Annotated in this window: 47 protein-coding genes (1 of these 47 only partly in view); 10 read left to right on the forward strand and 37 right to left on the reverse strand. The window is 38.4% G+C overall.

Annotated elements, in window-relative coordinates:
- The 4 genes from MW695_RS12925 to MW695_RS12940 all read right to left on the reverse strand — a co-directional run.
- A protein-coding gene (locus MW695_RS12925) for a DUF4166 domain-containing protein (RefSeq protein ID WP_247105769.1) crosses the window boundary here: on the reverse strand, window positions 1-637 show its 5' portion. The gene continues 44 nt to the left of window position 1, outside the view; the window shows 637 of its 681 coding nt (coding positions 1-637); it begins with the start codon at window positions 635-637; the stop codon falls past the left edge of the window.
- Window positions 638-642: 5 nt separating this feature from the next.
- The gene (locus MW695_RS12930) at window positions 643-1554 is read right to left on the reverse strand and encodes a DoxX-like family protein (protein ID WP_247105770.1); all 912 of its coding nucleotides are present in this window, start codon (window positions 1552-1554) and stop codon (window positions 643-645) included.
- A gap of 160 nt (window positions 1555-1714) precedes the next feature.
- Window positions 1715-1891, reverse strand: a complete 177-nt coding sequence (locus tag MW695_RS12935; RefSeq protein WP_247105771.1) for a hypothetical protein — start codon at window positions 1889-1891, stop codon at window positions 1715-1717.
- 143 nt (window positions 1892-2034) lie between these two features.
- Window positions 2035-3051, reverse strand: a complete 1017-nt coding sequence (locus MW695_RS12940; RefSeq protein ID WP_247105772.1) for a glycosyltransferase family 2 protein — start codon at window positions 3049-3051, stop codon at window positions 2035-2037.
- 390 nt (window positions 3052-3441) lie between these two features.
- Here MW695_RS12940 and glf point away from each other — a divergent pair, with 390 nt between their 5' ends.
- The gene (gene glf / locus MW695_RS12945; RefSeq protein WP_247105863.1) at window positions 3442-4548 is read left to right on the forward strand and encodes a UDP-galactopyranose mutase; all 1107 of its coding nucleotides are present in this window, start codon (window positions 3442-3444) and stop codon (window positions 4546-4548) included.
- 215 nt (window positions 4549-4763) lie between these two features.
- On the opposite strand, the gene MW695_RS12950 is transcribed toward glf, so the two are convergent.
- The 10 genes from MW695_RS12950 to MW695_RS12995 form a co-directional block, all read right to left on the reverse strand.
- The gene (locus MW695_RS12950; RefSeq protein ID WP_247105773.1) at window positions 4764-6242 is read right to left on the reverse strand and encodes a family 43 glycosylhydrolase; all 1479 of its coding nucleotides are present in this window, start codon (window positions 6240-6242) and stop codon (window positions 4764-4766) included.
- A gap of 91 nt (window positions 6243-6333) precedes the next feature.
- Window positions 6334-6573: a glutaredoxin family protein gene (locus MW695_RS12955; protein ID WP_247105774.1), complete on the reverse strand. Its 240-nt coding sequence runs from the start codon at window positions 6571-6573 to the stop codon at window positions 6334-6336.
- A gap of 193 nt (window positions 6574-6766) precedes the next feature.
- Window positions 6767-7567, reverse strand: a complete 801-nt coding sequence (locus MW695_RS12960; RefSeq protein ID WP_247105775.1) for a polysaccharide deacetylase family protein — start codon at window positions 7565-7567, stop codon at window positions 6767-6769.
- A gap of 278 nt (window positions 7568-7845) precedes the next feature.
- Entirely contained in the window at window positions 7846-8658 is an 813-nt protein-coding gene (locus MW695_RS12965) for a MerR family transcriptional regulator (RefSeq protein WP_247105776.1), read from the reverse strand.
- A gap of 55 nt (window positions 8659-8713) precedes the next feature.
- The gene (locus MW695_RS12970) at window positions 8714-9616 is read right to left on the reverse strand and encodes an NAD(P)/FAD-dependent oxidoreductase (RefSeq protein ID WP_247105777.1); all 903 of its coding nucleotides are present in this window, start codon (window positions 9614-9616) and stop codon (window positions 8714-8716) included.
- A gap of 112 nt (window positions 9617-9728) precedes the next feature.
- Complete coding sequence (locus MW695_RS12975; protein WP_247105864.1) at window positions 9729-10160, reverse strand: Rrf2 family transcriptional regulator; 432 nt, start codon at window positions 10158-10160, stop codon at window positions 9729-9731.
- A 252-nt stretch (window positions 10161-10412) separates the two neighbouring features.
- Complete coding sequence (locus MW695_RS12980; RefSeq protein WP_247105778.1) at window positions 10413-11432, reverse strand: SPFH domain-containing protein; 1020 nt, start codon at window positions 11430-11432, stop codon at window positions 10413-10415.
- A gap of 33 nt (window positions 11433-11465) precedes the next feature.
- Complete coding sequence (locus MW695_RS12985) at window positions 11466-12239, reverse strand: TPM domain-containing protein (protein ID WP_247105779.1); 774 nt, start codon at window positions 12237-12239, stop codon at window positions 11466-11468.
- Window positions 12240-13265: a TFIIB-type zinc ribbon-containing protein gene (locus MW695_RS12990; protein ID WP_247105780.1), complete on the reverse strand. Its 1026-nt coding sequence runs from the start codon at window positions 13263-13265 to the stop codon at window positions 12240-12242.
- Between the two features lie 71 nt (window positions 13266-13336).
- Complete coding sequence (locus MW695_RS12995) at window positions 13337-14026, reverse strand: PspA/IM30 family protein (protein ID WP_247105781.1); 690 nt, start codon at window positions 14024-14026, stop codon at window positions 13337-13339.
- 807 nt (window positions 14027-14833) lie between these two features.
- On the opposite strand from MW695_RS12995, the gene MW695_RS13000 reads away from it, so the two are divergent.
- Window positions 14834-15199: a DUF4870 domain-containing protein gene (locus tag MW695_RS13000; RefSeq protein ID WP_247105782.1), complete on the forward strand. Its 366-nt coding sequence runs from the start codon at window positions 14834-14836 to the stop codon at window positions 15197-15199.
- 89 nt (window positions 15200-15288) lie between these two features.
- Here MW695_RS13000 and MW695_RS13005 read toward each other — a convergent pair whose 3' ends face one another.
- The 4 genes from MW695_RS13005 to MW695_RS13020 are packed head-to-tail and all read right to left on the reverse strand — an operon-like array spanning window position 15289 to window position 19872.
- Complete coding sequence (locus tag MW695_RS13005; protein WP_247105783.1) at window positions 15289-15915, reverse strand: metallophosphoesterase family protein; 627 nt, start codon at window positions 15913-15915, stop codon at window positions 15289-15291.
- Window positions 15912-17003 (reverse strand): ABC transporter ATP-binding protein, encoded by a 1092-nt coding sequence (locus tag MW695_RS13010; protein ID WP_247105784.1) that lies wholly within the window; start codon window positions 17001-17003, stop codon window positions 15912-15914. Before MW695_RS13010 ends, MW695_RS13005 begins: the two co-directional genes overlap by 4 nt.
- Complete coding sequence (locus MW695_RS13015) at window positions 16987-18756, reverse strand: ABC transporter permease (RefSeq protein WP_247105785.1); 1770 nt, start codon at window positions 18754-18756, stop codon at window positions 16987-16989. The genes MW695_RS13010 and MW695_RS13015 overlap by 17 nt, the downstream gene beginning before the upstream one ends.
- A gap of 21 nt (window positions 18757-18777) precedes the next feature.
- On the reverse strand, window positions 18778-19872 hold the full coding sequence (locus tag MW695_RS13020) for an extracellular solute-binding protein (protein ID WP_247105786.1): 1095 nt from the start codon (window positions 19870-19872) through the stop codon (window positions 18778-18780).
- A gap of 170 nt (window positions 19873-20042) precedes the next feature.
- On the opposite strand from MW695_RS13020, the gene MW695_RS13025 reads away from it, so the two are divergent.
- The 3 genes from MW695_RS13025 to katG all read left to right on the forward strand — a co-directional run bounded on the left by MW695_RS13025 (window position 20043) and on the right by katG (window position 24702).
- Window positions 20043-20948 (forward strand): LysR family transcriptional regulator, encoded by a 906-nt coding sequence (locus MW695_RS13025; protein WP_247105787.1) that lies wholly within the window; start codon window positions 20043-20045, stop codon window positions 20946-20948.
- Between the two features lie 422 nt (window positions 20949-21370).
- Complete coding sequence (locus MW695_RS13030) at window positions 21371-21832, forward strand: YtxH domain-containing protein (protein WP_247105788.1); 462 nt, start codon at window positions 21371-21373, stop codon at window positions 21830-21832.
- Window positions 21833-22491: 659 nt separating this feature from the next.
- Complete coding sequence (gene katG, locus MW695_RS13035; protein WP_247105789.1) at window positions 22492-24702, forward strand: catalase/peroxidase HPI; 2211 nt, start codon at window positions 22492-22494, stop codon at window positions 24700-24702.
- A gap of 52 nt (window positions 24703-24754) precedes the next feature.
- Here the strand turns inward: katG and MW695_RS13040 are convergent, their stop codons facing one another.
- The 10 genes from MW695_RS13040 to MW695_RS13085 all read right to left on the reverse strand — a co-directional run bounded on the left by MW695_RS13040 (window position 24755) and on the right by MW695_RS13085 (window position 41376).
- Window positions 24755-26305 carry a glycoside hydrolase family 43 protein gene (locus MW695_RS13040; RefSeq protein ID WP_247105790.1) on the reverse strand — a complete coding sequence of 517 codons (1551 nt, stop codon included), beginning with the start codon at window positions 26303-26305 and terminating at the stop codon, window positions 24755-24757.
- A gap of 278 nt (window positions 26306-26583) precedes the next feature.
- Window positions 26584-27600 carry a glycosyltransferase family 2 protein gene (locus MW695_RS13045; protein ID WP_247105791.1) on the reverse strand — a complete coding sequence of 339 codons (1017 nt, stop codon included), beginning with the start codon at window positions 27598-27600 and terminating at the stop codon, window positions 26584-26586.
- Between the two features lie 2 nt (window positions 27601-27602).
- The gene (locus MW695_RS13050) at window positions 27603-28253 is read right to left on the reverse strand and encodes a hypothetical protein (RefSeq protein WP_247105792.1); all 651 of its coding nucleotides are present in this window, start codon (window positions 28251-28253) and stop codon (window positions 27603-27605) included.
- Entirely contained in the window at window positions 28250-30706 is a 2457-nt protein-coding gene (locus MW695_RS13055) for a beta-glucosidase (RefSeq protein ID WP_247105793.1), read from the reverse strand. Before MW695_RS13055 ends, MW695_RS13050 begins: the two co-directional genes overlap by 4 nt.
- A 145-nt stretch (window positions 30707-30851) precedes the next feature.
- Window positions 30852-33710: a glycoside hydrolase family 3 protein gene (locus MW695_RS13060; RefSeq protein ID WP_247105794.1), complete on the reverse strand. Its 2859-nt coding sequence runs from the start codon at window positions 33708-33710 to the stop codon at window positions 30852-30854.
- Window positions 33711-34065: 355 nt separating this feature from the next.
- Entirely contained in the window at window positions 34066-36555 is a 2490-nt protein-coding gene (locus MW695_RS13065) for a glycoside hydrolase family 3 protein (RefSeq protein ID WP_247105795.1), read from the reverse strand.
- Between the two features lie 352 nt (window positions 36556-36907).
- Window positions 36908-38218 (reverse strand): ATP-binding protein, encoded by a 1311-nt coding sequence (locus MW695_RS13070; protein WP_247105796.1) that lies wholly within the window; start codon window positions 38216-38218, stop codon window positions 36908-36910.
- Entirely contained in the window at window positions 38215-38925 is a 711-nt protein-coding gene (locus MW695_RS13075; protein ID WP_247105797.1) for a LytR/AlgR family response regulator transcription factor, read from the reverse strand. Before MW695_RS13075 ends, MW695_RS13070 begins: the two co-directional genes overlap by 4 nt.
- A gap of 359 nt (window positions 38926-39284) precedes the next feature.
- Window positions 39285-40544 carry an alpha/beta hydrolase-fold protein gene (locus MW695_RS13080; RefSeq protein ID WP_247105798.1) on the reverse strand — a complete coding sequence of 420 codons (1260 nt, stop codon included), beginning with the start codon at window positions 40542-40544 and terminating at the stop codon, window positions 39285-39287.
- Window positions 40545-40953: 409 nt separating this feature from the next.
- The gene (locus MW695_RS13085) at window positions 40954-41376 is read right to left on the reverse strand and encodes a VOC family protein (RefSeq protein WP_247105799.1); all 423 of its coding nucleotides are present in this window, start codon (window positions 41374-41376) and stop codon (window positions 40954-40956) included.
- Window positions 41377-41802: 426 nt separating this feature from the next.
- On the opposite strand from MW695_RS13085, the gene MW695_RS13090 reads away from it, so the two are divergent.
- The 4 genes from MW695_RS13090 (at window position 41803) to MW695_RS13105 (ending at window position 44977) form a co-directional block, all read left to right on the forward strand.
- Complete coding sequence (locus MW695_RS13090; protein WP_247105800.1) at window positions 41803-42615, forward strand: alpha/beta fold hydrolase; 813 nt, start codon at window positions 41803-41805, stop codon at window positions 42613-42615.
- A gap of 133 nt (window positions 42616-42748) precedes the next feature.
- A complete protein-coding gene (locus tag MW695_RS13095) occupies window positions 42749-43174 on the forward strand; it encodes a YciI family protein (RefSeq protein ID WP_247105801.1) in 426 nt (141 codons plus the stop codon).
- On the forward strand, window positions 43171-44436 hold the full coding sequence (locus MW695_RS13100) for an RNA polymerase sigma factor (protein ID WP_247105802.1): 1266 nt from the start codon (window positions 43171-43173) through the stop codon (window positions 44434-44436). The genes MW695_RS13095 and MW695_RS13100 overlap by 4 nt, the downstream gene beginning before the upstream one ends.
- 199 nt (window positions 44437-44635) lie before the next feature.
- Window positions 44636-44977, forward strand: a complete 342-nt coding sequence (locus MW695_RS13105; RefSeq protein WP_247105803.1) for a DUF1801 domain-containing protein — start codon at window positions 44636-44638, stop codon at window positions 44975-44977.
- 452 nt (window positions 44978-45429) lie between these two features.
- Here MW695_RS13105 and MW695_RS13110 read toward each other — a convergent pair whose 3' ends face one another.
- From MW695_RS13110 to rlmD, 6 genes are all read right to left on the reverse strand, one after another.
- On the reverse strand, window positions 45430-45717 hold the full coding sequence (locus tag MW695_RS13110; protein ID WP_247105804.1) for a hypothetical protein: 288 nt from the start codon (window positions 45715-45717) through the stop codon (window positions 45430-45432).
- A 300-nt stretch (window positions 45718-46017) separates the two neighbouring features.
- Window positions 46018-48159: a catalase gene (locus tag MW695_RS13115; RefSeq protein WP_247105805.1), complete on the reverse strand. Its 2142-nt coding sequence runs from the start codon at window positions 48157-48159 to the stop codon at window positions 46018-46020.
- Window positions 48160-48701: 542 nt separating this feature from the next.
- Complete coding sequence (locus MW695_RS13120; RefSeq protein WP_247105806.1) at window positions 48702-48851, reverse strand: VOC family protein; 150 nt, start codon at window positions 48849-48851, stop codon at window positions 48702-48704.
- A gap of 121 nt (window positions 48852-48972) precedes the next feature.
- Window positions 48973-49605, reverse strand: a complete 633-nt coding sequence (locus tag MW695_RS13125; protein WP_247105807.1) for a type 1 glutamine amidotransferase family protein — start codon at window positions 49603-49605, stop codon at window positions 48973-48975.
- 74 nt (window positions 49606-49679) lie between these two features.
- On the reverse strand, window positions 49680-50642 hold the full coding sequence (locus MW695_RS13130) for a helix-turn-helix transcriptional regulator (RefSeq protein ID WP_247105808.1): 963 nt from the start codon (window positions 50640-50642) through the stop codon (window positions 49680-49682).
- A 480-nt stretch (window positions 50643-51122) separates the two neighbouring features.
- Window positions 51123-52502 carry a 23S rRNA (uracil(1939)-C(5))-methyltransferase RlmD gene (rlmD, locus tag MW695_RS13135; RefSeq protein WP_247105809.1) on the reverse strand — a complete coding sequence of 460 codons (1380 nt, stop codon included), beginning with the start codon at window positions 52500-52502 and terminating at the stop codon, window positions 51123-51125.
- 165 nt (window positions 52503-52667) lie between these two features.
- On the opposite strand from rlmD, the gene MW695_RS13140 reads away from it, so the two are divergent.
- Entirely contained in the window at window positions 52668-54365 is a 1698-nt protein-coding gene (locus MW695_RS13140; RefSeq protein ID WP_247105810.1) for a methyl-accepting chemotaxis protein, read from the forward strand.
- Between the two features lie 69 nt (window positions 54366-54434).
- On the opposite strand, the gene melA is transcribed toward MW695_RS13140, so the two are convergent.
- The 3 genes from melA to MW695_RS13155 all read right to left on the reverse strand — a co-directional run bounded on the left by melA (window position 54435) and on the right by MW695_RS13155 (window position 57651).
- Complete coding sequence (gene melA, locus MW695_RS13145) at window positions 54435-55736, reverse strand: alpha-glucosidase/alpha-galactosidase (RefSeq protein WP_247105811.1); 1302 nt, start codon at window positions 55734-55736, stop codon at window positions 54435-54437.
- Window positions 55737-55990: 254 nt separating this feature from the next.
- Window positions 55991-56989 (reverse strand): LacI family DNA-binding transcriptional regulator, encoded by a 999-nt coding sequence (locus MW695_RS13150; protein ID WP_247105812.1) that lies wholly within the window; start codon window positions 56987-56989, stop codon window positions 55991-55993.
- A gap of 20 nt (window positions 56990-57009) precedes the next feature.
- Window positions 57010-57651 (reverse strand): hypothetical protein, encoded by a 642-nt coding sequence (locus MW695_RS13155; protein WP_247105813.1) that lies wholly within the window; start codon window positions 57649-57651, stop codon window positions 57010-57012.
- Window positions 57652-57671: the final 20 nt, after the last annotated feature.

Below are 57671 nucleotides of genomic sequence, written 5' to 3' on the forward strand. Positions count from 1 at the left end.
TCGGAAGATTCCCATTAAAGTCATAATATTGAACCGTAAACGTTCCTTTATAGCCAAAAATCGTTCCGAAATAACGATTTTTCACATCCACTTCAATGTGATACCTATTTTGCTCATCATTAAACCATTCCTTCGCAGTTGCTTTTGCTGAGAAAAGACTTGGAAGTTTCAAAATTTTTTGCTCTCTATTAATAAACAGTGGCCCAGATACGAGCTTTATTCCTCCATTTGACAAAACGTCTATATCAAGTTTTGTAACTAAGTCCTGATCAGAACCTAAGTAATCTATAACCTTCTTCTGCTTTTCACTATAAACCATCGTTGCGTCAAAATGTCTAATTTGCTTAAAATGAAATCTTCGTATCCAAGACATGCAGTCCTGTCCAAATGAGTTCATATATGCATAATTCTCTAAGGAAAATGGAATATTTTGTCCACGTTCTGAGAAAGTCAAATGTTTCATTCCCCCAAAATGAAGAAATGGGCGCATCCAGAAGCGGCCACCCCATATTTCATTCATGACTCCCTCGGCTCTGCTTGCCACAGCTTGTCCACTCGACAATGCAAACTTACGCTGAATTTTCGGATGTAAGTATTGGTAATCTTCTCCCAAAGCTCTTTCATAGATTGATGGCATTTTCTTCACCTACTACGATCTCGTTTTCTCTTACAATGATCAGCACTCGGCAAATCCTTCAGATTCAAAATCATTAGTATTGAGTATCCAATCATAGCCATTGTTAATGTTAGCGGATTGAATGGCGCCGCCAACAGATAAGCACTGCTCGTTAGAGCACCTACTCCTAAACAAATCAGCGCTACAATATTAATAACATGCAACCACCAATACCGACCTAACCATAAAAACGATAACCCGAAACCTATTTGTAGCACTCCTAATATATAGAGGAACAACTCCTCTTGTCCTTGAAACAAACCAGTACCTTGTAACAGCTCTAACTCTCCCGCATCTTGAAACAATACTTTCGGTACTAACCCTTGGTATATCCAAATAAAAGCAAGCACAAAGCTAGCAATGATATGAAAAAGACTTCTCATCATCGACATTTGTGGCGAAATCCCCTTCTCCAGCCACAATCGTAAACAGTCAAAGCTCCAAGCAGTCGCCCATCCCATAAGGGGTTTAAATACAACATTCATTAATTTACCCAAATAGCCAAAACGAGTAGCATAATCATATTGCGTAAGAAAAACAATCCCATCACTCGTTTGTGTATATTTCCAATAGCCACTCCCTTCCACAATTAAAGAAAGCGGATGATTCGCCCAAAATTTCAATGATGAAACGCGCTCATTTTTTTTCATAACTGTTTTAACACTTTCACCTGTTCCATTAATCGTTAATCCGCAGCCTATATTCGTTTGATATAGAAAATGCTGCGGGTCACCTTCATTTTCTTTCGGTAAATAGGTGATGTTCGCAAAACGCAAATCCCACTGCTGATGTACATCCGGTTTTTGTGTATAGTCCCACAATTTCTCCATTTCAGTATTAATAAGTGTCTCCACATAAATTGGCTTTGACTTTGACATATCCATCTCCTTATTAAATAATCAAAAAGGATTATTTGTTAGTGCGATTGTAACATACATTCTTTTCATTGAATGAATACGCTTATACATCCGTAACCCACAACCGAACTATAGAATAACAGACCGGATATCAATCACCGTATAAACGAACAAAGTGACATTACCGCTCATTTAATAAAATCATCCCAAGAGCCGTATAAATACTAGGATACTCAGCAAATACGTTATCACCTTCTTGATTAAGACAATATGCAAACATCTGTAAAGCAGATAGCAAATATGAAGAAGCTTCTTTATGAAGTTGGAAAGGTACAATGGTTAATGGAGTTTCTGACATAGGTAAGCACCTCCTTCATTTGAACATTTGACGTACTAGGAGGCGCTTATGAAAACAGTGCGTGGTTTCAATACGGTTTTACCCTGTAACTGATCATTTCGGCAAATTTCATCGATCGTAGCCGGTAAAGTACAAAATCTTCATTAATTAAATCCAATTAATTTCTGCGAGACTTTATAAACCCCAACTGAAACCATCCGACCTGGGCGACCAGGTAGATGAACAATTGGCCCTAATAAACCATATTTTAAAAAACCATACAAATGAGCATCTTTATTTTTAATATACTTCCAAAGCTCCTTTTTCTTACGAAGGTTTTCCTTTGTTCCCGACTTAATTAACAGGAAGGTTGAAATGACCGTTACAATTTCTAAATGCTTTAACAGATAATGTCGGAGGTTCTCGTCTTTAATTTCATCGATTTGCACGGTCTCAATAAGAAGCTTATTCACCTTAATATGTTGGTCCACCCTTTTAATCATGATGCTTTCCTGAATAGATTGTCCTTCCCGACCAATATAGTATCGATAGAAATCAACATTCACATAATACATAGTCTTCACATATGGAAGTGGTGTATACACATATAAATTGTCTACGTAAAAAGTATGCTTAGGTAGCTCTAATCCACACTCTCGTAACAGCTGAGTTCGATAGATTACGGAATGCATCAAGATATATTTCCCTTTTGGAAACTTCTTCATTTCATTCCAAGTAAACACTCTACCTTCTGGAAGTACCTTATCATATTTAATAACTTTTTTATAAGTGGCACCTTCCTTTTCGTAAACAAAGTTACTGACAATCATATCAACTTGCTTCTCTTTTTCTACAAGACTGTGAAGTGTGTCTAGTAACTTCAAATAGGCTCTAATATCAACCCAATCATCACTATCAACCACTTTAAAGTACACCCCAGTTGCATGTCTAATACCGGTATTAACAGCCTCACCATGCCCACCATTTTCCTGATGTATTGTTTTGATGATCGTTGGATGTCGTTTCGCATACTCATCTGCAATCGCAGCCGTTTGATCCACTGAGCCATCATTCACTATCAGTATCTCTACATATTCTCCTCCAGGCAACAGAGATTCAATACAATGCCTCATATACTCTGCTGAATTATAGCACGGTATAACTACTGATAATAGTTTCATATGCACACTACCTTTACATTTCGTCCTTTTCAGGCTCTAGCTAAACTAAGAAAAATTTCTACAACTTCTTCATTCATTTTACAACCCCTTTATCACTTAAGATAGAGGCTTTCTTAGTTTTTTATGTTTAATAACCACCTTTTTTACAAATTCATAACAAACTTAAGACATTATTAAGATTAAAAAAGCCGTATGATGGCGATTCTATCATAATCACTGACTCATTTCTCATATGTACGCTTGAAAGCTTGGTACGTATTAGATTGTATAACCTGTTAAACATAAATAAGCTTGCTATTTTAAACAAAAGGATATTTGATATAATAAGAAAGAAATGAAGATGTGCAAACAAATGCAGACATTCAACCAGAAAATAAAGGGGACATTCGCATGTATGATTATTTAATTATCGGAGCTGGACTATTCGGCTCCGTATTCGCATACGAAGCTACAAAGAAAGGAAAATCATGCCTTGTCATAGACAAGCGTGATCATATTGGAGGTAATGTGTATACAGAGGAAATCGAGGATATTCACGTACATAAGTACGGAGCACATATTTTCCATACAAATGACAAAGCCACTTGGGAGTACATTAATCAATTCGCTGAATTTAATCGCTACACCAATTCTCCGATCGCAAATTACAAAGGGGAATTGTACAATCTCCCTTTTAATATGAATACATTTAATAAGCTTTGGGGTGTAACGACTCCTGCTGAAGCAAAACGTAAAATCAAGGAGCAACGGGAAGCTGCTAACATAACAGAGCCTAGCAATTTAGAAGAACAAGCCATTTCTTTAGTCGGTACGGACATTTATAAAAAGCTCATTAAAGGCTACACGGAAAAGCAATGGGGACGAGCTGCGACTGAGCTCCCAGCCTTTATCATTAAAAGGCTTCCTGTTCGATTTACGTATGACAATAATTATTTCAATGATCGCTTTCAAGGAATTCCTATCGGAGGCTACACTTCTATCATTGAAAAAATGTTAAAAGGAATCGACGTTAAATTAAACATCGATTTTTTTCAAACTCGAGATGAATTAGAATCATTAGCACATAAAGTCGTCTTTACTGGCATGATTGACCAATATTATGACTACCAATATGGTATCTTAGACTACCGTAGCTTGCACTTTGAAACGAGAGTGTTAAAGGATGTAGAGAATTATCAGGGGAATGCCGTCGTTAATTACACAGATAGAGAAACACCTTATACAAGAATTATTGAGCATAAGCATTTTGAATTTGGCACACAAAGCACAACTGTCATTACAGAGGAATACCCGAAAGAATGGGAGCCTGGTGATACACCTTACTACCCCATTAATAATGCCCGTAATAACGAGATATACCGAAAATACAAAGCATTAGCTGACAAAGAAGCAAACGTTATTTTCGGTGGTCGACTCGCGACCTATAAATACTATGACATGCATCAAGTGATCGCTGCTGCTTTAACAACCGTACAAAAGGAATTTATCACTGATTAACAAGATGAAGGTAAGATCGAAAAGGAAAAACAAATGGGGCTGGGACAAAAGTATTTTCATAAGTGAGATACCGAATAAATCTAGAGTGGAGCACATTCACCGCTCCTGAAATATACTTCGCTACGTTATCTAAATGTTCGGATTCTCAGCTAAACACTTTTGTTTTGTCCCAGCCTCGCTTTTACGTTATCTCGTCTTTTTTCTCTTGATGAGACCTAGCAGGAGGCCTCCAATGCTATTAACTCAAATGAATAAAAGTCGAGCGCACCTTCTCCTTTGAAGGTAAAATACAGCGCCTTCACTCCATTTTCAACTTTTGTATTCGTACGAAATTGGCGATATTCTTTACTTGGTTCAATTTCTATTTTCGCAAATGGTTCCCCATCCATTGAATCTGACACATATATAAATCCAACTGCCTGACCACAAACCTTTACAGAGATTCCTTTTAAATGATCTAGTTGAAAATATTTAAACCCTGCTTTCGCACCATCTCTCATATTTGCTATATATTGTGTTGGCCGACTTTCACGATCCTTACCACTTTGGGTAAAATAAGGGTGGTCTTTAAAAGTCACATGACCAAAATAAACGCCATACCGACCTGCTCCATTACGAGACATTAAGTGACAAGCTATCCTTGCCTCATATTTACCTTCCCCACGTAAAGGACCTTGATTCAGGCCACAACTTGTCATTTCTACTTGCTCAATAGAACCATCATCTTCTATTTCAATACGTTCCGCAGCCGCTTGCCTTGAATAATGATGACGATTCGTTTGTCGATGATAAAATACATACCATTGCCCTTCAACTTCAACAATACTTCCATGGTTATTCCCGATATAATTTAACGCGTCTTGGTCCTTCTTTGAGCCATTAATGTATAAATCGCCATTACTAATAATCGTTCCCCCATAAACAAAATCACGAGTTGGACTTTTACTCGTTGCATAACAAAGCTCATGACCATTTATCGAGGAATAAATAAAATAGTACGTATCGTTTATTTTCCTCATTGAACTTGCTTCAAAAAATTCATGTCCTTCAAATCCCGTACCGTCTGCATGACCGACTTTTGAAAAAATTAATTTAGGCTCCGATATAGCAGTTTTCATATCAGAATCAAGCTCAATAACATATCCTCCATTAAAGACCTTCTTCTTCCAGCCTGTAAGAAAAAACGGAACAGGCTTCTTCGGTGCAAAACCATAATATAAGTAGACTCTCCCATCATCATCAACAAAGATAGCAGGATCAAACAAATAAGGAGCTCCCCACTCTTCTGATAATTTCCGACCATCGGTTCTATGGCTGACATACCCATAAAACTCGTACTCACCAGCAGGCTCATCACACACAGCTACCCCAATCACACTTCGAAAACCTAACGTATAATATAAGTAATACCTTCCATCTGCCCCTCTCGCTACATCAGGTGCAAACATTTGATACAAGCCTAGTCGATTCATCGGGTCTTGTTTTTTTCGATAAATTGTCCCTTCATATCGCCAAGCACTTAAATCATCTACAGGTGCAGACCAGCAAACATAATCATTTAAACAGAAAAGCTTCCCATTAAACCGATCATGTGATCCATAAACATACAGTCGGTCATTAAATACATAAGGTTCACCATCTGGAATATACTCAAAGCTCGGTAAATATGGATTAAACGCCTGACGTTTCTTCATTTCTCCTCACCACCTTTTCTCCATCACTTTAAACCCTTCATGAAAGGGACTACCTTACATGAAGGGCCATGTAACATACTAATAAGTGTCTTTATCCTTTAGCTAACTCTACAATTTCCTTTAATTCAGGATTAAACCCTTTCACTGCTCTATCACCCAACACCGTAACAGGGATTCCCATAAACCCAAACTTTTCAACTTCCTTTTGATACTCACGATTCTTTAGTACATCCCTTACTTCAAAAGCGATCCCTTCATTCTCTAGCATTTGTTTCACATACGTACATTCTACACAGCCATCAGCTGAATAGACGATCACTTGTTTACTCACTTAAATTGCCACCTCTCTTTTGTTATGTAGTGAGTATTATACAGGAACGAATCAAAGAATGTTAATCCTAGTGCTCACAGAAGAAGCCCTTAGGCTAAGATCAGCAAAAAAGTTGAAACCCCAATTTTTTCAGTGCCTTTCTTAGGATTCAACTATCCTAAATGGATTGATCACTTTTTATAAATATTCGCAACTAATTTAACCTTACTTGTTCCCCGCCTTTTATCTCATAAATGGTGCTGTCAACATTCAACCACACAGACCGTGCATTAGGATTAAAGACAAATTGACTACCAGCTGAAAATTTCAGATTCCGAAAAGCTTTTAAATAGTCAATAATGTCAATATTTGTTGCATACCAAATGTCCTCACGTCCGCCAATCAGCTTACAGAACGATTCAATCATATCCCAATTCTTATCGTTATCAAACTCATAGCTATGACCCCAAACATATAACATATACAAATATTGTTGCTTATGAAGGCTTATAAATTCTTTAGCAAACTTCATTAAATGATGATTGTGATGACAGGTTGGATTCCATTCGAGGAAATCATCAGGCATCGAAAATGTACCCGTACTATGAACTGTACGGGCATATTCAATCCCTAGATGCGGCAATAATTCTTTAATCATTTGATTATACGACCCATTTGGATATGACAACCCTCTAACCGTATAGCCGGTAACAGACTCTAACGCTTTACGATCATTCATGACTTCTTCTATAAGCTGCTCTTTCGGAGATCTAGCAATAGTAGGATGAGTCACCGTGTGTGCCGATATCTCGTGGCCTTCATAAAGTTCAGTTACTTCATCTATTGCAATTCGATCATCAATACCCATTAAACCTGAGTTCAGGTGAAACGTTCCTTTTAGTCCATATTGATTAAATAGTGAAACGAGCCTTCGATCAGCCCCCTTCCCATCATCATAGCTTATCGTTAACACTTTATGCTTCCCTTCTGGAAATACCAACATTACTTTCGGCATAGAGATCACCTCGATTGTTAATAAACATGCATCAAACTATTCGATAGAGTTCTCTCATTTCCCTGCTTATATAAGAAAAACTTCCTATCATGAGAACTAAAAAAAATTTGATTCTCGTATCATGAGAGCAATGAGCGAAGCCATTGCTAGTCAACTTCGTAGCGGCCTTTTCTTATAAGCATTGCGCGGAGCCTTTACAGCGTTTTTAAGTTTTTTAAGTAGTGGAACGTGTAACGAGCCTAATTCATTACATTATTACCTTTTAAAATAACTGAACTCTAAACTTCTCCACCTTTCTCACGATACATAGCTTCCATCGCCTTTCCAATCTCCATTAAATAAGCCTCTTCTTCTTTTGTCCAAAAGCTAGGGAATTGAAAATCTATCATGTCCGATTCCGTTAAGTCTTCGATTTGTTCAAGCTGCAAAGCAAGCTCCTCTTTATCTTCTACATGCTTTGTTGCTACATCTGTTAACTTAATTAGAACATCAAATGCCTCTTGTGATTGTGGAGCGATACCGTCTTTTATCAATTTCTTAATGGATGCTAGTACATCTAACATCTCCGTATCCATTTGATTTCGTTGCTCCTTCGAAAGAGATAAATATCGATCAGCCACATCATCTGAAAAGTTTTCTTTGATCCATTCTTTTTGATCATCCTCGTGCTCGATTTGATACAATAATGAAGTGAGAACAGTTGGCGTAATAGGCTTTTCTTCTTCAATTAAGGATTGAACTCGTTCCACTGCTTCAATCGCTCGGTTTAATTCATCTCTTTTTTCGACTAATAGCTTATGCTGTAACGGTAAAGACTCTTCTATTTCAGAAATCGTTTCATCCGTTAGAATACTCTTAATATCCTGTAAAGAGTAGCCTAAAAATTTTAACGACTGAATCTGCTGTAGTCTCGCTAACTCTTCCATACCATACAATCGATGACCCGAATGATTTTGCTTAGTCGGAACAAGTAAACCTAACTCTTCATAAAATCGTAACGTCCTCACTGTAATTCTCGCACGCCGTCCAAACTCACTAATCGTAAAAGTCTGCTCCTCATTCATCATAATTACACCCTTTCTCCATGTCATAATTCAAGATTAGCATGGAACGTAACGGAAGGCGCAAGAGCACAAAACAAAAAACTTAAAAATCTTCATTCACCAAATCAGCAACAACACCACCACTAGCCGTTTTACTCCCTGCACTTGCAGCAATAATTAATTGTGCAGGATTTGAAATTGTCATGTCTCCACATGCATACACACCTTCAATATTCGTTCGTCCAAATGGGTCGACTTCCACCCCACCTCTATCATTCATTTTACAGCCTAGCGCTTCTACTAATGCTGACGATTGCTTTAATCCAGTGACAACAAACCCACCTTCCCTTTTTATTTCACGACCATTTTTAAATTGTACCGTTTTTAACTGACCATTGCTTCCTCGTAAAGCTACAATCTCATTCTCTATTAATTGAATATTCTTCGTTTCTAGTTGCTCCTTTTGCTCTTGTGTTAAAATATCTTTCCCATTCGTACAAATAACTAAGTCTTCACTCCAGTTATAAATCATCTTTATCATATGAAAGGCATGATCATTTTCTGCTATGACAACTAATGCACGATCCTTTAACTCCCATCCATCACAAAATGGACAGCTAAATAAGCTACTACCATAGAATTGTTCAATTCCTTCTATAGTAGGTAGAATATCTTTAAGACCCGTAGCCAATATTACCTTCCGAGAACGGAGAGGTTCGCCTGCTGTTGTCTCAATCAAAAACGCTTGATTATCATTCTTAATATCGATCACTCGATTATTTAGAATCTTAACATTCGTATACTTACTTAAATCTTCTTTTCCTATCTTTTTAAAATCAGATGGATGAATTCCATCTCTCGTAATAAACCCATGCGATTCTTGTGTAACTGCATTTCTAGGCTTATCCTCATCAATGAGAACGATATCCTTTCTCGCTCTTCCAAGTACAAGTGCAGCATTTAAACCAGCTGCCCCACCACCAATAATGACACAATCTAATAACATACTTATTCCTCCTCATTATTAAATCTATTATAGAGTTTTAATATCTGCAATTAACCTAAATTTTTTTGATCCTTAAGTATCAATCACATGATGAGCCACTTTACGATAATGTTCAAGTAGCATAGTGCTTCGTCTTAACAGCGATCTTATTCGCAATATCGACAATTTTCTTTTTACTTAGTTCATCCTTCATTTTTGTTTCTGCTTCTATCATCACATTTTCAATTACGCAGGCTTCATTCCTAGACCACGTTTCATGCTCTAACGAACAAGTAAACAAAGTCGTATTTCCCTCAATCGCATAAATGACATCTAAAAAGGAAATTTCACTAGACCTTTTGACAAGACTATACCCACCTTTCACCCCTGGAGTCGATTCAATGAGCCCTGCTTTCACGAGCTTGGTCAATATTTTAGACAAATAAGTTGCTGAAAGATTTTGAACAGTTGCTAGCTGCTCAACTCCAACAGATTTCCCTTTCGGAGCTAACGTCAAGTAAACCATCGTGTGTAGAGCATAATTAGTCGCTTTTGAATACTTCATAGTTGTCACCTCATAACTAGGACTATTACAGATCTTTAATATCTTTAATTGATTATATTTGATCATAAACTCCGTTTCAAGCTTTTTGTTTTGCCCTAATTTATTGTTCAAATCTTAGACCTCTGAATTAGATTCGTAATAACTCCGTAAAGAGGCTAGAACATAAGGAAACATTGAATTCTTTTAGCATTAATATCGAAATAACAAGAACCCCCTCCAACAATTTGTTAGAGGGGGACTGCTGATAAAACCTTATACTAGCTTAAATCCACAATTTGTACAGAAGTTTCCGCCTGCTGCTTTCGTCCCACAGTTCGGGCAGAAGTTGGGCTTTTCAGTTGCTCCTGCTTGTGGTTGATCATTAGATGATGTCTGTTGTGGTTGCGCCTGTTGCTGATTAATTTGCTGGGGTTGTTGAGAAGGTTGCTGATGTTGATTCATATTCTTCATCATTTCATTCGCTACATTCATTCCCATCATCATACCAGTCATATCAGAGGCTGTACCACCACCTTGAACTTTCCCAGAAGCCATGCCATCAACCATTTCGACTTGCTGGTACTTACCTAGGTCGCCAATCATAGAATGAGAGGCTGATTTCGTAATACGTTGCTGGATTTCCTCTGGATAGTTAAAGCTCCTCACATTGAAACGCGTAATCGTCATACCATCTTCAATAATATTCATATCTAAATCTTCTTTGATCCCCTTGGAAATATCAGAGGCATTCGCTTGAAGGTTAAACATATCCTTCCCTTCACGGCTAATCCATTTCATTAAATATTGATCCAATACAGAAGTAATTCGGAGCTTCACGTCTTCAACGTGATAGCTACTTTTCACTCCAGCTATTTTATCTATTAAATCAATATAGTTGTTGACTTTGAAATTAAATGTCCCATTTGCGCGGATCGGCAGCCCACCAGGTAACTGCGAATGTGGCAAATTAATCGCATTTCTCGTTCCCCACTTCACCGTAAATTCTTTCGTATTAACGAATAGAACCTCAGCACGCATCCCACTATTAAAACCGAACTTAAACCCTTTTAACGTTGACAAAAACGGGATGATTTCTGACTCGATATCATAGCTTCCTTCATCTTTGAAAATCCCTTCAATTCGTCCAGAATGTAAAAAAATCGCATCCTGTCCTGGTCTAATTATTAACTTACTTCCTTTCTTAATTTCTTTGTTACTCCACTTCCAAAAAATCATATCATCACGAAATTCTTCCCACTCGACCACATTAGCAAATTGATTTCGAAAAAACATCGAATTCCCCTCTCTTTAAATAAGCTGTACACTTTAGAAGCTTCCTCGGCTTCCACTACGAGAATGTCCACCTGCTGTCCGACCGCCACCACCACTACTATTATTCTTGCTCGGCTTCTTCGTCTTCGTCACAGATTTTCTAACAAAACGATCCTTCCTATGAGTGACACCTAAACTATTAGCATCGAGGTAGGTTTTATCATTCGTCGTCTTCCTCCCCCCAGCATTATAGGCCATGATAAAAACAACAAGTCCCGCTACTCCTAACGAAACGATCAAATGGAACCACCAAGCTGAAAAGAAAGTAGCTTCCTCATAATCCGAATCCGGTTCTATATTCAAATACCGATCGACTAATTCGATATACATCGAAAAAGAATCGAAATAATTGCCGTCTGACAAATTAGGTGTAATCTCCTCACGAATTAACGTCGCACGATGATCATCAATATACTCTTCAGTTCGATAATAACCTTGAATCTGAAGTTCACGCCCCTCAAGGTCCACCGTTAATAGGGCCGTATCACCGTTCGGTTGGTTATATCCTGGACTATGTTCGTCATAGAAATCATCCGCATATCGAGTCACACCCTTACCTTCCGTATCGTTCGTCGTTACGATCAATATGTCGACTTCATTTTTATCACTATACTGATCAGCAAGCGCCTCAATTTGAGCAGCTTCCTCGTTATTTAACAACTCGGCAAAGTCATAGAGCTTTTGCTCCGTTTCAGCAAAAATAGGATATAAAGGGATAAACATAAATAATAGCACGATAGAAATAACGATTAAAAAAGACCTTTTCATTTAAACGTCGCCTCCCATAAGCCATGCAAGCGTCCTTAACACAATAAAAGTGCTTGCAGCGATCCCTGAGAACCATGCAGTAACTTTACCAAAGCTAATCGGTGGCTTTCCAACTACCTTACCCGTCTGTCCGTTCATCGCAAAAATATGCTCCTTGTTTCCGTAATCATAATAGACCATCCATACCGGAATAAGGGTATAATAGGCTTGATTCTGCTTCGTATCCAAGCGTTTTCTCTTAATCGTTGTCGTATGATATGCAGAAGTTGTTGATTTGATATACGTATCTACATAATTCTCTACCCTTGCTTGCACACGAGGTAGTAGCTCTTTGTCATCATAATTATATTTCTCAGCAATATAGCCAGCCAAATAAGGGGTATTAAACTCTTTAAGATTGCTATAATTGTAGGGCTCAAGCTTATCCATTAATTCATCATCCATTTTCTCAGAAGCATCTACTGGAACTTTGACATATTGGAGATCCACACTACGAGACACATCGAAATATCTTGTCTCTGTATAAATATAGTCACCTCTTGTATACCTACGTACCTTCGTACAAACCGCGTCAACATCGCCTTTACTATTTAAATCATACAGCCAAAAAGGTACATACATACCCGTAATGTTTTTAATACGGTCTGCTGTCATAAAGCCTTTAGGTGTTAACTTGCCCTTCTTGCACCATTTCTTAAAAGCTTCCTTCGCCTCATCTTTATTAATTTGAAATGGAATCACGAACGCTGGTGCCAGATCACCCGATAGACGATCAGCGAGCACAACACCCGCCCCACAAAAGCAGCATGTCGTCGCTGTTGTATCTGAATCTGTCAAAATATCAGCACCACAATTCTTACAATGATATTGAATCGCTTCCCCTTCTTCAAACTTATGTAACACGTTTTCTTTTGGAAACGACTCAATGTCATCATGCCTTCCACAGCTTCCACATGATAACTTCCCTGATGCACTATCGAACTTCATATCTGCACCACAGCTAGGACACTTATAATGTATAACCATTCTTTCACTTCCTCTTCAGCCATTTCAGAAGAAACTGCAGCATAGTGCTGCAGTTTCTCATTACCTTCTATCTATTTATCATCTAAACTTCTTTTTAACGCTTCAAGCTCATCATCTACACCAGATCCTGACCCTGTACTACCGGTACTATACTTAGCCATTAAATCATCGATGTCATCCTTTGGCTGGACATTCAACTCAGCCATCGCATTAGCCTTATCATATGCTGCATTGGCTTTTTGCTCCATTCGTTCAAAGGCAGAGATTGAGCGATTGGCACTTCCTGCTGAAGAATGTATATTATTGATTCTTTCTTGTGCCTTTGCAACTGCAAGCTTTCCTTTAATTAATGTTTTGCGCTCTTCTAATTCCTTCACATCTGCTGTTAACTTATCATGCATTTCGCGCATCTTGACAACATTAGAAGCAGCTGCAGCATGAGCATTTCTTAGCTCTGTTTCCCGGACGGACATTGAAGATTTACGAGCCAGAAACTTTCTAGCATCGTCTTCATTTCCTGCCTCCAACGCTTTCACAGCATAGCTTTGCATCTTATCCATTTCAGCGACGCACTCATCAAGGTCTCTTTGTACGCGCTGCTCCTCAGCCATAATCGTCGCAGTTTCCGACTTCACTTTCCCTAAATCATTGTTCAAGTTACGTAAGTATTGATCAATCATTTTTTCAGGATCTTCAGCTTTGTCTAACATTGCATGAATATTACTTGCCATAATCTCCCGAAATCTCACTAAAATATTCATTTAACATACCTCCCTATAATCTTATTGACATAGTGAACCAATTCGTGCCAACAACTAGTCATTAAAAGATGTTATATTCTAGTCAATTCACAAAATATAAGCGACATTGTTATCAATTACCACCACTCGATAAATTGTATAACATATTTAAGAAAGAGTCATTAGGTCGAACAGTCTACCTTTACACACTCAGATTCCCTTTTGCTCGCTCATGCTCAAGGTACCTATATCATTTCTTACGTTTTCAAATTTGTTCTGGTTTCATAATTCAAACATTCAACCATTTGAATAGAGTATGTTCAAAAACTACCAAAAAAAAGTGACAATGGCTCCGTTCTCTACGCGTCTCGTGATAAGAAAACCTGAAGGCCACTGAAAAAGTACAAATCCATTTTTAGACTAGCAATGGCTTCACTCGTTAAGTGCTTGATACGAGAAATCCACTCGTCTCAAGCTTCAACACAGATAACGGTTTCGTACATTGCATTGAACAGCCTCTAATGGGAAAAAATCACAAACAGTGATTACAGCTACTATTCAATGAATCGAACTCAATAAATTAAATCGTAATCTTTCCGTGAATGGACAGCTAAGACATTCGCCAACAATCAGGACTTAAGAACCATATTTGCACCTCTTTTACGATTAAGGCGATATTTGACAATACATACACTACCATACTATTATGAAGAACATTACATAATATTGTTTTACATAGGTGAGTGATGGATACATATACAATCATTCCAGACACACCGATTAAACATTATTATTTATTCTTCAACATTCAATTATGGAGGGATTAAAATGGAAGAAGAGAAACAAATGAATGACAAGGAAGAGAAGACGTCCACAGGTATGACACAAAATGTATCGGGTGCACTATGCTATCTAGCTGGTTTTGTTACGGGAATTATTTTTTTATTCATTGAAAAAGAGAACAAATTTATACGTTACCATGCCTTTCAATCTATTTTTTTATGGGCCATTTTATTCATTTTCGGCTTCGTTGTAGGGATGATTCCAATTCTAGGAGTGATCTTACCGGTATTTTTCACACCCCTTTGTTTATTCCTTTGGCTTTATTGCATGTATAAGGCGTACCAAGGAAGTGACTTCCAACTGCCTTTTGTAGGACAAATGGCTAACGATCAAATTGAGAAGTCAGTGTAGTAGAATGATCGACTATTCATAATGATGAAGAAAAAAGCTGATTAGACTTAAATGCCTAATCAGTTTTTTTACACATTCAAGACTAAGACTTAAGCTATTGTGATAGCATTTTTAACGATTTGCTTAGTTGCTAAATTACCCTGATAGATCACATGATACGTTAAATCAATTAATGATAAAAATAATCCTTCCCCAGCCCCCGTGTCAATTCCAACTTTATTTTCATCAATCCAAATTTCACCTATCGATGCCCCTAATCGATACGTTGGTGTATGACCAAATATAACAGGCTTCGGTAATTTACTTCTATTGAAGAAAAAATCCTCTCGAATCGTTGTCAAATCCTCAATTGCTTGAAACTCTAAAGGAATCCCTGGCCGTATACCTGCATGTACATAGATGAATTGACGGTCTTCATAATAATATGGAAGAGTAGATAAAAAGCGGTACCACTCTGGACTTAATGGGGACTCAAGCTCATTTTTAATCCCTTTTATCAGCTTATCTTCATGGTTTCCCCTTATAACAATCGCACCATTATCTTTTAATTGACGAATGTAATGTAGTGTTTCTAATGATTCTGGGCCTTTATGTACATAATCTCCAAGTAGCACGAAAGTATCCTCTACAGGATCGTAGTTTGCTAGTTGCAATAACCGATGTAGCATCGTTTTATGCCCATGAATATCGGACATAACGAGTAAACGACCGCTCAAATATATGTGCTCCTATATAGAAAAGTTCTATTTGTAGGAAAAGTCATCCATACATCCGTGTTAGAGTCTATAGGCGTATCATAATGTGCCGTTACGATTAGTCCTTCCGTAACCTTCACAAACACACGCCAACGCAAACCTTCATAGACAACATGATGTACTTGGCCCATTAATAGATTTAATTCAGGATCTACATTCGGTTTCTCAGCATATAGCTTCACTTCTTCTGGATGAAAGAAAATTTCAACATCCCCCTGCTCGATATCCCCAATTTGATTACCAGATACGAATTGTGAATGCACTTTGGCAAGCAAGCTCACCTTCCCTTCAATAGCAGGAGCTACTTCTCCTTGAAGACCATTAATATAGCCCAACAACTGGGCTACCCAAGGTGAAGCTGGTGCTTCAAACACGTTTCTTGGTGTATCGAACTGTTCAATCTGACCATCCTTAAGTATCATCATTCGATCCGCAATCGCAAAGGCCTCATCCGTATCATGTGTTACATAAAGTACAGAAATATTTAACTTTCTTAATAAAAACGAGAGTTCATGCCTCATTTCAATCCGAAGCTTAACATCTAAATTCGAAAGTGGTTCATCCATAAGCAAGAGACGAGGCTTTGTAGCTAATGCACGTGCAATTCCTACTCGCTGTTGTTGTCCACCTGACAAATGAGCTGGTAATCTTTCCAACAATCCATCAAGCTTCATTAAAGTAGCTAACTCTTCCACTCTATCTCTTATTTCCTTTTTCGATAGCTTCTTTCTTTTTAAACCAAAGGCAATATTCTCAAAAACAGTCATGTGTGGCCATAGTGCATAATCTTGAAAGACCATATTAACCTTTCTTTTTTCTGATGCCAGTTGATATTGATTCGTTGCAAACACAACTTCATCCATTTCTATTTCTCCCATAAATGGTTGTTGCATTCCTGCAATTTGTTGTAGCAAAGTGGATTTCCCACAACCTGATGGACCTAGTATCGCAATAATTTCTCCTTCTGAAATAGTAAAAGTAACATCATTCAAAGCATATACATTACCATAGCGTTGTTTGAGATTGGATACTTTAAGAAGCATAGTCATGTTCAAGTTCTCCTTTCATCTTTTGGCTTTCAATATCTTTTACAAGCCATTTCTTCAACAGAAGATCGGCAAGCACGATTAATAACAAAACAACCGTTCCGCTAATAATCGTTGCTGCTGTACTGTAACCATACTTAAGCTGTTCAAACGACTTATCAATTGTGATCGGAATTAATTGATAATTTGGTGGATATAGCATTTTCGTTATGGCTAAATCAAATATACTTGTACCAAACGATGCTAATCCCGCTGCGATGAGGGAGCTACGTACTAGCGGTAAAATAATGAATCTCATCCTTTGGACTTTCGAGGTTCCTTGAAGGGCCGCTGCGTGCATCATGTTCGCAGGTACCTTTGCAAAAGCTCCGGCTTGTAATCGAACCGCAAATGGGATGGCTCCAGCAATAGCTGCTAATACGACAATCCATGGTGTACCGTATAGATGAAGATTAATTGTTTCTAACCACGCCTGATTCCAAATAAAAATATATCCTATCCCTAAAACGACTCCCGGAACTACTAATGAGATTAGTGATACTGATTGGATAAATCCTTTCCAACGAAAGTTTGTAAAAAACAAAACATAAGAAACAAAAAAGCCAATGATCACACTTATGATCGCTGCGACAAATGCAATCCATATGGAATTTCTTAAGCTCATTAGAAACTGCGAATCCTCAAAAAGAACCATATAATAGTTATGAAATGTAATATTATTAATAGCTAAGCCTCCACTCATACTATCCATTATTGAGATGAAAAAGCTCGAACCGATGGGAACCCCTATTATAATAAGAAGAAACAGCAAATTCCCTGCCATTAACCACATAGCATGCTTCGATTTCCTCGGTTGAAACCTCACAGCTTGAGCATTTAAAAAATCGAATCTTGCCTTTTTCATAAAAAGAAATAAAAAAAACAGCGCCAAAATAAGGATTACAACTAAATAAAATGCCAATACTCCAGCTTGATCAAATCGAGTAGGTGACGTATGAATCGCCGTATAAATAGAATAAGGAAGTGTCGGAAAACGATAAACAGTAGCTAATGCAGATGGTAAGCCAAAATCCCCGATAGTATCCATAAAAACAAGTGCCCACCCTGCTAAAAAGGCGGGAAATATCATTGGAATATGGACCTTCTGCCATAGTACAAAGGAATTTGCACCACATAGCCTTGCCGCATCCTCATAACGCTTCACATTCCATTCAAGTGCTGCAGCCACTGCTAAATATGCTAAAGAAAACTTACTTAGCGTCATAACAATTATGAGACCAAATGGTTGAAACACGAAAGCCGACACCCACTCCCAGCCCAACCATTGATAGGCCAATCCATTTCCATTTGCAAATAAGATCCATCCTTGTGCGATAATAAAAGATGGTGTAATAAGCAAAGCCCACACGGCTATATCAAGCAGCCTCGCTGTTGGAAAGGCCCAAAATGTTCGTACTATAGCTAAGCAACCGCCAAGTATTGTTGCAAAAAAGGCAGTCCCTGATGCTAAAACAAGTGAATTCCTCAATGAATATAACCAAAGTGGCCGATCAAAAATTTCTAGAACACTTGAAAATCCAATAAAGTCTCTTTCTCCCCAAAAAACACCCGGTAGAAAAATTTGAATTAATACCGCTATAAGCGGGAGTAAGATGAGAACAAACAGAAGCAGGGTTACCCCTACTCCTAAATAATTTGCTCGGAAAAGAGATGTCCAGCTTTTCACTCTTTTAAAATTTTGTATCTTTTCATCCATCATATAAATCCCTTTCCAGCATTATTGTACAGCTCGATCAGCAAACCATTGTTTAATTTCTGCTTCATGTTCTGAGGCCCACTCGACATCTGGAACGACAATGTTAGGATTAACTTCTCGATCAGGCCTAACCGTTGCCCCTTCTGCTAATGGCGTAAAAAAACTATCCGTATCATCCATTTGTGTTAATTGATTTTGAGTTTCCATATCTAATAGAAATTCAACAAACGCTTTCGCTATTTCGATGTTTTCCGAATGCTCTCCAATTGCAGCAACGCGAACTGATCCTGGAACTCCTTCTTCAGGCCAAATAATTTCAATATTTTCCCCATTTAGCTTTAAACCATAGGAATTGTGTTCCTGCAGAGCAGCAGCTTTTATTTCCCCATTTACTAGCGCACTTCCGAGTGGCCCATTTTTCGGATAAACACGTAATCGATTCTCTTGAAACGTCTCATCAAACATGGCTTTCGCCTCGTCCATCCCCATATCATAGAAGAACCAAGAAGCAACTGGATAAGCTGGTGCTGCCACACCAGGATCAGCCATACCGACTATGTCACTTAATTGGAAAAACTCTTCCCATGTTGTCGGTGCTGTTTCCGCAGTAAACGCATCTTTGTTATAAGCTAGCGTTGCTGCAGCGTGAATACCTGTTGGAAAATAAGCATTCGTACTAGGCAAGAAACTCTCTCCTTCTGTCGAAAGCTGCGAAAGATTCTCAGGCTCCCAGCCTTCTAGAAACATTCCCCTATCAGCAAGACTATGTAATGAAGCATGTCCATCCATCCAAATAACATCCCATTGCGGATTGCCTTGTTCCGCTTCTACTCTTGCTAGAATTTCACCACCACCACCATGAATGACTTCGACTTGATAGCCAGTTTCTTCTTCAAATAGTGGACCGATTTCATCTGTAAAGTCGTTAGCATAGACAATTAAAGGCTCTTCAGAAGTGATACTTTCAGCACTACTACTTTTCATATTAGGGGAATCTTCCTTTTCTGCTACAGCTTCATCCGTATTCACTTGACTTCCACACCCAAACATTATTAATAGACCTAATAAAAAGACAACCAAAAACATTAAATCCTTAAACAGGTTTTCTTTTAACATCTCTTCACCCTCTTTCTTCATATTTCTTTCTCACTTAAATCGTATCAGGGCTTTGTAAATGCAGATTGTTACAAACTTAAAGAAAATATTAAATATCATCTATTTTATTTAATATAAAATAGATGATATCTATAATTGATAAATAAATTGACATGAAGGGATGATCCATAATGAATCTACAGCAATTAAAAATTTTTGTTCTAACTGCACAATTACAAAAGCTAAAGCTTGTTGCGGAACGTCTTAATATTAAACAACCCACTGTTACCTTTCACCTCCAGCGTTTCGAAGAGGAATGTGGTATTCCGCTGTTCAAACCATCCTCTCTTAGGACGTTAAAACTTACAAAAGCAGGAGAATCTCTTTACCCTCTTGCTATGCAAATTACAATGCTTTCAGAAGAAATCGAGTCTACAATAGCCGGCTTTAATGAAAGGCAGCGCGGCACTTTACGCATTGGCTCTACCTATACTCCAGCAACCTTCCTCTTACCGGAACAGCTTGTCTCATTTAAATCATTGCATGAAGAAATAACATTGTCACTAGAAGTAAAACCCGCAACAATCATAATGGAAAAAATAAAAAACTATGAGCTCGATATCGGTATTATTTCGTATGGATCTATTCCAGGAAAGCATTTCACTTCTCGTATGATTTTTAAAGATGATTTAAAGCTTCTCCTACATCCCAATAACCCTCTAGCAGTTAAAATGAACATCGAAATAGACGACTTAATAAAGGAAACGTTTATTATGCATGAACAAGGATCAACATCTAGACTGCTCATCGATAATTGGGCACATGAGCATGACATTACTCTTTCAATCGTTATGGAGGTTTCTGCGACTGAAACAATGAAGGAAGCAGTAAAGAAAAATATGGGGGTCGCGATCGTATCAGAAAGATGTTCATTAAGAGAAGTCGAGCAAGGAGAGTTAGTTTACAAAGAAATCCCATACTTTCAGCAGGATCGTTTTATTCACCTTATCCATCAAAAAAATAGAGTTATCACACCATTAATTCAAGATTTTATCGATACAACTATTCAATATTTTCGAACGACATCTCACAAGTGATTATGTTCAAAAAGTGCCAAAAAAACACCGCAATGGCTCCGTTCGTTACACGTCTTGTGATCAGAAAACCACTCACCACAAAAATTTTTAAAAGATGTAGTGACTACGCTCATTGCTTAGAGATCATTCAAAAAGGGTAAAACAGGAGGTCACTGAAAAAGTCCTTTCTAGTAACTCAAGGAAGAGTACTGGCTCCGCTCGTTGCGCGCCTTGCTATGAGAAACCCACTCATTGCAAGGCTTTCAAAATCGGGCAACGGCTACGCACATTACTTCAAAGCCACTGAAAAAGTTAAAACCAAACTTTTTCAGTGGCCTCTAAAACAGCCCTTTTTGAATGACCTCTATAAAAATCTCAGAAAAAGGTTTCACTTAGCTCAAAAAAGGTATAGAACTATATAACCTAATGAAGGAGTTGTTATAATGAGTAATCAAAAAAATGTGGCAATAGGTACTGTTGTAGGTGGTGTCGTAGGAGCTACAGCCGCTTTACTAACGGCTCCAAAGTCTGGTGATGAACTACGTGAAGACATTAGTAAGCAATTATCGAACGGTAAGAGCAAAACCGAAGAGGTAGCACATGAACTTAAGGAAAAATTAAGTGAGCTTACGACTATTCTTAACGAAAGCTCATCAAATGTATCACAATCCGTCAAACAACAAACCGATAAAATCGTCAAAGAAGCTACGCACCTCCTAAACAAAACGGACAAACAAGAGGAAGTAACGATCGATGACATTCGAGGTATGATAAGGCATATGATGACTGAAGAGAAAGATGCTGGCAAACAAATTAAACAAATTGTTGATGACGAATTGGTAGCCATTCAATCAAAAGTAAAAAGCGATACAAAAGATGTCAAAGAAACGGTGACAAATTCATAGTAGTATAATAAACTGCACAACTAAATGCACTGAAAAGTCCAATTCAACTTTTTCAGTGCATTTCTTACTTGTTGTCTAAAAGTGGCACGAGTAACGATGAAGCCGATGCCTCCCACGAATCCTCCTCCTTCCCCCTTAAACCCTTTAAAAAGTGAGCAGTAGGTCCTTCTATCATTCATATCGTTTCTCTAATTATCAATTAAGGTCACTTAATTGACAAAGATACGAAATCATTATTCTACTACATTCGTCTCATTCAAAGGTTTTTATCCTCAACTAGAATGAAAATAGACAGCATCCATGACCTAATTAAATAAAAATTTAAGTATTTAGTCATTTTCGTTTGATGATCAGTGTATATACTATAGTAACATTTAATTATCTCCTTATTCTAATCACCTTTCTTCTACTCTTATAAGCTGTTATTTGACCAAGCTTAACTATCATTATGAACCTCTAAGAATAGTGTGCTTCAAATGAAAACCGAAACTTTTTGAACGGGTAAAATAAAAAATTTATATATTTTCGAGTTATTATTCTTTCTTTTTAAGAAATAGTTTATTATAATAATTACATAATAATAATTATTGTCTTTTTGTTCATAGTTTTATTCATGAGTACAGACATTAATTATTCATTTTACTTAGGAGGGAATTACTATGCATACAAATAACTCAAGCGGTGGAAAGTGCCCATTCTTACATGGTAGTGTCACTAGCCACACATCACATCCAACAACAAATAAAGATTGGTGGCCTAACCAGCTAAACTTAAATATTCTACGTCAGCATGACAAGAAATCAAACCCTATGGGAGAAGACTTCAATTATGCAGAAGAATTTCAAAAGCTAGACTACGAAGCTTTGAAGAAAGATCTTCATGATTTAATGAGAGATTCGCAAGATTGGTGGCCTGCTGACTACGGTCATTACGGCCCATTCTTCATTCGTATGTCTTGGCATGCGGCAGGTACGTATCGTCAAGGTGACGGTCGTGGTGGTGCTGGAACTGGCGCACAACGTTTTGCTCCACTTAATAGCTGGGAGGACAACGGCAATCTTGATAAAGCTCGTCGCCTACTTTGGCCAATTAAACAAAAGTACGGAAACAAAATCTCTTGGGCTGATTTGCTCGTTCTAACAGGAAACGTTGCCATTGAATCAATGGGACTTAAAACATTTGGCTTCGGCGCAGGTCGTGCTGACATCTGGCATCCAGAAGAAGACATCTACTGGGGATCTGAAACAGAAATGCTTGGAACTAAACGTTATTCAGGTGATCGAGAACTTGAGAATCCACTTGCTGCTGTACAAATGGGTCTTATCTACGTAAATCCAGAAGGTCCAGATGGTAAGCCAGACCCGATTGCAAGTGCTCATGACATTCGTGAAACGTTTGGACGTATGGGAATGAACGATGAAGAAACCGTCGCTCTTATTGCTGGTGGACACACGTTTGGTAAAGCACACGGTGCAGGAGATCCTTCTCATGTTGGGCCAGATCCAGAAGCTGCTCCAATTGAAGCTCAAGGCTTTGGATGGTTAAGCACTCATGGAAGTGGTAAAGGCGGTGACACGATCACAAGTGGTTTAGAAGGGGCTTGGACTGCCAACCCAACACAATGGGATAATGGATACTTCGATTTATTGTTCGGATATGAATGGTGGTTAACGAAGAGTCCTGCTGGCGCATATCAATGGCTAGCTGTAGATCCTGATGAGAAAGATCTAGCTCCAGATGCAGCAGATCCATCCAAGAAAGTCCCGACTGTCATGTTTACGACTGACTTAGCATTACGTCATGACCCAGAATACGAGAAAATTTCTCGCCGTTTCCATAAGAACCCAGATCAATTTGCCGATGCCTTTGCTCGTGCATGGTTTAAATTACTTCACCGTGATATGGGTCCTAAAGCAAGATACCTAGGTCCAGAGGTGCCAGAGGAGGACCTAATCTGGCAAGACCCAGTACCTCCAGTTGATTATGAATTAACAGATGCAGAAGTAGAAGTGCTTAAAACAAAGATTTTGGATTCAGGACTAACCATTAGTGAGCTAGTTACGACAGCTTGGGCTTCTGCTAGTACGTTCCGTGGTTCAGACAACCGTGGTGGTGCCAATGGTGCACGTATCCGTCTCGCTCCACAAAAGGACTGGGAAGTGAATCAACCAGAGCAACTTAATAAAGTTCTTACAGTATTAGAAGGCATCCAAAGCCAATTAGATAAAAAGGTTAGCATCGCTGATTTAATCGTACTTGGTGGTAGTGCGGCAGTAGAGCGAGCAGCAGCAGACGCTGGTTTTGATGTAACAGTTCCATTTGAGGCTGGTCGTGGTGATGCAACACAAGAGCAAACGGATGTCGAAAACTTTGAAGTGCTTGAACCAGTTGCTGATGGCTTCCGTAACTATCAAAAGAAGGAATATAGCGTTACAGCAGAAGAACTTCTTGTCGACAAAGCTCAATTACTTGGCCTTACAGTACCAGAAATGACTGTTCTTATTGGCGGTATGCGAGTTCTAGGTACAAACTATGGTGGAACACAACACGGCGTATTCACAGATCGTGTAGGTACACTTTCAAATGACTTCTTTGTGAACTTGTTTGATATGGGAGTAGAGTGGAAGCCTGTAGACGGTAACGTATATGATGGTCGCGACCGTAAGACAGGTGAGGTTGTTCGTACAGCAACTCGTGCGGATCTAATCTTCGGTTCTAACTCCGAATTACGCTCAATCGCAGAAGTATATGCTCAAGATGATAACAAAGGAAAGTTTGTCAATGACTTTATCAAAGCTTGGGTGAAAGTGATGAATGCAGATCGCTTTGATCTAGCACGAAAAGAACTTAAGCAAGCTTCAACTAATTAATTCATTAAATCGCCGTCACTTTATTTGAAGTGACGGCGATTTGTGTTATGACTCATTCCATTCCTACATACTCAAACCAGTCAAAATAGGCTTTCTCATCGCTACTAGATCCATTAGAACTAGCATACATACCTAATACGGCTCCTACAAACCCCCCAGCTACATCGGTACTTAAAATTCTCCCATCAACATTTTCGATCAATGCCTTGTAATGAGCTGTTGTTTCCCCAAAATAGAAACTATAATCCTGACCTTTTGCTTGAACCTTTAAATACACTTTCGCCGCATCAATCGGCAGCTCCTTTAGCACTTCTTCATTCCCCTCTGTGCATTTAATCAACCTCATAACTTGTTGTTTGCCTTGTTTAGTGTATACAAATCTAAAATGGTATTCATGGCTTTGAAGTAAAACGATACCAGCTTCTTCGTTTTCACTCGTTGGTGTAAATTCCATAGCCGTAGAAGCGGCAAAGTCCATATGCTGTTGTCTTCTACCAACAAAGCTAGGCTGCACAAGCTCAGATATCTGTTGCGGTCTAAGCTTCAAGCTTAAATGTCCGGGACGTTCTGTTAAACTATAAAACTTTCCTTTCGGCGTACGTATAAAGTTCCATATATAATCAAGCTTCTCTTCTTCAAAATGATCACATACAGATGGAATCAGCGATTGAACAGTTGGCAAATCAGGTAGTGGATACGCCATCTCTAATTTTCCTGTTCCCGGACTCATAACAGGCCAGCCGTCTTCCCATGTAACAGGTAGTAAGAATGTCTCCCTACCGAGATTTCGATAGTATCCACCATAAATACGAGATGCAAGCCCAACTGCCCACCATTCACCATTTTGCGTATCCACCAAATCACAGTGCCCAACATTGACAATTGGATACTCTTTGCCAAGGTGTCTATGTGTTAAAATCGGATTACCTGGATTACCAACATAGGGGCCTGAAACATGTTCACTTCGCGCTACTGAAACGGCATGGTGATGTCCTGTACCAGCCTCAGAAATTAACAAATAATAACTGCCATTCACTTTATATAGATGCGGACCTTCTGGCCAGATCACATCTCGTAATGCACCTCTCCACAACCCAGTCGGTTCTCCAACCAGCTGCTTCGTTTCTAAATCGAGCTCCTGTAGCCATACCTCCCAATTTCCACTATATTTCTCCCCTTCAGGCGCAGGCCTTGTCCCAGTGTAGTAGACTTTTCCATCCTCGTCGAAAAATAAGGAAGGGTCGATACCTGGAGCATCTAAGTAATAAGGATCAGACCAAGGACCAGAGGGATCAGTCGCCGTAACAAAAAAGTTCCCCCCATGACCAACATTCGTTGTAATCATGTAGAACACACCATCATAATAACGAATGGTCGGGGCAAAAATACCTTGTGATTGTCTTTGCCCATCTAACGGAAGCTGAGTTGGTCGATCTAACACATGACCAATCTGTTCCCAATTGACTAAATCCTTACTATGAAAAATAGGCACACCAGGATAATAAGCGAAGGACGATGTGACAAGATAATAGTCATCGTTCACTCGACAAATTGATGGGTCTGGATAAAAACCAGGAAGGATAGGGTTGTTAAATGTTTTCAATGTTTTAACCTCTTTTCTTTTGTAGGATCGCTTTTAATCGTATGCGCTTACATCTGTCTTTTCCTTCATTCATTTCGAAACTTGTATTCTTTATAATAAGGATTTCTGTAAAAATAACACACGTGTCTTTAAAAGACACTTTAAAAACTTTAGTAAATATTTGTGTAAATTCACTACATTAGAAGTCATATAAAAAAGGAAGCATCTTTCAAGACTATGAAATGACATCATTTCAAAAGACTCGATAAATGCTTCCAATTCGTTAATCCTATCCGAATTTAATTAAATCCAACTAATTTTTGCGATACTTTATATGCACCTACAGAAATGCTTCGTCCAAAACGTCCTGGTAAATTAATAAGATGACCCATCCACCCATAACGAATATTGTGATAAAGCACTTCATCTCTCTCTTTAATATATTTCATCAATTCTTTTTTCTTTTTCAGGTTTTCTCTTGTTCCTGAACGAATTAATAATATAGAGGAAATGACCGTAACAATTTCTAGCTGATGCATCATATACTGTTGAAGTTTGCTGTTCTTAATCGCTTTAAGATCAACTTGTTCGATCATTAGCTTATTAACCTTTATTTGTTGGTCGATTCGCCTAATCATGACACTTTCATTCACAGACTGATCCTCTCTACCAATAAAATATCGATAAAAATCAACATTTAAATAATAGATTTTCTCTACATGAGCTAGCGGCAAGTAAACATACAGGTTATCTACATAAAAGGTATGCTTAGGTAACTCCAATCCGGAGTCTTTTAATAGCTGTGTCCTGTAGATAATAGAATGCATCATCAAATATTGTCCTTTACGAAAATTATTGATATCATCCCAAGTAAAGACAACATCCTCCGGAAGTACATCATCATATTTCATGACTTTCTTGTACTTTGCGCCTTCCTTTTCATAGACAAAATTACTAATCATCATATCAACAGACTTATTTTCTTCGACAAACTCACCTAATGTCTTTAAGACCTCAAGGTATGCTCTAATATCTACCCAATCATCACTGTCTACAACCTTGAAATACATTCCCGTTGCGTTTTTAATTCCTGTATTTACTGCTTCACCATGTCCACCATTCGTTTGGTGTATAGCTTTTACAATCGTTGGATATCTTCTTGCATAATTATCAGCAATTTCTGCTGTTTTGTCATAAGATCCATCGTTGACTATAATTAGCTCAACATCTTCTGCTCCTGGCAAAAGGGACTCAATGCAATTCCTCATATAGTCTTGAGAATTATAGCAAGGAATAACTACTGATAATAACTTCATTTTCACACAACCTTTTCTGGTTTTTTCGGCTCTTCAGGCACTTGTTTAAAGATAATTTTGAAAATAGGGAAGAACACCCAGAAAGAAATAGCACTATTAATAATCATCGTTACAACATCCGCGACCGTTTCTCCAAAACCGCCCCATCCTAACGTACTCATAAAGAAATTATAGACAGGAGTTTGATAGAAGCCTAGAGCAACTGCAGCAATAATGGTTATAATGACATAGGCAACAAAATACCAAAATGCCGCCTTCCAAATACTACTGTTTGATTTAAACGTAATGCTTCTTTGTGCAAAGAAATTAATAATTTGTGCAATCGCAATGGTAATTTGAACAGCTAAGAAAAAGGCAAGGCCGCCTCCTCCTCCTTCTGAAATAGGGCCAGCTGCATAGTCAAATATATAGTAAGGACTTCCATCTGTATTTGTACCAACTTGCCATATTTGAAAATTAGTACTCACTAACGTCGTTTGAGCAAACAGACTCCGAAACGCTGGCATCATTACTAATTGGAGAACCGTTATCCCATTACTCAGCATAAAAAACACAAAAAACTGAACACTATTAGGATATTTTGTTTTCATCCGATTCCATAAATTGGCGATTCCTGAAAAGGCACTAGCTTTCTTTACGTTTTCCTTACTCATAGTACCTCTCCTTTGTTACTATTGTTCATTAAATGCTGACTCTTTTTTTGAGCCTTCACCATTTTCTTTCGTTCTTTTAGCACATGTCGTAAACCTTTAAAGAACTTCCCATTCACAATCATTAAAACACCATCAAGCATTGGCATATTCATGATTCCACCAGTCATTCTTGCCATCCCTCTAAATGGCATATGATAAACGGACATCATAATAAGGTTCGCCGTACTTCGTTTCCCTATCTTCCATAGGAATGAATGAGATAATGTAATGGCTCTAAAAGCAAAACGTGCAAACAATCCCTTCGCATATTGGCATTGGGCAATCGTATCATTATATCCTAGTGGTACTGTTCGGTCCCATGTAGATACCGGAACCTTATAGCCTAACAGAGCCTCAAATTCTTCTATACTAACTTGGTTCGCTTCCCCTGAATAATAGGACGGCAACACATCCTTTTCATATGGAAGAGGAGCTCCTGTACCTTCTACAACTAAAGTTTCTTCTAATCTAATATCTGAACACGACGCACCTATCATAATGTTATAAGAAGCTTCCTCTATTTCCCATTGGTTCGTTTTGACATTAAAATAGCGGAATGTTTTATCATCAAATGGAATCGTGACTGATTTTGTTTCGCCTGGATTTAGGAACACTTTCGTAAAACCTTTCAATTCCTTCTTCGGTCTAAATATATTAGTAGATTGACAGCCAACATATAATTGGGCTACTTCGCTCCCTGCTAGATCACCTGTATTGGTTATATTAAACGTCACACCACCCTTATCCACTTGAACTTCCGAATACTCAAACGTCGTATAGCTTAAACCGTAACCAAATGGGAAAAGCACCTTCACATTGGCTGTATCATAATAGCGGTATCCTATGAAAGGACCTTCTCTATATTCAACACTCACTTCTTTACCAGGGAAGTGATAATAGGCAGGTGTATCTTCATGTTTAATCGGATATGTTTCCGCTAATTTACCAGACGGATTGACCTCTCCTACTATCGTTCTTAATATCGCCTTTGCCCCTGCTTGTCCGCTTAAATAACTGTGTAGCACCCCTTTGACTTTTCCAATCCAAGGCATTTCGACCGCTGCTCCACACGAAAGTACGGCTACAATATTCGCATTCACCTTGTGTAAGGCCTGAATTAATTCAATTTGGTTTTCAGGAATGCTCATGCTTTGACGATCAAGCCCTTCTGCTTCTGTCACTTCATCTAAACCGATATATAGAAGGACGACATCAGCTTCTTTTGCTAATTCGCATGCTTTATCTATTTGTTTCTTGCTTTTCTTTCCATATCTATCAAAGCCTTTTTCAAATCCGATATACGTTAAACCTGATTCTTCAAGTGACTCTAATGTATTGTCCAATACGGTTGGATTCACAATGGATGATCCTGCCCCTTGATACCTTGCTTCTTGAGCAAAATCCCCAATAACAGCCACTTTTTCATTTTGCTTCAATGGTAGTATATTTTCTTCATTTTTCAATAAAACAATAGATTCTTCCGCTACTTCCTGAGCCATTTGATGGTGTTCTTTAATATCAAAATCTTTCTTTTCCTTCTCAAAGACTTTCTCCGTTGTAAACAATAAATCGAGTAAACGATCTACACATTCATCTAATATATCTTCTGTAATGAGACCCTTGTTTATCGCTTCAATGATTTCCTTGTCCGTTTCACCTGTAGTTGTAGGCATTTCTAATTCATTCCCTGCAATCAACCCAGCAACGCGATCGTTACTACCTCCCCAGTCAGTTACAACGACACCTTCATACTCCCATTCATCTCGTAAAATTTCTCTCATTAAATGGATATTCTCATTTGTATACGCGCCATTTAACATATTATAAGCAGACATAACCGTCTTTGATTGGCCTTCTTTAATCGCTATTTCAAATGCAGTTAAATAAATTTCTCGTAACGTTCTTTCATCAACGATCGTATCAATGGACATCCGTCTTTCCTCTTGGTTATTAACCGCAAAATGTTTAACACAAGCTGATATACCGTGAGATTGAATGCCCTTAATCATTCCAGCAGCCAACTTCCCAGCAAGATAAGGATCTTCACTAAAATATTCGAAATTCCTTCCAGCAAGGGGACTTCTTTTCATATTAATTCCTGGTCCTAGAAGCACATTTACGTTCTGTGACACAGCCTCTTCCCCAAGATATTCACCAACTTTTTCTACGAGCTCTTCATTCCAGCTATTCGCTACAGTCGCAGCTGTTGGAAAGCACGTTGCGGGAATACTTTCATTAAGACCTAAATGATCAGCTGCCTCTGCTTGCTTTCGAATACCATGTGGTCCATCAGCAAGAAACATACTTTTAATACCTAGACGTTCTATACTATCTGTTTGCCAGAAGTCTTTCCCTGACATTAAGGATGCTTTTTCCTCTAAGGTCATCTTTTTAATCAGATCGTTGTATTTCATTGCACATACCTCTTTTTGAAATTTGGCGGCACTCAAGAAGAGTACCGCCAACCCTATTATTTTTGTTATACAGGTTTGTTAAATACTAAAAGCACACACAACCTGAAACTCTACCTAACAAAATGTTTAATCAATTATCATGGATCTAATTACTTGCAGGATCAACTTTAATCTTGGGCTTGCGGAATGTGAAATAGAATCCACCGATAATAGCAGCAAGGAGCGCGATATCTACTGCAATTGTAACCTTCACCCAAGTCGGCATATCGCTACTTAAAGGATCATCAATTGCACCACTGTTCGCTACTGTATAAAGAATGTTGTGAGAAGCATCTCTCATTGCCCATAAAGTATCATTACTGCTAGTATTCACCTCAGGTACCCCGACTGGTGCTGTACCAGTGAGTAAAAGGTCATTTCCGTTACGGAAGCCAAGTTCAGCTACCATGTAAGGGTAGAAATCTCCTAAGAAGAAGTCTGTGTTCACATGACCACGGAAGCCCCATTCATTACGTAATACTTCTTGTAGTAGATTAGAGCTTGCACCAGCCCAAACGGTCCCGATACTATTAAACCCTGACATAACACCACTTGCTCCGCCTTCTTTCACGGCAATTTCAAATGGCTTCAAGTAAATATCACGAACCGTTTGCTCATTCGCCCAAGTCATCAAACCGAGTGTACGGTTTTCCTCTTGGTCATTAAGCGCAAAGTGTTTCATGTAAACAAATCCACCTTGACTTTCAAAACCTTCAATTTTGTTTGCTGCCATCTTACCTGATACAAGTGGGTCCTCAGAATAATATTCAAAGTTTCTTCCGCTAAATGCAGAACGATGAATGTTTATTCCTGGTGCATACCAACCTGTTACATTGTACGCTTGCCCTTCTGCGCCGACAGATTCACCCATTTGTGTCGCTAAATCGATATTCCATGTTTGTGCAAGCATGACACCTGCCGGGAATGCCGTGCCTGACGTATCTGATCTTGACGTGTACGCTGTAATACCTGATGGTCCATCATAATCATGGGTAACAGGCTTGCCTACAGTTTCAATTTCAACCGTTCGATAACCACCAAGGGTTACCAGATCAACCATATCATTTACAGATAGTTGATCAAGTAGATCATCCCAGCTCTCATCATGAAAGTCCACACCCGTAAACTCATCTAACATCAATCCATTATCGACACCCGTTGTAGGTGCTTCCGTCATTGTATCTTCCGGAATTTCATAACGATTTTTGTTCACCAAATGAACAAAATCTTCGTCTACAAGCTTACCTCGTACTGTTTCTTCACCATCATCTGTCATCACAGTAATTTCTTCGTGATTAACGAGTTCATCCATATTTTCAAATCCATTTTCTCTAGAAAGGTACGTGGCGATACTTCCCTCTCCTGCTTCAAGTTCTTCAAACTGATTGACAGGAACTTGATCATCTGTAGAACGTCCATTATCAAAAACAACTTCTTCTAACGTTCTTGACTCAACTTCTTCAATAACCTCATTAGAATTACTATTTAAATAAATCGTGTATTCCCCTTCTTCAAGCACATATGAGCCTGTGTCGCTGTAGATTCTGTTATAGTCAAAAGCAGCCATCTCTTCTACTGCAAATGAAATATTTACCGTTTCAGACTCACCTGGATCAATGATATCTGTTTTATCAAATGCAGCTAAATCAATAGCTGACCTTTCGATATTTCCAGTGTATGGAGCTGAGAAATATGCTTGTATAACTTCCTTACCAGCTACAGACCCTGTGTTTGTGACACTTACATCGAAGGAAATCGTTTCATCATCCCAATTCAAACTACCTGGGACGACTTCTTGTTCGAACGTTGTATAGCTTAATCCATATCCAAACGGGAATTGAACTTCATCATCGTAATTAATAATCCCTTCGGCTGCGGCCGTCTCATAAAAACGATACCCAACATAAATTCCTTCTGTATACTCTACATACTTCAGAAGGACATCTCTCTCATCCACAGCATGAGAGTAGGAACCATCTGCATTTTCAATCACATAATTGAAATCACCAAAATTCGTCATGGCTGGTGGATCGAGAAGGTCTCTCGTATAGATGTCTACTGTGCGACCAGATGGATTCACTTCACCAGTCAAAATGTTTCCTAATGAATCAAAGCCGTTCTGTCCTGCACCCGCAACAGAGAGGACACTTTTAATTTCACTATATTCATCTACCCAACTAAGCTCAAACGTGTTACTACTATTAACAACTAGAACGACATTTTCAAAATGCTCTGTCACAATATCAACCATATCTTGCTCACGATTACTTAGCTGAAGATAATGTTTATCCGGATCTAGATCATCTTCGAAGCCGTAACGATTACCTGTTGCACTAAATGAACCACCATCTGGATCAAATGTATCTGGTCCGTCCATTACGCGTGGAAGGTCGGCCCCTTCACCACCCGAACGAGCAATGAAAATGACTGCCGTATCCGAAAAGTCCACCGCTTGTTGCATGCGTTCATCTGTATAGAAATCTGAAGCTAATGGCTCTGGAATTGTCCAGTCTTGACCATCCATATCAATAATAGGTCTTTCAAGCCCTGTAGCAACATAATCATTGTATAATTGTTCGTTCACTTCAAATCCAGCATTTTCAAGTCCTTGCTTTGGATTTACTGCTGTATCTGCATTTACTTTACCTGAACCCGTTCCACCATAAACAGGGTTTGTGAAGCTCCACCCGAACACGTTTATTTGCGTCGTTTCAGTTAAAGGCAGCATATTTTCGTTATTTTGTAGAAGGACAATCCCTTCATCTGAGATTTTCGAAGCTACCCCTTGGGAATGGTCACGTGCTTCAACAGCTTCAGCACTTTCTACATCAATTTCATCAAAGTACATCGTTACTACATCAGAAAAATATGCTAATGCAACATTTCCTGCTACCCCCAATAAGAGCACTACTGACAAAAATACACTCATAAGAATGCGGAATTTTTTCTTACTTTTGCCTGCCATTCTTTCTTCCCCCTTAAACGAATATCATAAGTAGTTTACATTTTACGCCACATTAAAAGCGTTACTCCCTCCCTAACACTTGACTTTTGCAAAGGATTAGAGTGATTTTAAAATTAATACTGAAAAGGTATTCATTTCATTACAAATAACTCTTAATGTGATTATGAAGAAATTCTAACATAGATATTTATTTGAACATTTCAAATGCATGAACGGTAGAATTTTTTTTATAAACGGTTGCTCACATAGCTTAAAGGGCATTGAAAAGTTCAAAACCAAACTTTTTCAATGCCCTGTTAAACACAAAATTCAATCCTTAAAGACCTTATATAATGTTCACTTTATCTTAAAACCCTTACTCACTACCTGTGTTGTCTGGTGTCACCAATGCTGGAACATCGTATCTTTCAGTACGTTCATCTTGAATGACTCCAGACCAGTCAAGACCGAATGTGAAGTCATACTCATTGCCCTCACTATCAACAAAGCTTTCCATATCACGAGGTACATCCTCATATTGAGCTTCTACTGTTTCCATATTAGCAGGCATTTGTACCGGTAATAGGGCCGATGGTTCTACCTTACCTGCCGCAATTTCAAGTAAAGCTTCATCTTCAATTCCATAACCCGAACCTGTACTCCATCCGAACGCCACAAGAATAGCATCTGCATATGGTTCAATTTCAGACATAATCATCGGTCCATCAGCTCTGATAGCAACAATAACTGGAACATCCTCTGGCACAGTTTCCGCTGCATATTTTACAGTATTAAGATCTTCGTAATTTTTAATTATTGCCGTGTTCCCATAATAAGAACGATTTTCTTTTTCTTCAATTTCTTCTACAACATAACCACTTACTTGTTCAGTGACCGTAATATCTCCAGAGATTGATTCTTGACGCACATGTTCAGAATCTGCTGTATATTCCCCATATTGTAGAGAGATTGGAATATACTCCTCATTTTCTTGGTCATAGCCAAATCCAGCAAAATAGTTCCCTTCATTCACAGGACTTGTAATAATCGGCAATGCGAAATCAACTGATGCTAAGTCTCCAGCCGATGCACGTTCAATATCCTCAACCGCAACTGTTGGATTCCCATCATCGTCTTCCGGACCTGTTAATGTCTCTGACGGAGTGTCCGTCACAACATTATAGTGTTCTTCTAATAGTTCAATATCAACCGGCAATGTCCATTCCGCTTCTGTTACTCCACCAAAATAATCGACTTCATATGGCACATAAATCATTGGTACATAAACAGTTTGCTTTTCATCACTATCATTGGATGAAATGGCATTATTTGAGTTCTTCAACATCACTATTGATTTTAATTGCGCTTCATAAGCCTTCAATTGGTTGTCTTCACTTAATACCGTCAATTCCGCCTCTTGTAAATCAACATATGGATTTTCGAACAATCCAATAGTAAAGAAACCATTTAATATACGCTCTGCTGACTTTTCAAAACGCTCATTAATCACATCTTCGCCTAGCTCCTCAGCACCTAATTCATAAGCCTCAATAACAACGTCTCGATCATTCAATCCACCAAATTGATCCGTCCCTGCTTGAATCGCTTTCAAAATACGTTCTGGTTTTGTTAGTTCAGATACCCCATAAGGCTTCCCTTGCATAAAACCACCTTCAAGGTCATCAACTGTACTCCAATCTGTTGTAACAACACCATCAAATCCATATTGATCGCGTAATAAATCGTTGAGTTTGTATTCACTAAATGCCGTACCAACTAACTCACCATACGTTTCATCCTCTTCAAAGGCAATCGAATACGATGCCATGACGGACGTAGTAGATTCTGTTTCTCCATCTAGGTTAAATCCACCGTCTACGAATGGTATGAGGTGTGTATCAAATTGTCCACCTGGATATACTTGAGCATTCCCTCTGAATGAATGACCTTCACGACCACCTTCAGCTGCTCCGTCTCCTGGCCAATGCTTAATCATCGTATTCAGGCTATAAGGACCCCAGCCAAGATCATTCCCATCTTCATCAAATGTGGATTGTACACCATGAACAAATGCACTTGTCAGATCTCTAGCTAGTGCCGGATCTTCACCAAATGTTCCATCCACTCGATTCCAACGTGGCTCAGTAGCAATATCAATTTGCGGTCCAAGTAACGTTCCAATACCAAGTAAACGATACTCGATAGAAGTTAAATTACCCATCTCTTGAACAAGTTCAGAATCAAAAGTCGCAGCTAATGCTAGATTAGAAGGAATACCAGAAACTCCACCCTCTCTTGGGTCAGTACTTGTAATAACCGGAATACCATAACCCGTCGCTTCTGCATATGCCTGCATCGCATTATTCCACTTTACTGTATCAGTTGTACTTGCTGAATTAGCAGCGTTTAACATTGCACGACCACCAATGTCTAAGAATTCAATTTGATCCTCTTCAAGCTCCTCAGAAACACTAGATACATGGGAGCTATATAGCATCAAACCTGCTATTTCTTCCGGAGACAATAATGACGCTAAATTAGCCGCTCTTTCATCAGCCTCTAATCTCCAGTCTTCATATGGATCTAAAACACCGTTATTATTTAGATCTTTAAAAGCATATCCATCGACTTGAAGTAGTTCCACTCCTGAATCTTTTGAATAGCCTAAAGTTTTTCCATCATCATTTGTGACAATAACATACCCATCTTCAGTTTCTGTCTCTTCCCATTTCACCTCTCCTGAACCAAGTTCTTCAGGTTCGATTGGATCTCCTCCAGCGGCATCATCATCTGTGCACGCCATTAGTAGAAATGAGGAAATGAGCACTGTCATTAACACAGTTGCATTTTTAAACATCATTTTCATAATCCCTTACCCCTTCCTTACTCAATAACATCATTTTAAGCTCTCAAAATGAAAGCACCTTCAATTCCTTTGAAGCGAAACGTTCATAGCCCCCCTTCCAACATCATAGGGAGAGAAAGTTTATACAACGCAGTACAATAACACCACTTAATGAAAAGGTATTCATTTATGTATAAACGTTACTTCCCTTCAAAACTATAAAATTAAATCTAGCATATTAATCAATTTGTGCAGGACAATCTCATAAACGGTAGCATTTTTTGCATGAACAGTAGACAAAAAAGAACTTGGATCAATCCTTAACAGGGACCCAAGCTTTATTCATAGCATTTAATTTATTTTTCTTCATCATTTATCTATCGTTCTTCGGAATTAAAACCTTTAATTCAAACCAATTGTTCCTTTGTCCGACATTGACGACACCATCATACTTTTGGACGGTATAGCGAATACTTTTTAGACCATACCCATGATAAGATTTATCCTTCTTGGTCGTGACCGGCAAATCACCTTCGAGCTTCAAGTCTCCTTCAAAGTAATTTTCAAAACGAATCATCAAAAAACCTTTTTGACTAAATAATGAAACATGGATTAATTTTTTTTCTTCATTTTCAACCTGCATTTCGTACTCAATAGCATTATCAAGCGCATTCCCAAAAATCGTACAAATATCTATAACATCCATATCATTAAGTAATGTTCCGTCGGCTACACACGTTAAGGTAATGCCATTTTTAATGCAATACATATGTTTACTTGCTAACAAAGTATCTAACACTTTATTACCTGTTTTGTTCTGTGCTTCAAACGCTTTTATCCCATCCTCCATTTCATTCAGATAGGCATTTCTTTTTTCCGGATCTTCTTCCGCCCGAAGAGCGATAATCTGATTCTTTAGATCATGGTACTTATAATTAATTAATTCAATGCTTTCCTTCGATTGTTGATATTGTGAATATTGATTTTGAAGAATATTTTGCATCGCTTCTAGCTCATGCCTAACCCTTAACTCATTCAGTTGAATATGGTAAGCATACAAAATCGCGTACCCACCTAAGTCGACCAAGGTGCGAATATTTAATATTTCTTGTGCATATTGTCCACTAAAAGGCGTTCTAGCTGTCACAAAGCTTAAATTACTTATAAAAAAGACAGCTGCACCAATCACAACTGTAGACCATAACTCTCGTTGCCTTATATTTAGCTTGCCTTCTTCAGGTATATGACGTTTCTCTAATAGCCAAATGACAAAAAAGACAAGCCCATACATAACCATTAACAGAATGATTTCAAATAGCTTATGACTACTTTCACCACTCCATAAATAAAAATGAACTTGCCATTGTAAGGATGCGACTAATTCAGCTACAACAAAAGCTTTCACACTAAAATATCCTGCTTCGGTCGCCGTGATATCACAGCACATATAGATAAGTAAAAACATCATCCCAACAGCGACAAGCATGCTAGGGACCCAAAAAATGATCGGTAAATCTCTAGTCACAACGAGGAACACAGATTGTACAATTAAAGCGCCGCTTGCAAAGGCTATTAACCTCCAACCACTTAACCTTCTTTTCAATATTGAAATATAGACGATACATGCTAGCCATTCGGCAAATGCCGTGTACAGCCTAGGTATTTCTGGAAAAAGCTCGTTCATTTAATGACATCTCCCCAATGATCAGCTAAAGCTTCTAAGAATGCTTTCCTTTTTGTGCGACTTACAGGAAGCTCACTCCCTTTCACAACAGCATAACTATCATTCATTCCATCTACGTGCTCCAAGTTAATCAAGTAGCCTTTATGTCCACGGAAGAAATGATACTCTGATAATTCTTCTTCTAAATCCTTCATAGCTCCAGAAGACGTAAACTCTCCTTCTTTTGTATAGAAAATTAGCTTATGGCCCTGGCTTTCCACATAATACACATCTGAAAGCTCCAGCCTTACCATTCCACCTTTTAATTTTATCGTAATAAAGCTGGATTCACGCTTCTTCATTCTTTCAAGAGCTCTAATCAAACGTTCAGAAAACGAAAAGTACGTAATCGGCTTTAACACATAGTCCAATGCATCTACTGCATATCCTTTAATCGCATATTGCGCCATATTCGTAATAAACATAATAACGACTTCTGAATCTATCTTTCGAATTTCTTCTGCTGCTGACATCCCATCCATAAGTGGCATTTGAACATCCATTAAGATTATATCGAATTGCGCTTTATAATGATCAATAAATTCATCACCATCAGAATACGTTTCAAATTCAATCGTTACTTCATTCTCTTTTTGAAACTTTCTTAGGAATTCAATGAGCTGTTCCTGATAACTAGTTTCATCTTCCACTATTGCAATACGTACCATTCCATGATCCTCCTTTCTTTACACGACTGACCTTAGACAGAACACTTCTGGCTAGACACCCTTTAAATCATAGGGGTTGAATGATGTTCAGGAAACTTCCATTATAATATGGGAGTTAACCCCATATTAAACATAAAAAACTTAACTCATTTATTTGGATAGGAGGAATTTCCTATTTTATGTTCGCACTCTTTAGTTCAATGAGATTGTTACTAGTATAGCATAAGAAATATCTCTAACAAACACGGACAAATAGCACCCTTGAAACCTTTGAACAGTAGGCGTATCAGCTAGTTTTCGTTCCATGTCTCATTAAAGCAATACCTAAGTCTTTTTCCTTATACACTTAGATTCTCATTTCATTTTGATTGTTGAAATACCCAGTCAATCATTTCTTGATTTTGATAAGCGGGAATCCAGGCAAAGTGACCATCTGGTTCTACTGCTCCTTCTGGATACTCCGTATAATGAATCGTTCTCCCACCAATCGATTTAAGCGCCGCAACGGCGTCTCTGCTGAATCGGACATCAACAAGATGATCATCAGCTGCATGGAATACCCAAATAGGCATATCTTTGACCGGTTCTAATTCAGATGGATCTTCTAAAGGCGTATAAGGCTCTCCAATTGAATAATTAGCTATAATAGCTATTCCACAAACAGGAACGGCCGCCGCAAATAAATCAGGTCGCTTCAAAGCAATATGCCATGTGCCAATCCCCCCATTGGAAACACCCGTCACGTAGATACGATCTCGATCAATAGGATATTGCTCCATAACATCCTCTAGTACCTCCTCTAACAATGAATCATTAGGCTTTTCTGTCCAGTAGGCCGTCAATTCCTCATGTGCCGGTGCTTGAGGTGCTAAGACATAGGCTGGGTTGTTCGCCTGTTGCTCAGAATTAGCCCATACTAGTGCACTTTGATTTCCTAGAAGCTGTAAAGCGTTATCAGTTCCCCGTTCTCCTGAGCCATGTAAAAATAATACAAGAGGATACTCTTCATTAGACTTTGTAGTTGGTTCGAATAATCGATATGGCATCTCACTCCCTACTTCATTTCGATACGTAAACTCGCCAAACTGATCAACAATTGGCGTTTTCACATCTAGTGGCTCAACTCTTTCTGTGGATGCAACAAAAATAGTCCCACTGCTTACTGTTATATCTTCCTTCTGAGTAACCGTATAAGCAAGCTCCTTCCTCGTATGTAAAAAAGCTTCATGTTGGAACGAAAGCATACTCGAATTCGGATCACTCGTATCTAGTTCAATAATGACAAATCGGCCTGTCCTGCTAACCTGACTAATTTCTGCTTGATCATTTGTATAAACAGATGAAATCGTTCTCGATTCCATCTCCTCATCTTTCATAACCTCTACTTCAAAGCTCGCTTCTGAAATTGTCGATGAATGGACCTCTTCCTCAAAATCAATTGCAATCGCATACGCAACTTCACCTAACGGAAGAACCTTTGTAATTAATGTCACATTATCTGGTTTCAGTTCTTGAGTTCCTTCCTTATTCTCTCCATCAGATGAACAAGCCATGATGAAGAAAACAAGCATAATCAAGCTAAAAATTCGAATTTGTTTACACATTTTCTCTCTATTCATAATGCTCCCCCCTTCCACATAGTTAAAAATCAAAATAACGCACTGTCAAGAAAAACGATTACATTTATATTAATGCGACTTAATGATTTAAACAAAAGCAACTCTAAAATACATTCTTTAGCTAAGAAAAACGACAGCTTTTGCGAACCTACTTACACAGTGCAAACGAACAAAGGTAATCCTCATTCCTCTAAATAAGAGAAAAAACACTTCCTTATAAGAAAATGTAGTCCTCATTCCGCTATTTTGGCTTTTATGGCTCCTTTTGGATTCATTTAGCTTAAATAGAGGAATGAGAAACCGCATCGAGCATGTGACCTTTGCATTCTGCTACTGCCATACTTATAAATTCTAAAAAAAAGCCACTTCCAGAACGGAAATGGCTATACGAAACATATAAATAAAACGTTCAACTATTTTTTTCTGGTTGAAACAAATCATATTTGTTTCCATATAAATCCTCAAACCCAGCACCTTTCCCACCAGGAACATCTTGTGGTGCACTATGAAATACCACACCTCTACCCTTCATTTCTAAATAATCCTTTTCAATGTCATTCGATTGGAACATAATCACTATTTGCTCTCCTGCCTGTTTTCCAATTAGCTTCATTTCTTCCTCAGTATTAGCCTGCACGAGTTCAATGACAGTCTCATTATTTTTATTTGGAGAAACCGTTAAATAATGAAAACCTGGTGAAAATTCAACCTCATCACGTACTGTAAAACCTAGCTTTTCAGTATAAAAGGCTTTAGCCTTCTGTCGATCCCTCACAAAAATGGTCATTTGTATCGCTCTCGTAATCATCGTATCGCCTCCATAACCTTTCATACATTCTAACCTCCACTATGTAGTTCGTATTTTAACATCTAGGCTCGTTAGAAATTTCTCATGGATTGCGTTATTCAACCATTTATACGGGTCGAATTATTTTTCCTTGCTTATATCGTTTTATTCTAACGTTCAACAGCTTCACCACCATCCCCTTTTCTTAAGAAACTACTTTAGTCAAAGAACTACCTCAAAAACTCAACCTTTTTTAAAGGATATTCATACATAATTGGCGTATTTAAGATGCAAAGAACCATAATGTATGATGTTATTCGATATCCATAAAGCCAAGAATTTATAAATCTTTTTTAAAAATTTGTCGATTTTGAATATCGTTTCTCGTCGTCCTATTAGAGGCATAGAAAATATGTGAATATTAGAAGCTAGCTATCTTAATAATCAATACACCGACAAAGGAGGAAACTTATGTATTCAGTTACATCGAAAGACGGAACAAAAATTGCTTTTGACAAAGTTGGTCAAGGAACGGCCCTCATATTAGTCGGAGGTGCATTTAGCTACCGTAAATTCCCACAGCAAGTTGAATTGGCATACCTGTTATCAGAGTACTTTACGGTTTACAACTATGACAGACGGGGCCGAGGAGATAGCGGTGATACTCAGCCGTATGATGTTGAACGAGAAATAGAAGATCTTCAAGCATTAATTGACGAGGCAGGTGGTGCTGCTTATGTGTGGGGATTATCTTCTGGAGCTGCTCTTGCACTGAGGGCAGCAGACAAAGGAGTAAACATTACCAAATTGGCTCTACATGAACCTCCTTTCGTAGTAAAGGAAGGAGATCGTAAGCCACCAAAAGACTTTACGAAGCATACGACAGACTTAATTTCCAATAATGAACGGGCTACGGCCATTAAGTATTTCATGACCAAAGGGATGGGAGCTCCTTCATTTGTTGTCAGCATGATGCGGATAATACCAGGCGTGTGGTCTAATCTGATGGCAGTTGCGCATACACTCGCCTATGATGCTGCATTATTGGAAGGATATATGGAAGGAAAGAAATTGCCTGCTACATGGAAGAACAGTGTCAAGGTTCCAACGCTCGTAATAGAAGGGACAGAGAGCCCTGCTTCCTTACGAAATAGCGCTCAAGCATTAGCAGACGTACTCCCTAACGCTCAACTATTGAGTAAAAAGGGTCTCGGCCATACTAAGAAGTTGAATACAAAAAAGATATCACCGGAGCTTACATCATTCTTTTTGGCTAATCATTAATAAAAAATGTAAAAAAATTCGGATTTGTGTCGATTTCATTAACACATACTCGTTGTATAAATAGAAGCTTATCATTTGTGCGATTATGCGACTTTGATAAAATGCTTCACGATAAAATAGGAGGTAGTTAATTATGAGGTTTATGATGATTGTAAAAGCCACTTCAGATTCAGAGGCAGGAATAATGCCTAGTCCTGAGCTTATTGAAGCGATGCAAAATTATAACGAAGAGTTGGTAAAAGCAGGTGTTTTACTGGCTGGTGATGGACTTCAGCCTAGCAAGAATGGTATAAGGATTTCCTATCCGGAGCCTGGTGAAAAACCAAGAATTATGGACGGTCCATTTACGGAGGCTAAAGAATTAATTGCAGGTTATACATTGATCGAAGTTAAATCTAGAGAAGAAGCGATTGAATGGGCATTACGTATGCCAGACCCACATGGATTTGGACAGGGTGAGATTGAGCTTAGACAAGTATTTGAACCAGAGGATTTGACGGATAACCCAGAATTATTAGTAAAAGAGGCTGAACTTCGAGAGGAGCTTAAGAAGGCGTGAGTGTATCACTAACACATCGAACGATTGAAGCGATTTGGAGGATAGAATCGCCAAAGCTCATCGCAAAACTCACTAAATTAGTAAGAGATGTTAGTCTTGCGGAGGATCTTGCTCAAGATGCATTGGTCATTGCTCTTGAAAAATGGGAGCAAGTTGGTATACCTGAAAACCCTGGTGCATGGCTGATGACAACCGCTAAACGTCGTGCAATTGATCTGTTACGCAGAATGAACGTACAGGATCAAAAATATAAAGAAATTGCTAGTCATAGTGATTTATTTACTGTCGAGGATATGAATGATGTATTAGATGAGGAGATTGATGACGATCTCCTCCGTCTGATTTTTATGACCTGTCATCCCGTATTATCACAGGATGCACGAGTTGCTTTGACTCTGCGCTTAATATGCGGACTTACCACGGAGGAAATTGCGCATTCATTTCTCGTCACAGAATCCACTATTGCTCAAAGAATTGTCCGTGCGAAAAGAACCTTAAACAAAAAAGAAGTGCCTTTTGAGGTTCCTGTTGGAGAGGAACTTATGAAGCGATTATCAACAGTCCTTGAAGTGATTTACCTTATGTTTAATGAAGGTTATTCTGCAACTTCTGGTGACCAATGGATTCGTCCTTTTCTATGTCAAGAAGCACTAAGATTGGGACGTGTTCTAGCCGAAATGGCACCTACTGAACCGGAAGTCCATGGACTTGTCTCCTTAATGGAAATTCAGTTTTCAAGGTTTAAAACGCGAGTGAATTCTAAAGGTGAACCTATTCTTCTCAAGAACCAAAAAAGGGCTCAGTGGGATCAATTATTGATCCGACGTGGCATAGCAGCACTTGAGCGTAGCAAAAAGCTAGGGAAGTCACTTGGCCCCTATTCATTGCAAGCATCTATCTCTGCTTGCCATGCTCTTGCGCCTTCTGAAGAAGAGACAAATTGGCCACGAATTGCAGCTCTTTACGAAGCTCTTTCGAGAGTTATGCCTTCACCAATCGTGGAATTAAACAGAGCAGTAGCTATTTCTATGGCATTTGGCCCGGACTTTGGCATCCAAATAGTAGATGAACTCTATTCTAATCCATCTTTAAAAAGCTATCATCTTTTACCTAGTATACGAGGTGATCTTTTAGTGAAGCTAGGGAGATATGATGAGGCTCGTAGTGAATTTGAACGTGCTGCTTCACTGACCAAGAATGAACATGAAAGAACCCTTTTACGAAATCGAGCAATGAATTGCCGAAATGGATCATCTACATAAGGTGAAACACCAATCAGTGAGTTTTTTACAAACGACATTCCGAGCTACAAATAGGCAACGGTTTTACACATTGCTGAGAGGGTACCGTAAAAGTTGAAACCAAACTTTTTCAATGCCCTTGATGGATGCTATTTTACAAGATCAACTCAATTTGTTGAATAATTTATACTAATAAATCATTGATAAGGAGCATGAAAAAATGAACCAAGAAATAACTGATTTTATTGATACATTAAATGAACCCTGGCAGAGTGAAATTGTTACTAATCTACTTGAAACCGTTCACCAAGCAATACCAGATGTACATGAACGTATTCAATACAAAAAGCCACATTTTTTAAAAAACGGGAAATACGCTGCTGTTATCTCAACTTCCAAAACAGCAGTTAGCTTTACTATCTTCAATGCCGTAACATTAGATCTTCCAGAGGGAGTATTTAACGGACCTCCTGAAAGAAAGACAATGAAAATACACAAAGGAGATACAGTTGATTTCGAACAGCTTGTCACATGGGTTAGTCATGCCTCTGCTGAACTTTAATTATAAATCAAATGTACAAAGTTGCTTAACTGGTATATGTGGCAACTTTTTTTACCAGTAGGTAAGAGGAGCAGTTCTTCTTACAACCTTTCCCCATTTGTTATTATAAACTAAAGATCCCGTTAGCTTAAATCCTATTCTTCTCTCTTTAGAGTTATCTCCGCTAACTAATCCAAAACCATGTCTACACTTGTTTCGCGAACATAGCATAGGGTTCGGTTCGATCAGGACAGGACTTCGATCAATAGCCCATCTAAGATTATCGAAATGCCCTTGTCAGAAAGATCTTGATCCAGTCCATTATGCTTCTATACTATCAACGAAACAGGCTCTCTTCCTTTTAAAAATCGTCTCATCTCTTAATAAAATATGTGTTACAAATTACATTTAAACCTAAACAAAAGAGGATGTCCTTACGACACCCTCTTTTCATTAGTAAAATAGAATTTAAATTATTGTTGTTGATTTTGTTGTTGTTGTGCTTGCTGAAGTTGTTGTGTAGCCTGTTGTAATTCTTGCTGTACTTGTTGGAATTGCTGTTGTTGGGCCGGCTGAGCACTATTTTGCGCTTGTTGCATTTGTTGTTGAGCTTGTTGCAATTGTTGCTGTGCTTGTTGAATCGCTTGTGGATTCGCCTGTTGCGTCGCTTGTTGAACGGCTTGTTGTGCTTGTTGAATGGCCTGCTGAGCTTGTTGCGCTGCTTGTTGTGCTGCTTGTTGTGCTTGCTGGTTTTGTTGCATAAGAAACTCCCCTTTAAGATGTATTTGGTCTTACTCGTATATGATGCGTAAGTTTGCTCGCTAACATACATATTTATTGTTTTTTACCTTTTTTTACTTTAATCGAGCATTGTACTTTTCAAGACGAACAATCGGTATTCCGCTAAACCATTGACAACCTCTAATAATGGCATGGAAATTGGAATAAGTTAAAGAAAATGTGACAACATATCATCTTGTTAAAACCTTTTTTAGTTCACCCCAAACTTTAAGAATGCTTTTTTGAAAGTTAAAATCAGGTGAAATCTTCCACCTGATTAATTAGCCACTCATTTTCCCATCTTGATTTTCCCGCAGCCAATGGCGGTGCAGTGCAATGGCATTGATAAATTCTTGTTGAAACGCACTTAAATCCGTTTCGTTCCGAACTGTCACAATCCCCATATCTGTAAATATTTGAGCTCCAGATTCAAGGTCTGCTAACAATGTTCGTTGAGCCTCAGATGAACCTAAAAGGTCGACACCTTCATTCGTAGCTCCAATTGGTTTAGCATGGACAAAAGCATCATTGATAAAGTCCTTAGCCTCTTTATGAGTCATCAATAGATCTATAGATCCCTTCCCACCAGGAATATAAAGTGCATCGTACATAATCGCTCCACTGGTAGCATAACTCTTATTCGCTTCAAGTTTCTGACTTTCTACGCTTGTAATCATGCCTAAGTTTTTACTAATAAGGTCGGCATGAACTCCCGCTGCAGATAATCCAGTCATGACTTGTGTTACCTCATTAAAGTTAAAGCCATTTTCAATCAGAATGGCAACCTTTCTCGTTTTCGCTTGCTTCACTGTATTTTCTTGACTTACCGCTGGTGAGGAGGTTGTTACTCCAGTTTCTCCTTGATTCGCAGGAGGATTCACACCAATTCCTTCAGCAATTTGAATCGCTAATTGACTATCCACGTTATTAAACATTTCAACAACACGCTGTTTGATTTGTTTGTCCTGCACCTTTCCAACTTCAAAATGAAAAGCTTTAATAATGTGTTTCTTTTCGGCTGGTGACATACTATTCCAAAAAAGAGTAGCTTGACGATAATGATCATTAAAGCTATCACTACGTTTCCTGATTTTTTGCCCTTCTACTTTTTCAGCATAATGTGTGTATCCATGCTCTTTATCAGATGCTGGTTGGGGAGAGTTATTTCGAAGTGAATTTGGTGAATAACTCACGGCACCTTTGTCGATCGTCATCCGATGAAAACCATCGCGTTGATTATTATTTATAGAAGCAATCGGACAATTAATTGGAATCTCATGGAAATTGGGTCCTCCTAAACGGAGCAACTGAGTATCCGTATAAGAAAATAAACGTCCCTGCAGTAAGGGATCATTACTAAAATCAATTCCTGGCACTACATGACCAGGATGGAAAGCTACTTGTTCAGTCTCCGCAAAAAAGTTATCTTGATTTTTGTTTAAGGTCATTTTTCCGATAATCTTAACGGGGACCTGTTCTTCTGGCCAAAATTTCGTTGCATCGAGAATATCAAAATCAAACTTAAATTCTTCATCTTCTTCGATCAATTGGACTCCAAGCTCAAATTCAGGATATTCTCCCATATTTATCGCTTCCCATAGGTCACGCCGGAGAAAGTCAGGATCTTTCCCAGCTAGCTTTTGAGCTTCATCCCAAGTAAGAGAATGCACTCCTAGTAAAGGCTTCCAATGAAACTTCACAAAACGTGCCTTCCCTTGCTCATTCACAAACCTAAAAGTATTAACACCAAACCCTTCCATCATTCGAAAACTTCTTGGAATACCGCGGTCAGATAACAACCACATGATCATATGAGCCGTTTCAGTATTACTTACTACGAAATCCCAAAATGTATCGTGAGCTGCAGAAGCTTGTGGAATTTCATTATGTGGTTCTGGTTTAATAGCATGTACGACATCTGGAAACTTTATTGCATCTTGTATAAAGAATATCGGAATATTGTTGGCAACTAAATCATAATTTCCGTCTTCAGTATAAAACTTCGTTGCAAACCCTCGGACATCACGAACCGTATCTGCAGAACCTCGAGATCCAACAACTGTTGAGAATCGTACAAAAACAGGAGTTTTAACAGACGGGTCTTGTAAAAATGTAGCTTTCGTAAATTCTGTCATCGGTTCGTACACTTGAAAGTAGCCATGAGCTCCAAAACCACGTGCGTGAACGACTCGTTCAGGAATACGCTCATGATCAAAATGAGTCATTTTCTCCCGAAAATGAAAATCTTCCATCAAGGTAGGCCCTCGCTCACCAGCTTTAAGCGAATCATCAGTATTCGAAACTCGTACGCCTTGGTTCGTTGTTAATTTAGTACCTTTGTGATCAACTCGAAAGGTTTCTAACTGTTGATCCTTTAAGTTTTCTAAATTAGAAAGCTCATTATTTTGTTGATTATTATCCACTTCTGTTTCCTCCTTTTTATGTATTTCCGTTAACTATTTCGCGATTACCATCCCAATACTAATCTAAGACTAGGTAACGAAAAGAATGGTTACAAACATTAAATCGTTGGTATTGTTTGTAAACACGCCCTTTTTATACACCTTTACCAATAAATAACCAAAATCATCTGACTTCAACCTGGATTTCCCCGTTCTCATTAAAATAAAAACTTGCCTACATAACCCTTTTTTTGAATGTTTTTCAGCTTTTTTCGTTTTAAAACAAAGTATTCTCAAAATATTGTCTAAGGGAAAGAAAAGAAGTCGAGACAGGGCATGAGCATAAAAAAATCCAAAATTTACAAATGTTTATTTCATAAAAAAACTGTAAAAGGTTTAAATGAAATCAATTTTATAAAAGCCGGGGATTTCTCCCCGACCATTTTTTTTATTTTCTGCTCCAACCAAGTGTTGTATCATTCTTGAAAAAGTGGAACGTAACGTTGAAACGGTCTTTCACTGCCCCATAGTAGGGACTGAATTGGTTTCTTGCAACAGAAACATTACTTGCCTTTTTCGCTCATTTTATTAAACATATCTTCAATCTCGTTTTGCTGCGTCACTGTAATGCAAATATTCACCTGATCTCCGATAACATAAGGTTGCCCCGGAAAGATATCAGCGACCATCAAATCATTTTCCCCTGTTTGCAAAACAGAATGAAACAAGGGGTAGCGTCAGGAAAATACGGATTTACAACGATAAGGAAATTCCAAATTAAAAAGCCCAACTTCTCTACAAATCAAAATAGAGAAATTGAGCTATTCAGTTACTTCATTTATTTATTGAATTCATTAACTGAAAGAAGTATTCAGGTTTATGAGTCTTATTTAGGTTATACCATGAATGTAATGCATCTGGTGTAAATACATCTATTTTTTTCAGTACCTCCATTGCAAATTCCAGAGGAGCTATTCCTGATGCAGTAACTAAATTCGCATCAGATACCGCAGATCCCAACTCATAGAACTTTTCTCCTTTATAGTTAGAACATACCATTTTAGTATATTCTAAATTATTACTTGTATGCTTTCTAGTATCTAAGTATCCCATATTCGCGAGGCCCTCAGTTGCACCACAAATTGCAGCAACAATAGTGCCAAGCTTTAAAGCTTGGCCAATTCTTTCCAAGATAGGTTGATGAATTTCTTCACTCCAAGTAGTCCCTCCTGGTAAAATTAAAAGATCTTTACTCTCAAGAGTACATTCATCAAGGGAAATATCTGGTTTTATGCTCAGTCCTCCCATAGTAGTAATCATTTCTTTATTAGCTCCTACTGTAATTACTTTTAAAGGTGCTAAATCTTTTTTGAAATATCTTCCTGAGTTTAGTTCAGCAATTAAATATCCATATTCCCAGTCTGACATTGTATTAAATACATATAGAAAAACTTTTTTTGTTTGCATCCAATAACACTCCAATCACAATTGATATAGCTATTATAAGATAACTTCCCTGACAGTTAACGTCAGGGAAGTTATCATACTTGATGAAATTTTATTAATTCCGACAGAACTTCAATAAGTCTTTTCTTAAGACTTATTGGCTCAATAACTTTAATAGATTTATTGTACGGTAAAAGTAAATAAGGTACATATGTATGCATCATATCTTTTTCAAGAAGAAAAACTGCTTGATTTGAAGTCCGTTCTTGTAAATAATGTCCTAAAAACCAGTGTTGGCAAATATCAGCCAATACACTTTTATCCCCATTAATAACCAAAGAAATAATCCCTTCCTTATCTTCTATAGTTGGAAGAAGACTTTTTATAAAAAAGTCACGTGCTGAAAAATTTTCTGGCCGGTTAAACTTATTTTCGGTTAGCATTAGACTTTCAATTCGATCTACTCTAAAACTACGGATATCATTCCTAAGATGACAAAATCCAATCACATACCACTTATTATTCCAATAGATAATTCTGTACGGATCGACCAATCGATAATTTAATTGCTTTTCGCCACTTTTGTGGTAAAGAATTTTTACTGAGTACCCGTCAGCTATGGCCTGCTCTAACTCCTTCAAAAAAGGTTCCATAGAGAGTGAACTTAATCGACTTATTACTTCAAGACTAGTTAAATGTTGTTTTATCTTTGTTTCCTGCTCTTGATTTGAGTATTTACTTAGTTTTGAAATGGCCCTATTTAGTGCTTCACCTCCATAATATCCGGCTTCTTCTGCAAAAATAGCAGCGTGAAATAGTGAAGTTTGCTCCTCAAAATCAAAAAAAAGAGGAGCCTCAATAAAATTATTCAATAAAGTATATCCACCGTTATGTCCTGGTTCTGAAATTATAGGTACGCCACTTGTTGAAATTGTATCAATATAACGATACACAGTCCTTATATTCATCTCTAACTTTTCTGAAATTTGTTTTGCAGTAATTTTTTCACCTGAACGAAGCATCCATAGAATTGCTAACATATTGTCAATTTTAGGCATATAATTCCACCTCCCTCTATAAAGTAAAAATATCTCTTACATACTCTTGATATCTCAGGATTTTATAAACGACCAATTATAAAGACAGCTGAATAGTTGGATGAGAGTGGTAGGTCTTAAAAATATTCACAAGTGGCAATCTATCCTAACACCCAAACTGGTTAAGTCTGGAATGAAAAAGTGACCGTGCTCCTAATCTCCACGACACTCATGGTCGCTCACCCTCCCATGTCTCTCAGGATTCTCCATACATTCCTTCGTCCTGCTTATCCATGAGGTGGAGGTAATGCTTGTTAAACAAACCTGCCTCGTAGTTGAATAACGACTAAAGTGTAAAACTAGATTTTATCTTTAATCCTACACTACCATATTTTTAATAAAGGAAATAATCAATAAATTTGTTCAATCCTTCAAAATCCTTAATAAAAAAAGAGCCTTTCAATTGCTTAAGAAAAGGCTCTTAACTCACTGTTACATCTTTTATTTACCTTCATAAATTAGTAGTGAACAGCACTCCACATGTGTTGAGTGCGGAAACATATCCACCGGCTGTACTTCCTTCGTCTCATATCCCCCCTCTTCTAATACCTTCAAGTCCCTCGCTAACGTGGCTGGGTTACAGGAAACATAGACAACACGCTTTGGTTTCATCGATAGAATGGTTTCAAGTAATGCTTGATCACAGCCTTTACGAGGGGGGTCGACAACAATGACGTCTGGACGAATACCTTGGGCGTACCACCATGGCATGACCTTTTCAGCTTCTCCAACAGCAAAATCAACATTTTCGATTCCATTTAACGTAGCGTTTCGTTTTGCATCAGCGATAGCATCAGGCACGATTTCAACACCATAGACCTGCTTCGCTTTTTGGGCTAGGAACAGGGAGATCGTTCCGATACCGCAATATGCGTCAATCACGGTTTCGCTTCCTGTAAGGTTCGCATACTGAAGTGCTTTTTCGTATAGAACTTTTGTTTGTTCTGGGTTCACTTGAAAAAAGGAGCGTGCAGAAATCGCAAATTTAATATCCCCGATATAATCGTAAATGTATTCCTCCCCCCAAAGTACGTTTGTTTCATCACCAAAAATGACATTCGTTCGCTTCGGGTTTATATTTTGGACGATTGATTTTACATTTGGTAGCTTCTTCTTTATCTCATCGAGTAATTTTTTCTTATGTGACAGTTCTTTCCCTCTAGTCACAAGGATGACCATGAGCTCGTCCGTCTCGTATCCTTTACGTGTAACGACATGACGTAATGTCCCGCGATGCTTTTTTTCATCATAGGCGCGAATACCATATTCGTTCGCCAGCTCCTTAATGAGCTGAACGACATCATCACTTTCTTCTGTTTGTATGAGGCACTTATCGGTATTTATAATCGTATGGCTGCGCTCTTGATAGAAGCCACCAATGACAAGCCCTCCTTCTTCTCCCATTGGAACCTGCGCTTTATTACGATAACGCCACGGCTCAGACATCCCGATCGTTTGGTGAACGGGGACTTCTCTCAAGCCCCCTATACGCTCCAACACATCTTTCACTTGCTTTTGCTTAAATATAAGCTGTCCTTCATAGCTCATATGCTGCATTTGGCAGCCACCGCAACGTTCGTAAATCGTACATGGTGGCTCCACACGATGAAGGCTTTCCTCTTCAATATGAATGACTCGTGCAAATCCATAGCCTTTATTTACCTTAACAACCTTTATATTGACCTTTTCGCCTGGTAAGGCCTTCGGTACAAAAAGAGTATAGCCATCCACCTTCGCTACTCCCGCTCCTTCATGTGTCAAATCCTGAATCGTGACGTGTAGCTGATCGTTTTTCTTTACTGGAGGTGATTGCTTGTTCATCGTTATCCGTCCTTTGCTTTTTCCTATATCGTATTGTAGCACATCTCCACTTTTTCTAATAATTCGACACTCTTGAACTTTATGCGACATTTTTCTTATTTTTCTATTGGCTTATATTTCGACATTAGTTATAATCTACTAGACTTTTAAAAATGAACATAAGAGGTGAAACGTTTGAAGCAGACATTAACGGCTAAAATTAACATATTAGTTTTAAGTATTATACTCATTCTATCGACTATTATCGGTGGTGTTATTTATTTTAGTGTGACTGATGGTATTGAAGATTTTGCTATTGAGAAGGCGCGTGGTGACCTTGCACTTTCCTACCGCTACATCGATACAAAATATCCTGGAGAATGGGAAATCCGTGATGGTCAACTATATAAGGGAGTGACATCATTAGAAGAGAATTTTGAAATCGTTGACGAAATCGGCGCTGATACCGGTAATACCGTCACTATTTTCAGAGAGGATACTCGTGTTGCAACAAATGTTGTGATCGATGGAGAACGAGCAGTAGGGACCAAAGCATCTGATGAAGTCGCAAAAGTTGTTTTAGAACAAGGAGAGTATTATTTCGGTGAAGCGAACGTTGTTGGTCAAACGTATCAAACGGCCTATATGCCACTTTACAATAGTCAAAGCGAGCCTGTTGGTATTTATTATGTAGGTGCTTCCCAAGAAACCATTAATGTGATTTTAACTGAGGTATTGATTAAATTTATCATCGTACTCGTAATCATTGTGTTACTGGCCATTACGTGTACGATGGTATTTACTCGTCGATTAAAATCTCGTCTTTCACATTTATCTAGTTCATTAGAAGCAGCTGGTGATGGTGATTTCACTTCAACTGTCTCCGATGCAACTGGTGATGAGTTAACATCATTAGCTACGAGCTTCAATAAAATGACAGCTAACTTAAAAGAAATGATGGAGGAAGTCAAACAAACATCAGAACATCTTGCCTCATCATCAGAACAATTAACGGCAAGTGCTGAACAAACCGGTAAAGCCACTGAAACCATTACAGAATCCATTCAACATGTAGCAAGTGGTGCTGAATCCTCTACCGCTTCAATCGAAGAAGGTGCTAATACGTTGACAGAAGTCAACAAAGGTGTTCAGAACATAGCTGAAAATGCAACTCTCATTTCGGAGGCGACACTCGTTGCAAGTGAGAAAGCTGAGTCTGGTGAAAGCTATGTGAATGAAACGGTTCGTCAAATGGAGAAAATTAGTGAGTCCGTTGCAGAAAGTGGTCACGTCATTCAAATGTTAGACAAGCGTTCAAAAGAAATTGGTGACATTACACAAGTCATTTCTGACATATCAGAACAAACAAATTTGCTCGCCTTAAACGCAGCAATTGAAGCCGCTCGTGCTGGTGAACACGGGAAAGGATTTGCAGTAGTCGCTGACGAGGTCCGTAAACTAGCAGAACAATCACAGCAGTCTACATCCGAAATTACATCATTGATTTCAACGATTCAAAAGGATATGGAGCAATCCACTCAATCCATTGATCATGTGTTCATTGATGTTCAAGGCGGTATGAAAATTGCTCAAGAAACAGAAGGAAGTTTTAAAGAAATACTTGAACAGCTTGAAAAGGTATCTGGACAAGTCGATAGTATGGCGGCAACAGCAGAAGAAATATCAGCCAGTTCCGACGAGGTAACCAGTACTATTTCAACTGTTGCCAAGAAGGCAGAGGAAACGGCATCCCATTCACAAAATGTCGCAGCATCAGCGGAGGAACAGCTCGCTTCAATGGAAGAAGTCTCTTCCTCTGCACAAGCCCTTTCTTCATTAGCAGATGATTTACAAGCATTAGTCAAGAAGTTTAAAGTAGATTAATTATTACTCTATTCAATATGATCGGTGTGTCAAAAACCAATGACACACCGTCTCTTTTTATGCAAGATGTTATCTATACTCAGGCAACCAATCACCATGTTCTTCAATCAAGTCATCACACAATGCGATGATATCATCCATGGATAGCTCTGAATTAGTATGCGGGTCAAGCATAGCCGCTTGATAAATGTGCTCCTTCTTCAATGTCATGGCTGCTTCAATCGTCAATAGCTGGGTATTAATATTCGTGCGATTAAGGGCTGCAAGCTGCTCAGGTAAAGCACCGACATAGCAAGGCATCACACCACTACGATCGACAACACACGGTACCTCAACACACGCATTCATTGGCAAGTTCGAAATGAGCCCACCTTCATTTAAGACATTACCGCCAAATTTAAATGGCTTATTCGTTTCCATCGCTTCGATAATATACGAACCGTATTCATGTGAACGTTCATGTGTAAGCTGTGTATTGTTTACCATTTCATCACGCATTTCTTCCCAGCCTTTAATTTGATTGATACAACGACGCGGGTATTCGTCCAATGGAATGTTGAAGCGATCAATTAATTCCGGGTAACGGCTCTTAATGAAATAAGGATGATATTCGGCATTATGCTCAGACGATTCTGTCACATAGTAGCCGAACTTATCCATGAGTTCGAAGCGAACCATGTCATCATGCTTTTCTTTTTGCTTTTTTCTTGCTCTTCTTTTTATTTCTGGATACAAATCCTTACCATCCTTTTTGACTTCAAGTAACCATGCCATATGGTTAATTCCAGCAATTTTCTGTTCGATTCCGTTGTGTTCCATCTCTAATGCTTTGAATAGATGATCGGTACAAATTTGTACACTATGACATAAACCAACTGTTTTAATATTCGTATAACGAAGCATCGTTCCTGTCAGTGCAGCCATTGGATTTGTATAATTAAGGAATAAAGCATCTGGACATACTTCCTCCATATCCTTCGCAAAATCTAAAAGTACCGGAATGGTTCGTAATGAGCGAAAGAGTCCACCAATTCCAATCGTATCGGCAATCGTTTGACGTAACCCATATTTTTTCGGGATTTCAAAATCAATAACAGTACTTGGTTCATATCCACCAATTTGCACAGCATTAATCACATATTTCGCATTTCTTAACGCTTCTTTGCGATTCGAATACGCTTTCACTTTAATGGATGGGTTATAGTTGTTTGTTAGATTCAATAACATTTTCTCAGAATCTTTTAATCTCGTTTCATCAATATCATGAAGAGCGAATTCAAAACCATTTAATGCCTCAACAAACATGCAATCCCCTAACACATTCTTCGCAAATACCGTACTCCCTGCTCCGATAAACGTAATCTTAGCCATAAATAGTCCACCTCAGTTCAGTTTAGTAAATAATTATTTTTATTAACTAAAAGATAACTTAGTGAGTATTCCATGTCAATCTTTTTTAGCCTATTTTCTTAATTACGCTCATACATGCATAGTTACAACAAGGGTTTATGCCGATCTGAACAGTCTCACTTTCAAATCAACGTGTACTGACTCCAACATCCTTCTTTACTTTCACTTATATCACAAAAAGGCTCTCGCTAATTGACGAGAGCTTTAACTCAAACTCATCTGTACTCCTTCGCACTTTCTCTTATCACTAAATTCGTTGGAAGTACCGCCTTAATTGGAATCGTTCGTCCGTTTATTTGGTCTAGAACAAGCTTCACAGCCGTTCGTCCCATTTCTTCTGTGTACACTTTAACCGTTGTAATCGCAGGTTGTGTGAAAGCGGCCATTTCAACATCGTTAAAACTAACAATACTTATATCGTCAGGCACCTTCATCCCAGCTTCATGCGCAGCACGTATTGCCCCAATAGCCATGGCATCACTAGCTACAAATAGAGCAGTCGGTCGCTCTTCTTTCTGAATTAATTCTTTCATACACTTGTAGCCATCACTAACGAGAAAACGTGAGGAAAGAAAGATATCCTCCTCGTTCAGCAACCCTTTCCTCTGTAAAATAGATTCAAATGCTCTCTGACGCAAGTCTACTTCTCCTGATTGGTGCATCCCACCGATAAAGCCTATATTCGTATGACCTAACATAAGTAAATATTCAATCGCTTGCTCGGTTGCTTTTTCGTAATCAAGGACAACGTTATCATACTTTGGATTTTCCGTTGAGTCGTTCACCAATACAACCGGACTTACTTTGTCCACTTTCGTCTCATCTTCTAACGCTCCAATGACAATAAGACCATCTAAATCCTCATAATTCTCACGCTTGTCCCGCCAGTCGTGCTTTAATTTTCTAAGAGTAATACCTCTTTCACTACACTCTTGCTCAATGCCTTTACGAATGGATAAGAAATACGTATCCTCCCATTCATACTCAGGTGCATACCACATTTCCAAACCAAAAATACGATTTATCGCTACTGACACTTGATTTCGTTCTGTTTGTCTCTTTCGGACGGGCACGTAATTTAACTGATTTGCAATACTAACAATCCGCTCTCGCGTTTCGTCTGTTACCGAAAGACTTTTGTCATGATTGAGTACTCTTGATACTGTCGCCGTTGATACATTTGCTTTCTCGGCAATTTCTTTTATCGTTGCCACGTTCATCCCCTCACTATCCACTACAGTGACGCCTCTTTATAGCGCCTAATCACTATTTGAATTGTAGCATGAACTGCCGTAATAAGAAAATGGAGGCAAGAAGGAAGTGTCACCTTTGTACAACATGAAAAAGCCCTATGGAACTGCAGGGCCTTAGGGCTGTTTTCATTGTGGATTTCATTAATTATTGTATAAATAGACAGAAACGCATTTGCCGTATCTCTTCTATCCGGAATACTTAATTTCCACGTTATTATTTCTCCATTACCTTGGTTCATGTATCCTTGAATTACCCTACCACTTGATTGTTCTTCCTCATGATTGTAGGAATGCTGATACGTTAATCCCTCTTCTGTAAATATAAAATAGGGCTTATTAAGACCAATGAAAAAGACCGGTACCATCATTTCATTAAACATACTTGTATAGTCAGACTTTGACGCCTGTTCAAAAGCATCCTCCGTTACGAAAACCGCATCAACATGATGCATCTCTTGCTCTAACTCATCGATATCGACCAAATGGTACTCAACATGCCGCTCCATATAAAAAGGTGTATATCCGAGTACAGCAATAGTTAATTTTTCTCCTTCATACAAGTTCTCTGTGTATGAACATCCACCAACTATTAACAAGACGATGATGAGGCTTAGTCGTCTCATCCTAAAACAACCTTTCTTAC

The sequence above is a fragment of the Halalkalibacter sp. APA_J-10(15) genome (assembly GCF_023017105.1).
Taxonomy (GTDB): Bacteria; Bacillota; Bacilli; order Bacillales; family Bacillaceae_D; genus Halalkalibacter.

Coding starts and splice junctions, on each gene's coding strand:
- MW695_RS12930 (WP_247105770.1), bottom strand. CDS start 1,554: ATGTCAAAGTCAAAGCCAATTTATGTGGAGACACTTATTAATACTGAA.
- MW695_RS12935 (WP_247105771.1), bottom strand. CDS start 1,891: ATGTCAGAAACTCCATTAACCATTGTACCTTTCCAACTTCATAAAGAA.
- MW695_RS12940 (WP_247105772.1), bottom strand. CDS start 3,051: ATGAAACTATTATCAGTAGTTATACCGTGCTATAATTCAGCAGAGTAT.
- glf (WP_247105863.1), top strand. CDS start 3,442: ATGTATGATTATTTAATTATCGGAGCTGGACTATTCGGCTCCGTATTC.
- MW695_RS12950 (WP_247105773.1), bottom strand. CDS start 6,242: ATGAAGAAACGTCAGGCGTTTAATCCATATTTACCGAGCTTTGAGTAT.
- MW695_RS12960 (WP_247105775.1), bottom strand. CDS start 7,567: ATGCCGAAAGTAATGTTGGTATTTCCAGAAGGGAAGCATAAAGTGTTA.
- MW695_RS12965 (WP_247105776.1), bottom strand. CDS start 8,658: ATGACATGGAGAAAGGGTGTAATTATGATGAATGAGGAGCAGACTTTT.
- MW695_RS12970 (WP_247105777.1), bottom strand. CDS start 9,616: ATGTTATTAGATTGTGTCATTATTGGTGGTGGGGCAGCTGGTTTAAAT.
- MW695_RS12975 (WP_247105864.1), bottom strand. CDS start 10,160: ATGAAGTATTCAAAAGCGACTAATTATGCTCTACACACGATGGTTTAC.
- MW695_RS12980 (WP_247105778.1), bottom strand. CDS start 11,432: ATGTTTTTTCGAAATCAATTTGCTAATGTGGTCGAGTGGGAAGAATTT.
- MW695_RS12985 (WP_247105779.1), bottom strand. CDS start 12,239: ATGAAAAGGTCTTTTTTAATCGTTATTTCTATCGTGCTATTATTTATG.
- MW695_RS12990 (WP_247105780.1), bottom strand. CDS start 13,265: ATGGTTATACATTATAAGTGTCCTAGCTGTGGTGCAGATATGAAGTTC.
- MW695_RS12995 (WP_247105781.1), bottom strand. CDS start 14,026: ATGAATATTTTAGTGAGATTTCGGGAGATTATGGCAAGTAATATTCAT.
- MW695_RS13000 (WP_247105782.1), top strand. CDS start 14,834: ATGGAAGAAGAGAAACAAATGAATGACAAGGAAGAGAAGACGTCCACA.
- MW695_RS13010 (WP_247105784.1), bottom strand. CDS start 17,003: ATGACTATGCTTCTTAAAGTATCCAATCTCAAACAACGCTATGGTAAT.
- MW695_RS13015 (WP_247105785.1), bottom strand. CDS start 18,756: ATGGATGAAAAGATACAAAATTTTAAAAGAGTGAAAAGCTGGACATCT.
- MW695_RS13020 (WP_247105786.1), bottom strand. CDS start 19,872: ATGTTAAAAGAAAACCTGTTTAAGGATTTAATGTTTTTGGTTGTCTTT.
- MW695_RS13025 (WP_247105787.1), top strand. CDS start 20,043: ATGAATCTACAGCAATTAAAAATTTTTGTTCTAACTGCACAATTACAA.
- MW695_RS13030 (WP_247105788.1), top strand. CDS start 21,371: ATGAGTAATCAAAAAAATGTGGCAATAGGTACTGTTGTAGGTGGTGTC.
- katG (WP_247105789.1), top strand. CDS start 22,492: ATGCATACAAATAACTCAAGCGGTGGAAAGTGCCCATTCTTACATGGT.
- MW695_RS13045 (WP_247105791.1), bottom strand. CDS start 27,600: ATGAAGTTATTATCAGTAGTTATTCCTTGCTATAATTCTCAAGACTAT.
- MW695_RS13050 (WP_247105792.1), bottom strand. CDS start 28,253: ATGAGTAAGGAAAACGTAAAGAAAGCTAGTGCCTTTTCAGGAATCGCC.
- MW695_RS13055 (WP_247105793.1), bottom strand. CDS start 30,706: ATGAAATACAACGATCTGATTAAAAAGATGACCTTAGAGGAAAAAGCA.
- MW695_RS13060 (WP_247105794.1), bottom strand. CDS start 33,710: ATGGCAGGCAAAAGTAAGAAAAAATTCCGCATTCTTATGAGTGTATTT.
- MW695_RS13065 (WP_247105795.1), bottom strand. CDS start 36,555: ATGAAAATGATGTTTAAAAATGCAACTGTGTTAATGACAGTGCTCATT.
- MW695_RS13070 (WP_247105796.1), bottom strand. CDS start 38,218: ATGAACGAGCTTTTTCCAGAAATACCTAGGCTGTACACGGCATTTGCC.
- MW695_RS13075 (WP_247105797.1), bottom strand. CDS start 38,925: ATGGTACGTATTGCAATAGTGGAAGATGAAACTAGTTATCAGGAACAG.
- MW695_RS13080 (WP_247105798.1), bottom strand. CDS start 40,544: ATGAATAGAGAGAAAATGTGTAAACAAATTCGAATTTTTAGCTTGATT.
- MW695_RS13085 (WP_247105799.1), bottom strand. CDS start 41,376: ATGAAAGGTTATGGAGGCGATACGATGATTACGAGAGCGATACAAATG.
- MW695_RS13090 (WP_247105800.1), top strand. CDS start 41,803: ATGTATTCAGTTACATCGAAAGACGGAACAAAAATTGCTTTTGACAAA.
- MW695_RS13095 (WP_247105801.1), top strand. CDS start 42,749: ATGAGGTTTATGATGATTGTAAAAGCCACTTCAGATTCAGAGGCAGGA.
- MW695_RS13105 (WP_247105803.1), top strand. CDS start 44,636: ATGAACCAAGAAATAACTGATTTTATTGATACATTAAATGAACCCTGG.
- MW695_RS13110 (WP_247105804.1), bottom strand. CDS start 45,717: ATGCAACAAAACCAGCAAGCACAACAAGCAGCACAACAAGCAGCGCAA.
- MW695_RS13125 (WP_247105807.1), bottom strand. CDS start 49,605: ATGCAAACAAAAAAAGTTTTTCTATATGTATTTAATACAATGTCAGAC.
- MW695_RS13130 (WP_247105808.1), bottom strand. CDS start 50,642: ATGCCTAAAATTGACAATATGTTAGCAATTCTATGGATGCTTCGTTCA.
- rlmD (WP_247105809.1), bottom strand. CDS start 52,502: ATGAACAAGCAATCACCTCCAGTAAAGAAAAACGATCAGCTACACGTC.
- melA (WP_247105811.1), bottom strand. CDS start 55,736: ATGGCTAAGATTACGTTTATCGGAGCAGGGAGTACGGTATTTGCGAAG.
- MW695_RS13155 (WP_247105813.1), bottom strand. CDS start 57,651: ATGAGACGACTAAGCCTCATCATCGTCTTGTTAATAGTTGGTGGATGT.